Consider the following 56,428-nt stretch of genomic DNA (forward strand, 5'->3'; position numbering starts at 1 on the left):
CGGGCTACGCCCTCCCGGCGGTCTCATGCGCACGCCACAAGTGGCCGACTTTTGCTCCGCCACGTGGCCGGATTTTACTCCGCCGTTGACACCGAAGAACTATGGCGACGTCCCCAGGCTCGGTCCACCACTGCCGGGCGATCTCGGCCGTCCGATCCTCAGCGCGCAGAACGGCGGGCATTCGGTCCCGGCACCGGCCGTCGCTGCGCCTGACCAGGGCGTCAGCGAGGAAGAACGCCGGCGCCTTCAGGAGATCGAGGCCGCCCGCACGGCCAAGCTCTTCGCCCAGACTGATGTGAGGCCCGGCAGCGCCTCAACCGCCACCACCATCGCGCCGGGCAGCGCGACGCCGGACCTTAACAGCCTCGGCCTCGCGCCGCAGCCCACAACGCCCACGGCGCAGGATCGGCAACAGGCCTTCCTCGACAAGGCAACCGACAAGCGCACCGTCTCGCCCGATCGTGTCGCGGCACCTGCATCGGCCAATATCCTCCAGGCCGGCGCGGTCATCCCGGCGGCCCTCATCTCCGGCATCCGCTCCGATCTGCCCGGACAGATCACCGCGCAGGTGACCGAGAATGTCTATGACAGCCCAACGGGGCAAATCCTGCTCGTGCTGCAGGGCACGCGCGTCATCGGCCAGTACGACAACGGCGTCGGCTTCGGTCAGCGCCGCGTGCTTCTGGTGTGGACCCGATTGATCTTCCCGAATGGCCGGTCAATTGTGCTGGAACGCCAGCCCGGTGCGGACAGCCAGGGCTTTGCCGGCCTCGAAGATGGCGTCGACTACCATTGGGGGGAGTTGTTCAAGGGTGCTGCGGTCCTTTCGACAATCCTGAGCATCGGCGCGGAAGCGGGCTCTTCCAGCGACGAGAGCACGATCGAGCGTGCGCTCCGCCAGGGCACCTCCGACAGTATCAGCCAGACCGGTCGTCAGATTGTGCAGCGCCAACTTAATATTGCGCCCACGTTGACCATCCGACCAGGCTTCCCCGTGCGGGTGCTGGTAACGCGCGACCTTGTCCTCGAACCCTATGGAGGCTGACCATGACCAAACTGAAACTTGGACCACTCGCCGACGACAAGCCGGTCAAGGTTACGCTGGAGCTGCCCGCCGGACTGCACCGCGACTTGGCTGTCTATGCGGATATCCTCGCTCGAGATGCCGGCCAGCCCGCCGCTGATCCAGTTCGTCTGATCGTTCCCATGCTGGAGCGGTTCATCGCGACGGATCGCGGCTTTGCAAAGGCGCGCCGGACCTCGGGAAAGGATTCTCAGCAGGCCGCGACCCAGCCGCCAAGCGGGACTTAGCCATCTGACGCGCCATGCTGATCATACGGCGACTAGCGGGATTGTCGTTATATGGCGACCAGACCGCACTGAACGGCAGCACTTCGCCCCGGATCGGCCGGTAGACCACGCCTGGAAACAACGCAGCTGTCGTTGCTTCGCTCGCAATAGCTATCCCTCGGCCGATTGCGACCAACGTCATTAGGTTATCGCGGCCAACATATTGTGCTTCTATATCCGGGTGACGACCGAAATCTGCGAGGCGTCGCACGAGGTAATTACGAATTTCCGGCCCTGGGGCAGCGTTGCTTACGATGAAATGCGCATCCACTACCTGTGCCCATTCGACTTCGTCGGCTTGTGTGAGCGGATGCTCGGAAGGGAGGACCAAAAATATACGTTCGCTCCAGAGGTGCGCGGAATCGCAATCCCTCCATGCCGAAGTTCCCGTTACAAATGCGATGTCGAGCTTGAGTTGACGCAACGAGGAAACATGTTCTGATGGGTTTCCGTTGATAAACTCGATCGACACACCTTTGTGGTATCTGTTATAGGAATAGAGTAAGTCACGAAGAAATCCGGACGAGAGGGATGAGAATATTCCGATTTTAATTTGGCCGCTCTCTGAGCGTCCAATAGCAGCAACATCGTTGGCGCCATCACTCACACTCTGCAGAGCTATTCGTGCCTGAGACAGAAAACGTTGGCCTGCGAAGGTCAGTGTCACACCGGTCGTCCTGCGATGGAAAAGCGAGGCGCCCAACTCGTCTTCCAAATCACGGATACGGCGGCTAATCGCTGATTCCTGTATTCCAAGTGCGAGGCCAGCCTTGCGAAAACTTCCATGTTCCGCCGCCTTCACGAAATAGCATAGATGACGAAGGCCGGCTATCATTAGAGGCCACGTGCCACCCAATCGGGTTCATTCTCAACGTAAGTTTGATGGCCAGCCTTCTGTCCTCGGCATGTCTTTCTGTCTTCGCCGTACTTAGTGTTTGGAGGAAAATCGGATCCTATGGAAAAGACGGTGGATTCGAACGCAACTGCCGCCGTTCTCATGGCTGTTTGCCAGCGCATTGCCGAAGCACTTCCTGTAGATCCTGTACGACGGCTTCCGGATTTTCGTAATATCCGAAATGGCCGCCACGAGGATGTGCATTCATGTAGACCGTGTTGAAGAACGAAGCGCGGGGACCAGAAGCGAAAAGCGCGGCGCGGTCTTCGGTCTTCACGCCTGGAGGGTTTTCTCCGCCCAGGAAGGTGATGCCCACCGGTGCCTCCACAACGGGTTGGCGGTCGTGCGAGGGCGCCCATGGGTAGCGTGCCGCGTCCGCATAGGCACGCATCGAGGACCCTGCCGTTCCCGTGACCCAGTAGATCGTCGCATTGGCCAGCATGTGTTCGCGGGAAAAGACCCGTTCGGGGTCACCTGTCACCTTGCCATCGCCGTCGCGCGTGTCGCCCCAGGCCCGCCAACGTTCCAGCAGCCAGGCCAGCAGGCCAACCGGGGAATCATTTAACCCGTAGGCCATGGTCTGCGGGTCAAGCACGTGTACTGCGAAATGCGCCGCGAACTTGGTGACTGCGGGCGAGACTTTGGCCCCCGTATCCCAAGCCCGCGCCGCCACGTTCCACGGCATCTGTGTGCCGAACTGGTCCAGCAGCATTGGGTGCATGATGTGAATGCCGTAAAGGCTTTCGGCGTATTTGTGCCCCAGTTGCGAGGCGATCAGCGCGCCCCAGTCACCGCCGCTGGCCGCATAGCGCTCGAAGCCCAGCACATCGGTCATCAGCCGGTGCCATAGGTCCGCGATCTGCCAGAAAGTCAGGCCCGCACGCGGGACTGTGCCGGAAAAGCCATAGCCGGGCAGGGATGGGATAATCAGCTCGAACGCCTCGGTGGGATCACCGCCATGGGCAGCAGGGTCGGTCAGCGGGCCGATTACGCGTTCCATGTCCCAGAACGACCAGGGCCAACCGTGGGTCAAGATCAGCGGCTTTGGGGCAGGGCCTTTGCCGGGGATACTCAGGTAGTGGATCGGAATACCGTCAATCTTGACCCGCCAATTGTCATAGGCATTGATCCGTGCCTCGACCGCGCGCCAATCGAAACTTTCGACCCAGTCCCGGGCGAGGGATCTCAGATATCCTTCTTCGACGCCATAGGACCAATCGCTATTGCCGGGGTCATCCGGCCATCGTGTGGCGCGAATGCGGGCCACCATGTCATCCAGCACGTTTTGAGCAACGTGGATCGGGTATAAGGTCGGGGTCATGTCTTTACATTTCCAATCACTTCTTGACGGCGGCGGCGATGCGCCGGGCCACGGCGATCAGCGCGTCGCGCTCTTCGGGGCGCACATGCTGCAGGGCCCGCTCGCGAATGGCGGCGGCATGCACGGGACGCGTCAATGCGAGCGCTTGGGCGCCCGCCTCGGTCAAAGTCGCACATGCCGCGCCCTCGATCTGGTCGCGCGTGACCAGCCCGCGCTCTTCCATGCGGCGCAACTGGTGCGAAACGCGGCTCTTGTCCCAGCCAAGCGAGGCCAGCAGGTCGCGCTGCGCCAGACGGCCGTCACCCAACTCGTCCAGCCGCGAGAGGATCGCGAAATCCGCACCGGAAAGTGCAGTGCGTGCGGTGATGTCCCGCCCGACCGCCTGGCAGGCCTCGTCCCCCAGCATCTTGATTGCGTGCCAAAGGGCCTGTTCCTCGTCCGTGAGGCTATTGGCGGAGGGCTCAGTCATAGGTTTTGACCGGGAAGCGGCCGGCGAAACCTTTGAACATCTCGGCATAGGGTTCCGCAGCGGCGTGAAATGCTTCGCTGTCGGTCATCCCATAGCCGATGAAATCCTCCTCGGTTTCGGTGAGGCGCGCGAAGATGGCATCAGCGAAATCATTGAGCGGCACGCCATGGCTGGCCCCGGGACCAGCCAGCGCGGTTTGCACGGCAGGCGGGGCGATTTCCACCACGCGACACGGTGTTCCCTGCAGCGCGTGGCGCAGGGTGACGGTATAGCTGTGAAGCGCGGCCTTGCAGGCGGCATAAACGGGAGCAAAGGGCTGCGGAACATAGGCGCCGCCGGAGGTGACATTCGCGACTAGCGAAGGGCGCCCGGTTGCCAAGAGGTGCGGCACCAATAGATGGTTCAGGTGCACCGGACCAGACAGGAGCACGTCAATTTCCGCCTGTCTTTCGGTCCAAGGGGCATCGTCCTCTGCAAGCGCGACCCGCCGCTGAATACCGGCATTGTTGATGACTATGTTCAGAAAGGGGTGTTCGCGGTGCAGTTGCGCCGCCAAGGCCGAACGGTCTTCAGCCCTGCTCATGTCGTTCGCGATCGTCAGCAGTCCGGGGTGCGCCGCCGCTGCTTCGTCAAGACGTTGTTGCGATCGGCCCGTGACAATCACGGTGCTGCCTGCACTCAAGAACCGAGACGCCAAAGCAAGGCCAATGCCGGTGCTTCCGCCAGTAATGAGTGCTGTGGAATTGGATGATGCTATGGGCATGATTGACCTCTCGGTTGATGTGTCAACATAAGATGCACTGGTTGATGTGTCAACTCTTGAGGCGAAGGATGAGCGAAACACGTCTTGGCCCCGCCCGTCACGCTTTCGCGGCAGATACGGGCTCAGGCTCCGCGCACTATCTGTCTATCCCGAACGGACGTCACACGCGGTGACCAGAGGAGAAAATGCCCAAAACAGTTTGCTTGCCAAAATGCGGGGGCGGTTTAGTCTGACGGAAAATCGGTCGTTCTGCTCAGATTCTGCCAACTCAAAAGTTCATCTCGTCGCGCCTTGTTTGCGGCTTCGATGGCGCCAACTGCGTCGGTTCCCAAGGCTAAACGCAGGGGAGGGTTGTCCATGCCAGGGATACTAAAGATGACCTCTGCGGCCCGCTTCGGATCGCCTGGTTGCTTGCCATTATAAATGTGCTGCATGCGGGCGGCTACGCCGACCTCGGCGTCATATTCCGGGCGCCCGTTTCTGATCGTCGTCGAAGTGCCCGCGAAATCTGTGCGAAAACCACCGGGCTCAACGATCGTGACACGGACACCTATCAACTCCATTTCCCGCTTGAGGACCTCGGAAAAGCCCTCCACGCCCCATTTCGCGGCAGAATATGCCGATCGCCCCGGCGCGCCCAAGCGCCCACCCACCGAGGAAAGCTGAATGATGTGGCCTGACCGCTGCGCCCGCATATGGGGAATGGCAGCCTTCGTCATGATGATGGTGCCGAAGAGGTTGGTCTCGATCTCACGCCGGACGTCCACGAGCGACGTATCCTCGACCGATCCGATGTTACCAAAGCCTGCATTGTTCACCAGCATGTCCAGACGACCGAAGTGCTCGATGGCAAGGCGAACCGCCGCGTCGGCCTGCTCCGGCTCTGTTACGTCCAGCTTCGTAGCGACGAGTTGTCCGGGGCGCCCCGTGTTCAGGCCGTCGAGAGCGGCCGGATTGCGTGCGGTCGCCAAAAGATTGTCACCCGCATCCAATATTTTTTCGGCCAAGGCACGACCAAGTCCGCGCGAGCTTCCGGTGACAAGCCAAGTTCTTTGCATCTGATTTCTCCATCTTTTTTGGCCAATTTCCGTTGCCAAATCAGATAGGCTTGCTGCAGTTCCCAGATAAGTGGCACAATCGCGCATGATATGGTGAAACAATTAGGACAATTGCATGGTCGATTTGGCACAGCTTCGTGCAGTGCGCTCGGTCGCGCAGCGCCAAGGATTTCGTGCCGCTGCAACTGATCTGGGCATGTCGCGCTCGGCGTTAAGCCACTGCATAGCGGCGCTTGAGAAGCAATTGGGAGTACGGATCTTCCACCGAACCACTCGTAGCGTGACGCTGACCGAGGCGGGAGAGGCTTTTCTCAAAGAGATAGAGGAGCCGCTTGGGAACCTTTTGATTGCAGTCGAAAATGCTGGGAACACTGGCGGCGAACCTCAAGGCACACTGAGGCTCAATGCGTCGCTCGGCGCGGCGCGACAGATCATGACGCCTATATTGTTGGAGTTTCTCCGACAGTACCCGAAGGTTACAATTGATCTTGTCACCGAGGGGAAACCTATCGACGTAATCGAGGCGGGCTTTGATGCGGGGATAAGACTGGCTGAGCTAGTTCCCAAGGATATGATTGCGATTCCTTTGGGGCCAGAGCAGAGATTTGCCGTGGTTGCGACCCCTGAATACTTCAGGCGTCATCCGCCGCCTGCTACACCTGCGGATTTGAAGGAGCATCATTGCCTTAGAACCCGGCTTCCGGATGGGGGGCTCTATCGTTGGGAGTTTGAACGGCGTGGCGAGCGGGTCAACTTGGATGGCGTTGGGCAGCTCATTCTCGATGAACCATTGCTGACACTTGAGGCGGTTCGGGCAGGTTTTGGTGTCGCCTATTTGAGTGAGTGGAACGTGTCGGAAGATCTGGCCAGCGGTCGGCTTGTTAGGGTTCTTGACGATTGGACGCGACCTTATCCCGGCCTGTGTCTCTACTATTCCGGCCGGCGCCATATGCCCCCAGTGCTCCGCGCAATGGTGGACATGCTACGGGATCGCTAATTATCTGATTTATCAGAAAAATAAAGTTATGATGTCGTTGGCTTATAAAGGACCAGAGCCTACTTTGGACGGTGTGAGGCTGCTTATCGTGTCTTTATGCGATGCGATACGTCTGCCAAAGTAATACTCAGCTTTCGTCTTGGCCTTCAAAACGCGCGGGAAGCCACCAATATACTATCCGTGATAGCCACAGGCGCGAGTCCGCTCCTGCGTGTCCTCTTCAAAAAGCTCGATAAGACAGCCAGCCGTGGCAAACTTTTGTTTACGCAGCTACCTGAAAAAGTCGCTTAAGATCGATGCATGTCCCCGCCACCATCTTTACTTGCTTGGTAACTTCGCCGACGTCGGCCGGGCCCACCGGTCGGCCATCAGGGCGCAAGTTGTGATCAGATCCTGCCCCCGCAACCAATCTCACCAAAACCAGACGCGATGATCGCTGGCGCGAAGACTTCATCTTCGCTGGCGATGGTAGCTCGTCGTCCTTCGGACCATAACCTGAAGGCCGCAGGTTCAAATCCTGCCCCCGCAACCAATAAAGGCCCGTTAACGCAATGCGTTAGCGGGCCTTGCCCGTTTCTGGCTTCTCAATTCCAATCTTCAAATCGTCAACATCGTCACCCGGTCGTCACCGTGAAAGACATTCTGGGTGATTGGAATGTAAGCGCTCATTTCTCGTAAGCCTCCGGTGAAGGCCGTCTTGCGAGACTGGCGTGAACATTGGAAGTCCTAGTGCAAACACTAGGAGTAGTCCTATGACCAAACATTCGATTGAAGTGATCACGTCTGTCGAGCGCCGTCGGCGCTGGTCACGCGAGGACAAGGAGCGGCTGGTTGCCGCCTGCCTTGAGCCTGGTGCGGTTCTTTCCGAGATTGCGCGATCGGCCGGCATCCACGTGAGCCAGCTCTTTCGTTGGCGCAAGGAACTGTGCCGGATCGAGGAGCCGTCGACGCTGGGATCGAGCACCTTGGTGCCCGTGATCGTTTCGGAGGCCGCACCGGCAGTCCCGCCTGCTGCCTCAGAAGCGCCGGCCTCATCGCATCCTCGCCGGAAACGCAGCGATGTCACGATTGATCTGGGCCGCGGTCGTCGTGTCCGCGTGGATAGCGACATCGACACGGAGGCACTGGCGATGATCCTGTTTGAGAAGTTCGCCCAGCATCAACCGCTCACCCAGCGCGTCTTGGATCATATCGGCCATCGCAACTCCTGTCTGAAGGTTGGGTTGCAACTACACTATCCAATCTGTCAGGGGCTTCCGTTTAAAGCCAGCCCCAGTCACCGCGATAGCGGTTTAGCTCAATCCTGAATGCCGATGGGTTCTAGTGGTTCAGGCACAGCGTTGCAGACCTCCGCCTCTGTCGAAGGCCTGTGATTGCAGGTCTGGCTCTTGACTGCTTTGCTAGAATCAAACCGAACTGATTCTATTGGCATATTTCACGGAGTGACCTTCATGTGTTTTGAGGCGCGGGTAAATGCGGTGATCGATGACGCGATCGCACAGAAGCGCATTGTCGGGGCGACGATCCTTTTTGCGCGTGGCGGTGAGCTGCTGTTTCGGCGCGCCGCAGGCTTTGCCGATCGTGAGACAGAGCGGCCCGTAGCGCTTGATACGATCTACCGGCTGGCATCCGTCACCAAACCGGTTGTTGCCACCGCCGCGCTTGCCATGATCGATGCCGGACTTTTCGCCCTGGATGACAAAGTGTCGGATCGTCTGCCGTGGTTTCACCCGAAAGGGCCCGACGGGCAGCAGGCTGATATCCGCATCCGTCATCTTCTGACGCATACATCGGGTCTTGATTACACAGGTGGCGCTGCGGTTCTGCCCAAGGGCGAGGCGGCCAATAGCGGGTTGACGGATACTGATCTTGGCTTTGAGGAAAATTTCGCCCGGCTGAACGATGTGCCGCTCAATTTCGCGCCCGGTTCTGCCTGGGCCTATTCGGTGGCAATCGATATTCTCGGCGCGTTGATTGCTCACACCACCGGGGCAACGCTGGAAGCGGCGGTGGTGAAATATGTCATCGGTCCGCTTGGCATGACAGATACGCGCTTTTCGGTGACAGATGAGACCCGCCTTGCAACGCCCTATGCCGATCACAAGCCGGAGCCCGTGAAAATGCGCCGCCTGCATAGTGTTGCCGATCGTTATGGTCAGGTCCATGGCTTTTCACCGGGGCGGATCTTCAATCCGAAAGCCTTCCAGTCCGGCGGTGCGGGGATGGCGGGCACGGCCGGTGATCTGCTGAGCCTGCTCTCAAGCTATGTCTTGCCGTCTTCGACGCTGCTGAAAGCGGAAACGGCCCGGTCGGCATTGCAGAACCAGATTGCGCCGGAAGCCGTCGGACCGGGCACCGGGTTCGGTTTTATCGGCTCGGTGGTGAGCGATGCAGAGGCAAACGGTAAGAACCTGCCCACCGGAGCGGTAACCTGGGGCGGGGTCTACGGCAATTGCTGGTCGATTGATCCGAGTAGCGGTACGGTCGGCGTCATCATGACCAATACGGCGATGGAAGGCTGCAATGGCGCTTTCCCGGATGATATCTGGAAGGCCTTTTACTCCGCCTGAGCTTTGAGGTGGTCTGCGGCGCGGCGACGCGCCTCGGCATCGGCGGCATAGATATCCTCGATCGAAGCGGCTGCGGGAAGAGCCTGCATTGCGTTCATCACCTTCCCGGTGATTTCGGCCATTTCAAGAAAGCCGCAGCGACCGGCGATAAAGGCTTCAAGCGCGACTTCCTTGGCCGCGTTCAGCACGGCGCCCTGCAATCCGCCGCGTTCCATGGCGGTGCGGGCGAGGCGCAGCGCGGGGAAGCGCGTCTCGTCCGGTGCTTCGAAATCAAGCCGGGCCAGCCGCGCGAAATCCAGCCGTTCGACCGAGAGCGACGGGCGGGCGGGATAGGCCAGCGCATAGCCGATGGCAGTGCGCATGTCGGGGCTGCCGAGCTGGGCCAGCACCGAGCCGTCCGCATAGCCGACCATGGAATGGATGATCGATTGCGGGTGAACGATCACCTCGACCTGATCCGGCCGCAGGCGGAACAGATGCATCGCCTCGATCATTTCCAGCGCCTTGTTGAACATGGAGGCGCTGTCGATGGAAATTTTGAGCCCCATCGACCAGTTCGGATGCGCCCGTGCCGTTGCCGCATCGACATTGCGCATTTCGGCAAGGCTTTTCGTGCGGAATGGCCCGCCCGATGCGGTGATGATGACCCGCTCCAGTGCCTTGCGCTGGTTCTCCTCCAGTACCTGGAAGATGGCGGAATGCTCGCTGTCGACAGGCAAGAGCCTGCCGCCGCCATCGGCAACCGCCTGCATGAACAGCGGTCCGGCCGAAACGAGGCATTCCTTGTTGGCAAGGGCGATATCGGCGCCGGCCTTTGCTGCGGCAAGGGCGGGCTTCAGGCCGGCGGTGCCGACAATGGCGGCCATGACGATATCATTATCCATGGCGGCAGCCTCCATCAGGCCGGTTTCACCGGCCATGGCGGTGACGGCGCTGCCGGAAAGTGCCTCTTTCAGCGCTGCATAGCGTTCAGGATCTGCAGTGACGGCGGCTCTGGCGCGATGTGTGATGGCTGAGGCTGCAAGCGTATCAATGTTGGAGTGGCCGGTGATGGCTGTGACTTCAAAGCGCTCTGCGCCGCCGAGCTGATCGATAACGTCGAGTGTGTTGATGCCGATGGATCCGGTTGCACCGAAAATCGCAATACGTCGCTGTGTCATGATCAGAAATTCAAACCTTCAAAACCTGTTGCTGATGGCCTAGCCCAAAAGACGGCCGAGCAACAGGTCTGTCTTTGATCTCGTCCGGTCTTTGGAAGGGTTTTGCGCGGATTGGGCCTGATTATCCCGGCTGGATGGAGCCCGGGGAGGGTGGATCTGGCCGCAGGGACTGGAAAAGCGGCGAGCGAACGACTATCACTGACCGACAGCTGTGAGCCTTTCAAGAAAGGTTTGTTGCCGGAAAATGAACAGTAATCATATGGGCAGGGAAACGGGTGATGGTCGAGGCAATCAAGCGCATCGGTGTTATCGGCGCGGGTTCAATGGGATGCGGCGTTGCCCATGTTTGTGCTGCGGCTGGCTATGACGTGCAGCTGATTGATCGAGACATGGAGCAGATCGAGCGCGGGCTGGCGACGATCAACGGCAATCTTGCGCGACAGGTGACAAGCGGCAAGCTGTCTGATGACGATCGCAAGAAGGCCCTGTCAAGGATCACCGGTTCCGTTGATCTTCAGGATCTCGCATCCTGCGACCTCGTGCTTGAGGCGATTACCGAGGAAGAGGATGCCAAGCGCAAGCTGTGGCAGAAGATCTGCCCGATCCTGAAGCCGGACGCGCTTATGGCAACCAATACATCCACCTTTTCGATCACGCGTCTCGCCGCTGTCACGGATCGGCCGGAACGCTTCATGGGGGTGCATTTCATGAATCCGGCGCCGGTGATGGATCTGGTGGAGCTGGTGCGCGGCATTGCCACCGATGAGGCGACCTATGAGGCCGCCAAGGCCTTTGTCACCTCGCTTGGCAAGACCCCGACCGTGTCTGAGGATTTTCCCGCCTTCATCGTCAACCGCATTCTGCTGCCGATGATCAACGAGGCGATCTATGTCCTTTATGAAGGTGTCGGTTCGGTTGATTCCATCGATACAGCGATGAAACTCGGCGCGCGCCACCCCATGGGGCCGTTGGAACTCGCTGACTTTATCGGCCTTGATACCTGCCTTGCCATCATGCAGAACCTTTACGAAGGCCTGTCTGATGGCAAATACCGTCCCTGTCCGCTGCTAGTCAAATATGTCGATGCCGGCTGGCTCGGCCGCAAATCCGGTCGCGGCTTTTATGATTATCGCGGCGATGAACCGGTGCCGACCCGATAAGCGCTGCTATTGCGCCGACGCGCAGGAGGGGCAGCCCGAAAGCTCATCCAGGATCGGGCAGTCGGGACGGTTGTCGCCATGGCAATGGTCAGCGAGATGTCTGAGCGTGGCCTTCAGGCTTTGAAGCTTGGCAAGCTTTTCCTCGATCTCGGTAATCTTGCTCAGCGCCAGGCGTTTCACCTCGGCGCTTTCACGGCCGTCATCGTCATAAAGTGAGAGCAGCTGGCGGCATTCTTCCACGGAAAAACCGAGATCGCGGGCGCGGTGGATGAAGCCAAGCCGCTGGACATGGGACTGGGAATAGTCGCGATAGCCGTTTTCAGCCCTGTCGGCGACGACAAGGCCGATATCCTCATAATAGCGGATGGTTTTGGCCGGCAGACCCGAACGTTCCGCAGCAGTGCCGATATTCATGACGCAGACTCCAACATTCCAGTCTTTGGAATGTAGGCGCGTGGCCGATGAATTTCAATCGCCGGAGAGGGCGGTGCGCACCATCGCCGAGAGATCTTCATCGCCATGGCCTGCCTCAAGGCAATCGGCATAGCTTTTGCGCGCGGCATCGATGGCCGGGGTGTCGATGCCGAGACTGTCGGCGACCGCGGCAAACAGGGTGGCATCTTTCAGGGCGCCGGTAACGGGGAAGCCGACGGATGTGTCCTGGCCGAGAATACGCGGTGTGCGGCCCTTCAGCGCCGGTGAACCCGACGGGCTGGTCACGAGAATGTCCAGCATCTTTTCCACGCTGAGACCGGCTTTCTTGCCCGTCATCATCGCTTCCTTCAGCACTTCCCAATAGCCGCAGAGCATCATGTTGTTGACGATCTTGGCGGCGGCGCCCGTGCCAAGTGATCCGGTGTGATGGATGCGGTCGGAGAGTGTTTCGGCGACGGCCAAAAACCGGTCGAAATCGATCTTCGCGCCGCCGATATAAAGCCCGGCCTTGCCTGCCGCGATCAGTTCCGGTCCACCGGAGATCGGCGCGTCGATGGCGGTGCCGCCCTTGGCCTTGATGGCGGCCGAGGCGTCGCGCAGCACGGTCGGGCTGACGGTGGAGGTTTCCACCACCAGCTTGCCGGGCAGCGAAGTGGCGGTCAGCGTGTCCAGCACGCCTTTCACCGCCGCGTCATTGATCAGCGAGGTGATGATGATATCGGCCTCGCGCGCCATGACGGTGAGCGAGCGGGCAACCGTGCTGCCGGTTTCGGCGGCCAGTGCATCCGGTACGCCGGAGCGGTTCCACAAGACGACGCTGAAGCCGTTTGCGGCAAGCCGTCTTGCCATGGCCGAACCCATGCGGCCGGTGCCGCAAATGCCGATTACCTCACCCGTCATGCTGTCATCCTTCCGTCAGGCGGCCTTGGCCTGCTGATATTCCTTGATGGCGATCATCTTGATGGCCGGTGCGCGCTCAGCCTCGTAATTCAGCGAGAAACCGTCCTGGGCCAGAAACACGGGATCACCGTCGAGATCGCGGGCGATATCGCCGCGATGGGAGGAGATGAACTTGTCCAGATCCATCACTTTCTCCGCTGAAATCCAGCGGCACACCGAAAAGCGCGACATTTCGAAGGAAACCGGGAGGCCATATTCCGCCTTCAGCCGCTCTTTCAGAACATCGAGCTGCAGCGCACCGACGACGCCGACGATTGCCGGCGAGCCATCTTCGGGGTTGAACAATTGCACCACGCCTTCCTCGGCCATCTGCTGCAGGGCTTCCTTCAGCTTCTTGGCCTTCATCGCATCTTCAAGGCGCACGCGGCGCAGGATTTCCGGAGCGAAGTTCGGCACACCCTGAAACACGAGTGCCTCGCCCTCGGTCAGCGTATCGCCGATCCTGAGTGCGCCATGGTTGGGAATGCCGACGACATCGCCAGCAAAAGCGGTATCGGCCAGCTGGCGCTGCGAGGCAAAGAAGAATTGCGGGGCCGTCAGCCCCATCTGCTTACCCGTGCGCGACAGCCGGGCCTTCATGCCGCGTGTCAGCGTGCCGGAGCACACACGGACAAAGGCGATGCGGTCGCGGTGGTTCGGATCCATATTGGCCTGGATCTTGAACACGAAGGCGCTCATCTTCGGGTCGGTTGCTTCCACCATACGTGTGTCGGCCACCTGGGCGCGGGGCGGCGGGCCAAAATCGGACAGCGCGTGAATGAGGTCGCGGACGCCGTAATTGCGCAGCGCCGAACCGAAATAGACCGGCGTCATGTGCCCCTCAAGGAAGGACTGGCGATCAAAGGCCGGGAAGCCTTCCACGGCCAGTTCCGCGCCATCCGCCCAGTCTTCGCGCTCATGTTCCGGCAGGCGGTCGGCAACCACGCGCGGGCCGTTCACCTTGGTCAGTTCGCGTTCGGCATCACCGCCGCGAATGGCGCTGTCCTTGAGGTGATAGGTGCCGCAGAAACTCTTGCCCTGACCGATCGGCCAGGTCATCGGCACAGTATCAAGCGCCAGTTTCTGCGCCACCTCGTCGAGGATTTCGTAGGTGTCGCGCGCTTCGCGGTCCATCTTGTTGACGAAGGTGATGATCGGGATATCGCGCAGCCGGCAGACTTCGAACAGCTTCAACGTTCTGGGCTCGATACCCTTGGCCGCGTCAATCACCATGATGGCGGCATCCACCGCCGTCAGCGTGCGATAGGTGTCATCGGCGAAGTCTTCATGGCCGGGTGTGTCGAGCAGGTTGAAGACCGTGTCCTCATATTCGAAGGTCATGACCGATGTGACGACCGAAATGCCGCGCTCGCGCTCGATCTTCATCCAGTCAGAGCGGGTCTGGATCCGGTCCTTCTTCGCCTTGACCTCACCGGCCAGCTGAATGGCGCCGCCGAACAGAAGCAGCTTTTCCGTCAGCGTGGTCTTACCGGCGTCCGGGTGGGAGATGATGGCAAAGGTACGGCGGCGTGCGACCGCTTCGGCAAGCGTTTCGGGCATTTTGACAAAATCCTGTTAATTGGCCGCATATCTAACGATTTCGGCCCGCATATGCAATTGACCCGTGACTTCGTGATGGCAAGAGTAAAATCCATGAACAAGATGCTTGATGATTTACCCGCCCTGAAGCTGAAACGCCTGGACAATGCCAAAGGCATTGAGCCGCCCGCTTATGAAACTGCGGGCTCGGCAGGCATGGATATCCGTGCCGCGATTGATGAACCGCTGACGCTGGCGCCGGGAAAACGCGCGCTGGTGCCGACCGGCTTCGTCTTTGAAATCCCGGAAGGCTTTGAGGCGCAGGTTCGCCCGCGCTCGGGCCTTGCGATCAAGAACGGCATTACCTGCCTCAACAGTCCCGGCACGATCGACAGTGATTATCGCGGTGAGGTCAAGGTCATCCTGATCAATCACGGTGACGCCGATTTCGTTATCGAACGCGGCATGCGTATTGCCCAGATCGTGATTGCACCGGTCACCCAGCTGAAAATCGCGCTTGTCAGCGACGTCACCGATACGCTGCGCGGTTCCGGCGGCTTCGGCTCCACCGGGGTCTGACGGGTGAGCGAAGACCGCACCTTTGATTTCTACAACAAAGAGGCCTCCGTCTATGCGGGGGCCTCTCGCGTTTCAAACGCTGAACGCCTGAGCGGTTTTCTCAAAGCGCTGCCGCCGGGCGCCAGCATCCTTGAGCTTGGCTGCGGTGCGGGTTTCGACAGCGCCTTCATGCTGGCGGCGGGATTTGACGTCACGCCCAGCGATGGTTCCCCTGAAATGGTCCGCGAGGCCGAGGCTCGGCTTGGCCGGCCGGTGCGCCTCATACCGTTCGAGGCGCTGGAAGATGCTGCTTGTTATGACGGCATCTGGGCCAATGCCTGCCTTCTCCATGTCCCGCGGGATCGGCTGGCGGGTGTCTTTATGCGTATCTTCACCGCCATGCGGGCGGGCGGATTGTTTTATGCCAGCTACAAGACGGGCAAACCCGAAGGGTTTGACGCTTATGGGCGCTATTACAATTATCCCGAACGGGACGCGTTATTGATGCAGTATCAGGCGGCGGGTTTTCGCGACATTCGGATCGAAGCGCGGGCCGGCGGCGGTTATGGCGGCGAAAAGGTCGACTGGCTGTATATTTTTGCAACAAGGCCGAATGTGTAAGACGTTTCAGGCCAAGGCATGATTTTGAAGTTCCGGTCTTTGTAGTAGCGTGACATGTCTGCGGGAGGTGCGGCCATGGAGATGATCGAGATATTCGAGCGGCTTGGACTGGCACTGGCGATTGGTGCTCTGGTTGGCATGGAACGCGGCTGGCAGGAGCGTGAGCTGCCGGCGGGCGGGCGGGCAGCGGGCATCCGCACCTTCGCGCTGTCCGGTTTTTTAGGCGGCGTTTCCGGCTATCTTCAGGGCATTACCGGCCCGGTTTTGCCGGCCATGCTGCTGGCGGGCTTTGTTCTGGCTTTCGTCGTCTTTTCCTATCGTGCGGCCACGCCACGCAATGATTTCAGCGTCACCGGCGTGGTGGCGGCGCTGATCGTCTTTGCGCTTGGCGTGGTGTCGGTGACCGGTGATATGCGCATCGCCGCTGCCGGGGCGGTGGTCACCACAGGCTTCCTGGCGGCGCGGCACAGCCTGCATGGCTTTCTGCGCGCCATGACCTGGACGGAATTGCGTTCGGCGCTGGTCCTGCTCGCCATGACCTTCGTAGCGCTGCCGCTTCTGCCTGATCACCCGGTGGACCCCTGGGGCGCCTTCAATCCATTCACCGTCTGGCTGATGACAGTGATGATCGCGGCGCTTTCCTATGCGGGCTACGTGGCGATGCGGGTTGGCGGGCCGGATCGCGGGATTCTCTTCGCCGGTGCCGCAGGAGGCGTCGTCTCGTCAACGGCGACAACGCTTTCCTTCGCCCGGATATCCATGAGTGAGACCGGGCTGTCGCGCCAGCTTGCGGGTGCGGCTGCGCTTGCGGGTGGGCTGTCGCTGGTGCGCTGCTTCATCATCGCGGTGGCGGTCGACCCGGTTCTGGCGGCACCTCTTGCCTCAGGCCTTGCGCCGGGTCTCGTCATCTTTGTCGTTGCGGGGCTTTTGCTCAATGCCCGAAAGTCAGCGTCTGGCGGCGGACATGAGCTGGAGCTCAAAAACCCGTTCGAGCTGGGGATGGTGCTGCGCTTTGGCGCATTGCTTGGCGCCATCGGTTTCATCTCCAAGCTACTGGTGCAGTTTCTTGGCCCCTCCAGCATCATCATCATCGCACTCGTTTCGGGTATTCCCGATCTGGATGCGATCACGCTTTCAACCGCGCATCTGGCCGGAAATTCTGTTCCGATCGAAACGGCTTCGCTGGCGATCTTGCTGGCGGTGACCGCAAATCTCGTCACCAAAATGGTGCTTGCCATTTCAAGCGGCACGCCGACCTATGGCCGCCTGCTCGGTGGGCTCACCATGACAGTGATCGTCGCTGGCGGCATCGGGATTGCCGTTGCGCTCAAGATTTTGTTCTGAGCGCGGTCACAGCGGTGGAAGCCGTCGTTTGACCGGGCTGGACTTGATGATCGAGGTGCTGGTCGCCGCCTTTTCGATCAGCGGGTCGAGCATATCGTCAAGTTCCTGCATCGAGCGGAAGACAAGCCGGATGAAGAAACAGTCGTCACCTGTCACCTTGTCGCATTCGATCACCAGCGGCATGGCCTCGATCAGGCTCTGGATGATATGCAGCATTCCCGGAAGCGGCTTTACCCGAACGAAGGCTTCCATAGGATAACCGACGGCCGCAAGATCAATCTCGGCGGCATAGCCACTAATGATGCCGCGCTCTTCAAGCCTTCGGATCCGCTCGGCAGCGCTGGGCGAGGAAAGGCCGGCAAGGGCCGCTAGCTCCTTCAGCGACAGCCGCGCATTGCCGGCAAGAGCTGCCAGCAGCTTGCTATCCGTCTCGTCGAGCGCTGTAGTACGATTAGGTGAAGACATTAATTTTCCGAACAATCGTAATTAAGTGGTATTTTAGACCTAATATAGTCCGTTTAAAATTGTTTGGCATTCAAATAATCTGAGGGTCTCACTCAACGGAGAACATATATGAGCCCGTCAGAACGAACCGGAGCCATGCAGATGCTGGTGGCTATGGCGACCGCCGGTACGGTCGGCCTATTCGTCGTTTTCGCGCATCTTCCAGTGGTCAGTATCGTTTTCTGGCGCTGCATTCTGGGCGGCACAATCCTGTTCGGGGTCTGTGCACGGCTGGGTTATCTCACTATGGCTGGGCTTGATCGTCGGCGCATCGTCTTCATGATGCTTGGCGGCCTCGCCATTCTGGGAAACTGGCTGTTTCTCTTTGCCGCCTATGCCCGTGCGCCGATTTCGGTAACGGCGACAGTTTACAATACCCAGCCCTTCATGATGGTCATTCTCGGCGCGCTGTTTCTCGGCGAGCGGCTGACGGCAAGCCGGATTATATGGCTTGCAGCGGGCTTTGCCGGCGTGGTGGTGATCACCGGCGGCCCCTTTACCGGCGCTGCCGTATCTCAAACCTATCTGATCGGGGTTGGCTTTGCGTTTGTCTCGGCCTTTTTCTATGCGCTTTCGGCGATTTTCACCAAGGCGCTGAAGGGGGTACCGCCGCATCTGATCGCGCTGGTTCATATGGGGCTCTCGGCATTGCTCCTGCTGCCCTTTGTCAGCTGGACTGTCTGGCCGCAGACAATGCTGTCCTGGGGCTCGGTGGCTGCGCTTGGCATCATCCATACGGGCCTTGTCTATGTCCTGCTTTATGCTGGTTTTCAGAAGTTGCCAACCGTCATCAGCGGCGCATTGTCCTTCGTCTACCCGGTGGTGGCGATCATCGCCGACGCTTTGGTTTTCGGACATGTCTTCAGCGCTCCGCAGATGCTTGGCGCTGCCCTGATTTTCATCAGCGCGGCTGCCACAACATTTGGCTGGCCGCTTATCCCGGCACGTTTTCGGCTGCACGGTCGGGCGGCAAACAAGCTGGCCAAAGCTGATTGACTATCATCAAATTTTGCGGGGGATGGCCAGCTTCGAAAGGTTTCAGGAATGAATTTGCTCACTATCAAAGAAAATGAGTATCAAATTCCTGCGGCCCTGCTGGCTGATCTGTTTCATACCTCGAATTGTCCGCTCCTGAACCCTAACTAAGGAGAAAGTTCACTAGGGAGCATCATCCATGGAACAGAACGGCAAACCTGGTCGCGGGAAAATCTATTCCTCAATCCTTGAAACGATTGGCGATACGCCGCTGGTCCGGCTCGACAAGCTGGCCAAAGAGAAGGGCGTGAAGGCCAATCTTCTGGCCAAGCTCGAATTTTTCAACCCGATTGCATCGGTCAAGGACCGTATCGGCGTTGCGATGATCGAAGCGCTGGAAGCCGAGGGCAAGATCACGCCCGGCAAGACGGTTCTGGTCGAGCCGACCTCTGGCAATACCGGCATTGCGCTTGCCTTTGCCGCCGCGGCCAAGGGTTACCGCCTGATCCTGACCATGCCGGAATCCATGTCGATCGAGCGTCGCAAGATGGTCGCCCTGCTTGGCGCCGAGCTGGTTCTGACCGAGCCTGCCAAGGGCATGAAGGGCGCGATCGCCAAGGCTGAAGAACTGGTGGCCGATCTGCCGGATGCGATCATCCCGCAGCAGTTTGAAAACCCGGCCAATCCGGCGGCCCATCGCAAGACGACGGCGGAAGAGATCTGGAATGACACCGATGGCGCGGTTGACATCTTCGTTGCCGGGATCGGCACGGGCGGCACCATTACCGGTGTCGGCCAGGTGCTGAAGGAAAAGAAACCCTCGGTCCGGGTCGTCGCGGTTGAGCCGACGGCCTCGCCGGTTCTGTCCGGTGGCGCGCCGTCGCCGCACAAGATCCAGGGCATTGGCGCCGGGTTCGTGCCGGGCGTGCTGGACACCAAGGTCTATGACGAGATCATTACGGTTTCCAACGAAGATGCCTTTGAAAATGCCCGCAATGTCGCCCGCATCGAGGGCGTTCCGGTCGGCATTTCCTCCGGTGCGGCGCTGACGGCTGCCATTGAGCTTGGCAAGCGCCCGGAAAATGAAGGCAAGAACATCGTCATCATCATCCCGTCCTTTGCCGAACGCTATCTCTCGACGGCACTGTTCGACGGTCTGGGTGAGTGACGCTTCCATTGCGGCTGACGGAAATGTCGGGTCGCCTGAGGCGGCCCGTGAGATTGCTGACACAGTCATTCAGATTGCCTGTTTGGGGTGAGGCCCCCTCCGTCGTCATCCCCGTGCTCGTCACGGGGATCCAGGCGCATAAGGGCATTGGATTATAAGAGTCTTTCGCCGTGCAGACGCATTGCAGCTGGATATCTGTGCCAGGCACAGATATGACGCCAGTGGGGTTTGGAACGTTTTCGCAACAGTCTGACGGGTCGCCTGAGGCGGCCCGTTTTCGTTACAGGTCATGCAGAACATAGGCGGCCTTGACCGCGGCGGAGGCGCGGTTTTCCACGCCGAGCTTCACATAGATCTGTTCCAGATGTTTGTTCACGGTGCGGGCTGAAAGGCCGAGAATATCGGCAATATCGCGATTGGCCTTGCCCTTGGCGATCCACAGCAGCACTTCGGATTCGCGCACCGTCAGCGGAAAAGTCTGCCGCAGCACCTCGTCATCGGCAACCGGGTTGGCCGGTGTGATCCGGAACAGAAGCTCATCGGCATTGATCCGTTCGAGAAGCGCCAGCTGAAACAGTTTCTTGCCATCGCGTGCGATGGGCAGAAGCGGGGCAGCCGCTCCTGCCGCAGCCTCGTGGCGACGGGCTTTCAGGATTGCCCCGACCTCGGATGTGAGCCAGGCGACATCGATATCACCACCGATCGCGTCATGGATAAGCCGGCTTGCCTGCGGCGTCAGCCAGAGCGGGCGTCCCGCGCCATTGGTTGCCATCAGATGGCGGCCAGCCGCGTCGAGGGCGATCCGCGCACTCTGGGTGGAGCGGGCATTGGAAAGATGGACGCGGATGCGCGCGCGTAATTCGTCGATATTGATCGGCTTGGTCAGATAATCGACGCCACCTGATTCCAGCGCATGGACGATATGCTCCGTCTCCGATAGCCCAGTCATGAAAATCACCGGGATCGTGTGGGCAGGGCCGGCCTTCAGCCGCCGGCAGGTCTCGAACCCGTCCATCTTCGGCATCACCGCATCCATCAGAACGATATCGGGTGAGAGCTTTTCGACAATGGAAAGTGCGTTTGCGCCCGAGGTAGCGATCAGCACCGAATAGCCGCTTTCCTCCAGCGCTTCCGTCAGGAAGGAAAGCGTTTCGGGACTATCGTCCACCAGCAATACAATGTCACGGGCTCTTACGGCCTCAGCCATGATCGCGCTCCACCCCCTGTTTCGCGTCGTTCAATTCGTCCAGATGTTGCTTTAGGAATTTTCGAAAACCGTCAAGGTCGAACACGTCGATATAGGCGCTGGCTTCAGCACTGAAGGCTTTCAGCGCCGGTTCATCTGCCTCAACTGCGGCGAGGCGGTCGCGAATGCCCCGGACATAGCCGATCTCGCCAAGTTCGATCAGCGCCTGCAGGATCTGCGGGTCCGGAACCGCAACACTCAGTTCCGCTTCTGCCGTCTTGGGCAAGGGCGGATCGCCGCGGATCCAGTGGAGCCCCAGCTGCGCGGCAAGCACGTCGTAAAGCCGCTTCAGATCCAGAGGTTTGGACAATGTCGCATTATGGCTATCATCGCCATGGCCAAGCACGGCGTCGTCACCGATATTGGCTGACAGCATCACGATCGGCCTCGCCACGCCGCGTTCACGCAAGCCGGTTGCCAGCTGCCAGCCGGTCATGCCGGGCATGCGGATATCGATGAGGAATAGGTCAGGCTCGCCTGCTTCCAGCGCCTGAAGACAGGTCGCACCGCTTGCGACCGCGACAACGCCGAAGCCGAGCGGTTCGAGAATATCACGCATCATGGCGCGATGTTCCTCATTGTCGTCGACCACCATGATGGTGCGCCGGACGCCGGCATAGCCGGTGATCGCCTGTTCGGCGTGGGTGGCGTTTTCGGCACGTTCAAGCGAGGCCAGCATCATCCGCACGGTAAAGGTTGTCCCCTTGCCGGGCCTGCTTGAAACCATGATTTCGCCACCCAGCGTGTTGACCAGAAGTTGGGTGATGGTCAGTCCGAGCCCGAGGCCCGGCTTGGTCGTGTCGTTTTCACTGCCCCGTTCGAAAGGTTCGAAAATGCGGACGATATCGGATTCGGCAATGCCGTCACCGGTATCGCTAACGATGAACGTGGCGACCTGATTGCGATATTGCGCAGAAAAACGGATCGCGCCGCTATCGGTGAATTTCACCGCATTGGAGAGAAGATTGACCAGGATCTGGCGCAGCCGTTTCTCATCGGTTCTGACGTAAAGGGGCAGGGCGGTGCTTCTGTCATGCTCGAAACTGAGGCCCTTGGCCCGGGCCTGCGGGGCAAACATGTCGATGATCTGATCAAGGAAGTCGGTGAGGTTGATCTCGTTGGCATAGACCTGCAACCGGCCGGATTCGATCCGGGAAATATCGAGCAAGCCGTCGATCAGCCCGGAGAGATAGTCGGCGGACCGGCGGATCGACTTGATCGCCGGCTGACGGGCTTCAGGGATGGCCGGGTCGCGCTCGAGAAGCTGGGCATAGCCGAGCACGGCGTTGAGCGGCGTTCTGAGTTCATGGCTGAGGCCGACGACATAACGGCTCTTTGCGCGGTTGGCGGCTTCCGCCGTTTCCTTGGCGGCCTGGAGTGCCGCGTCGGTTTTCTCATGCGCGGCGATTTCTTTCAAAAGCAGCGTGGTCTGGCGCGAGGATTCCTCTTCCGCCACCTTGCGGCTGTCATGGGCGAGCACGAAGAACCAGCTGACAATACCGGCAATCAGCGCGAAGACGAAGAAGACGATCAGCGTCGCACCATAGATAACATCGGCAGTTTCCGGTGTGGCGCGCACCATCTGGACAGCGATCATCGCCAGGATCGCGCCGATGACGGTAACGGATATAGCAACGGTGATCGTATAACGTCCGAGCCGGCTGGAAAGCGCCTGCACGGCGCGGTCTGGCAGAAGCTTGGCCGCGACAAAGCCGATCTGCGCATTCATCCGGGCTTTCGGTTTGCACAGGTCATGGCAACGGCTGTCGAGTGAGCAGCAGAGCGAACAGATCGGTCCGGCATAAGCGGGGCACCAGGCCATATCCTCCGGCTCGAAAGGATGTTCACAGATGGAGCAGGTGATCGAGGTTCGCGACTGCCAGCCCTTGCGTGGCTTGCGTGCGAGATAATAGCGCCCGCCCGTGGCAAAGGCCATTGCCGGCGAGATGACGAGGGCGACGCCGAGAGCGATAAAGGGCGCGAAGCCTGCGGCAAGCGTGCCGAAAAGACCGAAATGGGCGAAAAGCGCGATCGCACCTGACGCGGCCATGGTGCCAAGCCCGACCGGATTGATATCGTAAAGATGGGCGCGTTTGAACTCTATGCCCGGCGGCGACAGCCCCAGTGGCTTGTTGATGAAAAGATCTGCGGCGATGGTCGACAGCCAGGCCATGGCGACAATGGCAAAAACGCTGAAAGCCGATTCCAGCAGCCGGTAGATGCCAAGCTGCATCAAAAGAAGCGCAATCGCGACATTGAAAATCAGCCAGACAACGCGGCCGGGATGGCTGTGGGTGAGGCGTGAGAAGAAATTCGACCAGGCCAGCGACCCGGCATAGGCATTCATCACATTGATCTTCAGCTGGGAGACCACAACGAAAGCCGCCATCAGAAAGAGGGCGGCATAGTGGTTCGGGATCATGTAACCGAAGGCGGTGAGATACATATGGGCGGGGTCGGCGGCATAATCAGCCGGTGTTCCTGCGGTAAGCGCCAGCACGGCGAGAAAGGATCCGGCCATCAGTTTCGGCACGCCGACCAGCACCCAGCCGGGGCCGGCCAGAAAGACCGCGAGCCGGTGATAGAAGCGATGCCGTCCGGTTGCCGGCAGAAAGCGGAGGAAGTCGACCTGCTCGCCGATCTGCGGCAAAAGCGCGAAGATGACGCCGGCGGCAGCAGCAAAACCGGCAAGCGAGAACGGCGCGGCAAAGCCCGGCGGGGCCGGCTCCTGCGACAGGCCGGCAAAGCTGCGCCAGATCTGGAATTTCTCGACATCCATGAAGGCGATGAAGATGAAGGGCGCGATGTTGAGCACGATCCAGAAGGGCTGCGTGATGAGCTGAAAGCGCGAGATCATCTGCACGCCATGGGTGACCAGCGGGATCACCAGAACGGCGGAGATGATGTAGCTGATCCAGATCGGGATGCCGAAGGCGAGCTCCAGCGCGCCTGACATGATCGAGGCTTCGATGGCAAACAGAATGAAGGTGAAGCTTGCATAGATCAGCGAGGTGACGGTGGAGCCGATATAGCCGAAAGAGGCGCCGCGGGTGAGAAGATCGATATCGACGCCGTGGCGGATCGCGTAACGGGTGATCGGCCAGCCGACGACCAGCATGACAAGGGCGGCGACCAGTGCGGCAAAGAACGCATTGGTGGTGCCATGCGACAGTGTGATCGCCCCACCGACGGCCTCCAGCGCCAGAAAGGAGATCGCACCGATCGCGGTCTGTGAAATCCGGGTCGAGGAGAACCGCCTTGCGCTCTTGGCCGTGAAGCGCAACGCATAATCCTCAAGCGTCTGGTTGGCGACCCAGCGGTTATATTCACGCCGGATCGGAATGATGCGTTGGCGGGCTGTCATGAACGGTCAGGGCACCTGGCAGAAAAGCGAACAAGCCCTGATTGTTTACATGATCTCAGCGAAAGGCAAGAGTGCACTGCGCTTCAAGCGCATAAGCCTGTATGAACGGACGGAGGATGCAGCGCCGGGCGGCGCACATTTCGTTTCAGAACCGCCGCTGGCCGCGATAGATCGTGCCGTGGCGATGGCCAGCGGCGCCAGAGAGCGGCTCAAACAGCGCCCGGCAGGCCTGGATACCGCGCCCGACGATGACCACGCCGTCGCCGGCCACGATCTTGAGATCCGGTTCCGGTTCGGAATAGACGGTGCCGTCCTGCCGGTGGATCTGGACGATGAAGAACTGGCCTTCGGTGCGTTTTTCGATCTGGGCGACCGTAAGCCCGGTCAGAGCGCCGCGCTCCGGCGCCACGACCACCTGAAGTTCGAGCCCCAGGCCGCGCAGCTGGCGTTCGAGCGTCTGCATCTCGCTGGAGGCATGCAGGATCTTTTCCGTGCGTGGATAGAGAATGAGTTCAGCGATCCGCTCCGCGCCGATATGGGTCGGCATCACCACCCGGTCCGCTCCCGCCTGGATCAGTTTGGTTTCGGTGGTCGCCATCTCGCCGCGGGCGATGATCTCGATCTTCGGATTGAGCGCGCGGGCTGAAAGCGTGATGAAGACATTGGCGGCATCATTGGGAAGCACCGTCGCCAGTGCGCGGGCCCTGTCAACGCCGGCCGTGGTGAGTGATGTCTCGTCGGTGGCATCGCCGACAATGGCGAGAAAGCCCAGCTCGCGGACATTATCGGCAAGGCGTTCATTGCGCTCGATGATGACGAAGGGCAGGCCAGCCATGTTGAGCTCGCGCGCCAGCATCACGCCGATCCGGCCATAGCCGACGATGATGACATGATTGGAGAGATGTTCGATTTCCTTGATCATCCGTCTCGTTCCGAATAGCTGCTGCAATTGATTGATGGTGAGAAACTGGACCAGCGCACCGGTCAGTACGATCGATCCGGTGCAGCCGAGGATCATGGTCATCACGGTGATGGCATGAAGATAGGCGGTGTCGATCGGGTGCACTTCGCCATAGCCGACCGTATAGACGGTCAGCAGGACCATGTAGAAGGAATCGGGAAAGCTCCAGCCGGCGTGGTGATAGGCAGCCGTGGCCGCCGCGATCACGGCCAGCATGAAAATCACCGTCGAAACCAGTGTTCGTCCCGGCGAACCGAAAACGCCCATGCCTGCCCCTTGCTGCCAATAAGTGTCGCCGCCGGAAGCATAGCCGATGATTGCGCTGCCGCAAGACAATACCGGTCGTGCGGCATTGATGCTGCCGTTGCTTCGCGCGACCTACGTCAAATGACGTATGGGGCTTGGCGGCTGTCTCGCCGATAGTTGGCACGAACGCCGAACGGGCGTTTCGGTTTCGTTGCCGTGCTTGTCGCGCGGGATGTAAAACAGAGGGGAAATCAGATGAATTTCACGAAGGGCCTCAAGAGCGCCATCGTCGGCGCGACGATGGCAGCCGGTGTTCTGACGGGCACCGCACATGCCCAGGAAGACACGATCAAGGTAGGCATTCTCCATTCGCTGTCCGGTACGATGGCGATTTCTGAAACCACGCTGAAGGACGCCATGCTGATGCTCATCGACGAGCAGAATGCAAAGGGCGGCCTGCTGGGCAAGAAGCTTGAACCCGTCGTCGTCGACCCGGCTTCCGACTGGCCGATGTTTGCCGAAAAGGCCCGTGAGCTGATCTCGCAGGACAAGGTTGACGTCGTGTTCGGTTGCTGGACGTCTGCTTCGCGCAAGTCGGTTCTGCCGGTTTTCGAAGAACTCGACAGCATTCTCTTCTACCCCGTTCAGTACGAGGGTGAAGAAAGCTCGCGCAACGTCTTCTACACCGGTGCCGCGCCGAACCAGCAGGCCATTCCCGCCGTCGACTATCTGATGAACGAGGAAGGTGTCGAGCGCTGGGTTCTGGAAGGCACCGACTATGTCTATCCGCGCACGACCAACAAGATCCTGGAAGCCTATCTCAAGGCCCATGGCGTCGCTGATGAAGACATCATGATCAACTACACGCCGTTCGGCTTCGCCGATTGGCAGACTGAGGTGGCCGCGATCAAGAATTTCGGCGCCGCGGGCAAGAAAACCGCCGTGGTCTCCACCATCAATGGTGATGCCAATGTCCCCTTCTACAAGGAACTCGGCAATCAGGGCATCAAGGCCGAAGATATTCCGGTTGTTGCCTTCTCGGTCGGTGAAGAAGAGCTTGCCGGTCTTGATACCACGAACCTGGTCGGCCATCTGGCTGCCTGGAACTACTTCGAATCCGTCGATTCCGACGCCAATTATGACTTCATCGATGCCTGGCACAAATATACCGGCGACGACAATCGCGTGACCAATGACCCGATGGAAGCCCATTATATCGGCTTCAACATGTGGGTTAAGGCCGTTGAAAAGGCCGGCACGACCGATCCTGACAAGGTGATCGATGCCATGGTCGGCGTTTCCGTTCCGAACCTGTCCGGCGGCTATTCGACGATGATGCCGAACCACCACATCACCAAGCCGGTCATGATCGGTGAGATCCAGGATGATGGTCAGTTCGATATCGTCTACCAGACCCCCGGTCTTGTCCCCGGCGATGCCTGGTCCGACTATCTGCCCGATTCCAAGAACCTGATCTCGGATTGGCGCGCGCCTCTGTCCTGCGGCAACTTCAATGTCGCGACCGGCAAGTGCGGCGGCATGGCTGCTGCGAACTAAGACCTCTTGACGGTGGGAACCACTGCCGGGCGCGATCTGCTCGCGCCCGGCAAACGAGGATACGGCCTTCCGTTTTGGATGGTCGTCGAAGAGGGGACGCACATGTCGATTTTTTCGCGCATGCCTGGTTTCAGTCATTTTCTATTTTTACTGTTTGTTACTCTGATATGTGCGTCCCTGCCTGCCCGGGCCGCCGATGACCCCCGGGCGCTGATCAATCAGTTCGCAACCGCTTCTGGTTTCGACGCCATCGAGAAAAATGTTCAGGATCTTGCTGCAACCGGCGACCCGGCCATCGTTCCGGCCCTGAAAGCGCTTTCCGATGGTGATCTTTATGCTCGCAAGGATGATGGTGCCGTCTTCATCACCTCGAAAGGCTCGTCCAGCCGTGATCTGCTGCTCGCCGATCCGCTGACGGGGGAGCCTGCCGGAGAGGCATCCAAGCGCGATCTCGAAAAAATCAAGGTCAATAACAGTCTACGCCGCTCGATTGATGCCGCCCTTGCCGGACTGACGCTGATGAGCCCGGATCCTTCCGTGCGTCTTTCGGCGGCCCAGTCGATGCTGAAGGCGCCCTCGGAAGACAATCTTGCCCTGATCGAGCAGGCGCTTGCAAAAGAAGACAACAAGGACATCACCGCGACGCTGAAACAGGCCGAGGCGATTGCCATTCTCAATTCAGGCCGTTCTGATGCGGAAAAGAGCAAGGCGATCGAAAATGTCGCTGCGATCGGCGGTCGCGATGCGATTTCCATTCTGCTGGCCGCCCGTCCGAGCCTCGATGAAAGCCTTCAGGCCGAAGTGGATGCGGCCCAGAAAAAGATAGAGAAAAAGCTCGCCTTCTGGGATGCGCTGCAAAATGTCTGGTACGGCCTGTCGCTCGGCTCGGTCCTGCTGCTGGCGGCAATCGGCCTTGCCATCACCTTCGGCGTCATGGGTGTCATCAATATGGCGCATGGCGAAATGGTCATGCTCGGTGCCTATTCCACCTATATGGTGCAGGAGGTGATCCGCAATCATTTCCCCGGTCTCTTCGACTGGTCGCTGGCAATTGCCCTGCCGGTCGCCTTCATCATCACCGGTGCTGTCGGCCTGATCATCGAACGCGGCGTGATCCGCTTTCTCTATGGCCGGCCGCTGGAAACGCTGCTGGCCACCTGGGGCGTGTCGCTGATCCTGCAGCAGGGCGTCAGAACCATTTTCGGTCCCACCAATCGCGAGGTTGGCAACCCGTCATGGATGTCCGGCTCGTTTGATCTCGGCGGTCTCGTGATCACCTGGAGCCGTCTGTGGATCATTCTTTTCTCGCTTGCTGTCTTCTTCGGATTGCTTGTGCTGATGAAACGCTCGGCCTTCGGCCTGCAGATGCGTGCCGTGACCCAGAACCGCCGCATGGCCGGCTCCATGGGGATCCGCACCGCCTGGGTGGATGCCTTCACCTTCGCGCTCGGCTCCGGTGTCGCCGGTCTTGCCGGTGTCGCACTGTCGCAGATCGACAATGTCTCACCCAATCTCGGCCAGTCCTACATCATTGACTCATTCATGGTCGTGGTCTTCGGCGGGGTCGGCAATCTCTGGGGTACCTTTGTCGGTGCCTTCTCGCTCGGCATTCTCAACAAGTTCCTGGAGCCCTATGCCGGTGCTGTGCTGGGCAAAATCCTGGTGCTCGTTCTCATCATCCTCTTCATCCAGAAACGACCGCGCGGCCTGTTCGCGCTCAAGGGAAGGGCGATTGAAGCATGATTACCGCCTTTGTACTCCGCGCGCTTGACCGCAAGATCGTCATCGCCATCGGCGTGCTGATCGCCATTGCCCTGATCGTGCCGGCGCTGATGCTGCTGTTGCCGGCATCGAGCCCCTTCCACATGCCGACCTATATGGTCTCGCTCGCCGGCAAATATCTCTGCTATGCGCTTCTGGCACTGTCGCTGGATCTGGTCTGGGGCTTTTGCGGCATTCTCTCGCTCGGCCATGGCGCATTCTTCGCGCTCGGCGGCTATTCCATGGGCATGTATCTGATGCGCCAGATCGGGTCGCGCGGTGTCTATGGCGATCCGATTCTGCCCGATTTCATGGTGTTCCTGAACTGGAAGGCGCTGCCATGGTTCTGGTACGGCTTCGACATGTTCTGGTTTGCGGCGCTGATGGTGCTGCTGGTGCCGGGTGCACTGGCCTTTGTTTTCGGCTGGTTTGCCTTCCGCTCCCGCGTCAACGGCGTCTATCTCTCGATCATTACCCAGGCCATGACCTATGCGCTGCTGCTCGCCTTCTTCCGCAATGATATGGGTTTCGGCGGCAATAATGGTCTGACCGATTTCAAGGATATTCTCGGCTTTTCCGTCAGCGCCGATGCAACGCGGGCCGCACTCTTTGCCGCCTCGGCGCTGTTTCTGGCGCTCGGACTTCTGATTTCCTCGGCGATCGTGCGCTCCAAATACGGCAAGGTGCTGGTTGGTGTGCGTGATTCGGAGGCGCGCGTGCGCTTTCTCGGCTACCGGGTGGAGAATTACAAACTCTTCGCCTTTGTCGTCTCCGCGATGATGGCCGGTGTTGCCGGCGCGCTTTATGTGCCGCAGGTCGGCATCATCAATCCGGGTGAGTTTGCGCCTGCCAATTCCATTGAAGTAGTGATCTGGACGGCCGTCGGCGGCCGGGCAACACTGATCGGACCGATCATCGGCGCGGTGCTGGTCAATTTCGGCAAGACCATCTTCACCGGTCTGTTTCCCGAATTCTGGCTGTTTGCTCTGGGTGGTCTGTTCGTCGCAGTCACCCTGTTCCTGCCACGCGGAATTGTCGGCACGATGGGCGGCAAGCTGAAGCCCGCCGGACGCGCTGAGGCGGGCGCGATGGCTAAGATCAAGCAATCCGAGGCGCTGGAAGACGGCGTTGAGACCCAAGGGGAGGCTGCGCGATGAGCCCGCAGGAAAAACGTGCCAAGAGCCTGCTCTATCTCGACAATGTCTCGGTTTCCTTCGACGGTTTCAAGGCGCTGAACAAGCTCTCATTCGTTATCGAGCCGGGCGAACTTCGCGCTGTGATTGGGCCCAATGGCGCTGGCAAGACGACGATGATGGATATCATCACCGGCAAGACACGGCCTGACGAAGGTGAGGTCTTCTTCGCCGACACGGTGGATCTGACCCGTCGCGACGAGGCCGATATCGCCCAGCTTGGCATTGGCCGAAAATTCCAGAAACCAACGGTTTTTGAAGGTCACACGGTCTGGGACAATCTTGAGCTGGCGCTCAATCGAAGGCGCGGCGTGTTTTCGACGCTGCTCTATCGCCTGACCGGTGAGGATCATGACCGGATCGAGGAAATCCTCGACATCATCCGGATGAGTGCGCGCAAGGACGAGCTTGCCGCCAATCTTTCGCATGGCCAGAAACAATGGCTGGAGATCGGCATGCTGTTGGCGCAGGAGCCGAAGCTTTTGCTGGTCGATGAACCGGTCGCCGGCATGACCGATGCCGAAACGGTGGAGACCGCGCGGCTTTTACGCGAAATCGCCAAGGACCGCTCCGTGGTCGTGGTTGAGCATGATATGGGCTTTGTCCGCGACCTTGGCGTCAAGGTGACCTGCCTTGCCGAAGGCTCTGTTCTGGCAGAAGGTTCGATCGATTATGTTTCGAATGATCCGAAAGTCATTGAAAACTATCTGGGACGGTAGGATGAATATTTCTTCTGTCCGCTGCTTTTCACATTTTCGCCCTGCGGCAGCCGGGGACCTGGATTTGCGGCGCTGGATTTCTTCCAATCGGGATCCGGTGGCCCCTGATGAAACGGTCGAGCCGCCCCTGAATTTCATGGCTCGATCGGGCTCCAAGGTCCGCTATCCCCTGTCGCAGGGTCTTTTTATCGGTGCATATGTCACAAAGGCCGGGAGTGAAATCCGATGCTGAAGATCGACAACGTCAATCTCCATTATGGCGCGGCGCAGGCGTTGCGCGGGGTTTCACTTGAGGCCGAAATGGGCAAGATCACCTGCGTTCTGGGGCGCAATGGCGTCGGAAAGTCTTCGCTGCTGCGCGCCGTGACAGGCCAGCATCCGGTCTCCGGCGGGACAATCCACTTCAACGATCAGGAACTGAGCGGGCTTGCGCCCTATGTACGGGCCAAGCTCGGCGTCGGCTATGTGCCGCAGGGGCGCGAGATCTTTCCACTTTTGACTGTTCAGGAAAATCTGGAGACTGGTTTTGCGCCGCTTCCCGCTTCCCAGCGCACCATTCCCGATGACATTTTCAGCCTGTTTCCGGTGCTGCAATCCATGCTGAAGCGCCGGGGCGGTGATCTGTCTGGCGGACAGCAGCAGCAGCTTGCCATTGGCAGGGCCATGGTTACGCGGCCGAAAATTCTCGTGCTGGACGAGCCGACGGAGGGCATTCAGCCCTCGATCATCAAGGATATCGGCCGGGCGATCCGCTATTTGCGCGATTCCACCGGCATGGCGATCCTGCTGGTCGAGCAATATCTCGATTTCTGCCGTGAACTGGCCGATCAGGTCTATATTATGGACCGTGGCGAGATCGTGCATCAAGGCCCTGCCGAAACCCTTGATACGCCGGAAGCACGCCGACATCTGACGGTTTGAAACCATTTACTGTGGCCCTCTTTCGCCGTCGCAGGGTGCTCGGCCTGGCGATGGATTATTCTTGCGCAATATGTGGAATTTTCTGGTCTTTTTTGCCATGAACACCTCAAAATGCGTCGTAGAGCCGGTTTTGCGACTAGAATGTTGGATTATTCTTTCAATTTTGTCCTGACTTTTTTCACCTGTAGGCGGTGCGGGTGATGCTTCCATTCGCACTCTGCAGCGTTTTTAAGCGACGCCTGGTAAGGCCTGCTTTGTGCCGTGCCGGAAAAAGAGGCGATGCCCTGTTCTGATCGTTTTAGATCGGGCATTTTTGAAGACGGCATGAAACTTGCTTTGACCTCTTGCAGAAAACAATTTTGCATGAGGAAACGGCATGGGCAACGCATCTGGTTGCGACAGGGAGGCGCATTTATGGAGGTCGAGGAACAACTGCTGGAACCGGTCATGACGCCACGGCCACAGCGGACTTTCGGTAAAGGCGAGCTTGTTGCAAAGCTTGCCGCGGGGCGGACCCGCATTGATCAACTCTATCAGGAGGGGGCGGCGAAGATACGTCTTCCTGAAAGCTTCGATGAACGTATGGAAGCGGTTCTGATCAATACGTCGGGCGGGCTGACCGGCGGCGATCAGCTGCGCTGGGTCGTCGAAGCCCGCGATGGTACATCTGTCACGGTGACCACGCAGGCCTGCGAGAAGATCTACCGATCCGACAGTGGTCCGGCGATGATCGATGCCGAAATCGCGGTCGGCGAGAATGCCCGTCTGGACTGGCTGCCGCAGGAAACCATTCTGTTTGACGAGGCGGCATTGAATCGCCGCCTTGATGTCGATCTCGCGGAGACAGCGGAATTCGTTGCTGTGGAAGCGGTGCTGCTCGGCCGCAAGGCCATGGGCGAGGCGGTTGGCATGGGGCATTTCCGTGATCGCTGGCGTGTCCGGCGCGGCGGGCAATTGCTGCATGCCGAAGATGTGCGCATGACCGGTGATATCGAACATCTTGTGGCGCAGTCGGCGATTCTCGGCGGTGAGGTGGCCTTTGCCACTCTGCTCTATTGCGGTGCGCGCACGGAAGCGCTTCTGCCGAAACTGCGTGATGTTCTGGGTGATGCCGGGGCCGGTGCCAGTGCGTGGAACGGCAAGCTGGTCGCCCGGATTGTGGCCGCCGACGGTTACGCCTTGCGAAAATTGCTGATTCCGGCGCTAAAGGTCTTGCGCGAGGATCAAATCATGCCGAAAGTCTGGCATCTCTAGTGATATGGGGTTCGCACCGGATTTAACATATCCGGTCGTGCGAAGCGGCGGGATGCCGTGACAGTTGAGGAACAGGAACAAGCATGAATCTGACGCCGAGAGAAAAGGACAAGCTGCTCATCTCCATGGCCGCCATGGTGGCGCGGCGCCGGCTGGAACGGGGCGTCAAGCTCAACTGGCCGGAGGCAATTGCGCTGATCACCGATTTCGTGGTCGAGGGCGCGCGTGACGGCCGTCCGGTGGCCGAGCTGATGGAGGCCGGTGCCCATGTGCTGACCCGTGAACAGGTGATGGAAGGCGTCTCGGAAATGATCCATGATGTCCAGGTCGAGGCGACCTTCCCGGATGGCACCAAGCTGGTTACGGTTCACGAGCCGATCCGGTAAGAATTGGCCGGAGGAGGGGGCGATGAGCACAAAGCATTATCACGGTAGCTGTCAGTGCGGCGCGGTTGATTTCGATGTCGATATCGATCTTGGCTTTACCGCTGTGTGCAACTGTTCGCGTTGCCGCCGCCTCGGCTCGGTTCTGGCCTTCACATCGCCATCCGACTTCACCTTGAACAGCGGCGCTGATGTGCTGACGGACTATCTTTTCAACAAGCACACGATCCGCCATCAATTCTGCAGTGTCTGCGGTATTGAGGCCTTCGCTTTCGGGAAGGTGCCCGGCGATGGCAGTGAGATGGTGGCGGTCAATGTCAATTGCCTCGATGGTGTGGATGCGCGTTCTCTGCCGTCCAAGCCTTTCGATGGCGCATCGCTTTAGCGCGATGGCGAAATGAGCGGAGCAACGAAAAAATGATCCCAGGTGAAGTGATTACCGCCGCAGGCGATATCGAGATCAATGCCGGTCTGGAAACAGTGACACTGACGGTTTCCAATACCGGTGACCGGCCGGTGCAGGTCGGCAGCCATTATCATTTCTATGAAACCAATGCCGGGCTTGATTTCGAGCGCGACAAGGCCCGCGGCATGCGGCTCGATATTCCAGCCGGTACAGCGGTGCGTTTCGAGCCGGGCCAGACCCGTGATGTGACCCTTGTGCCTTTCGCCGGAAACAGGACGGTTTACGGTTTTCGCCAGCAGGTTATGGGCAAGCTCTAGAGGCGCGGGGCCGGCAGATGGGGAGGCGATGTTGTGATGGTGTGCCGGTGCGGATGCTGTGCACGGGGGTGATGCTGCTGCTGCCGGTTGCCGCCATGGCTGGTGACGCGCTTGCCTGCGGTGCGGCGGCGACGCCTGCTGAACGTCTCAACTGTGCCGAGGACGTGTTCAGGGAAAGCGATGAAAGCCTGTCGAGTTCCTTTGCTGCGACGCTGCTTTTGGCCGGGCGTCTCGACGGGAGCCTGCCGAAAGGTCAAAGCGGGGCTGCGGCTTCCTTGATGCGGTCGCAGCGGGCCTGGGTTGATTATCGCGACAGCGCATGCACGTCGCGGGGGTTTTTATTTCGCGGCACGGAGGATGAGACATTCATCGTTTCGCGCTGCATGAATGAATTGACGCTTGAGCGGCTTCACTGTCTTGACCGGATGCAGAAAGTGATATTGCTCCGGCTTGAGGGCGAACAGGCTGACAAGGGGAAATCCGCCTTCCGTTCCCCGGTGAACTGAGGCACATATCGAAAATATCTCTGCGGCCGCGTCCGAGTGGCTGGCGGTTATGATCAGAAATGGGATGGAGCGCGCCTGTGAATGGCGCGGATCCGTCGGAACAACCAGAGGGAAGCTGTCCATGCCTTTCAAAATGTCCCGCGCCGCCTATGCCGGCATGTTCGGCCCGACCACCGGCGACAAGGTCCGTCTTGCCGATACCGAGCTTTTCATCGAGGTCGAGAAGGACTTCACCCATTATGGTGACGAGGTGAAGTTTGGCGGCGGCAAGGTGATCCGCGATGGCATGGGGCAGTCGCAGGCAACACGGGCCGAAGGCGCAGTCGATACTGTGATCACCAATGCGCTGATCATTGATCACTGGGGCATCGTCAAGGCCGATATCGGCATCAAGGACGGTCGCATCGTTGCCATCGGCAAGGCGGGCAATCCGGACACGCAAAAGGGGGTCGATATCATCGTCGGCCCCGGTACCGAGGCGATTGCGGCCGAGGGCAAGATCATCACCGCTGGCGGCATGGACGCGCATATCCATTTCATCTGCCCGCAGCAGATCGAGGAAGCGCTGATGTCTGGCCTCACCTGCATGCTGGGCGGTGGCACAGGCCCGGCGCATGGCACGCTCGCCACCACCTGCACGCCCGGCCCCTGGCATATTGAGCGCATGATCGAGGCGGCGGATGCTTTCCCCATGAACCTCGCCTTTGCCGGCAAGGGCAATGCCTCGCTGCCGGGTGCGCTTGAGGAAATGGTGCTGGGCGGCGCTGCGGCACTGAAGCTGCACGAGGACTGGGGCACCACGCCTGCGGCGATCGACAACTGCCTCGCCGTTGCCGACCGGTATGACGTTCAGGTTATGATTCACACCGATACGCTGAACGAGAGCGGCTTTGTCGAGGATACGGTCAATGCATTCAAGGGCCGTACCATTCACGCTTTCCACACGGAAGGCGCCGGTGGCGGCCATGCACCCGATATTATCAAGATCTGCGGCCAGTCGAATGTCATTCCGTCATCGACCAACCCGACCCGGCCCTACACACAGAACACCATTGCCGAACATCTCGACATGCTGATGGTCTGCCATCACCTGTCCTCGTCGATCCCGGAAGATATCGCCTTTGCCGAAAGCCGCATCCGCAAGGAAACCATCGCGGCAGAAGACATTCTTCACGACATGGGCGCGTTTTCGATCATCTCGTCCGACAGCCAGGCCATGGGCCGTGTCGGCGAAGTGGCGATCCGCACCTGGCAGACGGCCGACAAGATGAAGCGTCAGCGCGGACGCCTGGCGGAAGAAACCGGCGATAACGACAATTTCCGCGTCAAGCGCTACATCGCCAAATATACGATCAACCCGGCAATCGCCCATGGTCTTTCCCATGAAATCGGCTCGGTTGAAGTCGGCAAGCGGGCGGATCTGGTGATGTGGAGCCCGGCCATGTTCTCGGTCAAGCCGGATCTGGTTCTGCTTGGCGGCATGATCGCAGCTGCCCCGATGGGTGATCCCAATGCCTCGATCCCGACGCCGCAGCCGATGCATTATCGCTACATGTTCGGTGCCTATGGCAAGGCGCGGACCAATTCCTCCGTCACCTTCGTCTCCGAGGCCTCGCTTGATGCCGGCCTGTCACACAAGCTTGGCGTTGCCAAGCAGCTGGTTGCGGTGAAAAACACCCGCGGCGGCATCTCCAAGGCCTCCATGGTGCATAACAGCGCCACGCCGGAAATCTCCGTCGACCCGGAAACCTATGCGGTGCACGCCAATGGCGAACTTCTGACCTGCGAACCGGCCACCGTTCTGCCGATGGCGCAGCGTTATTTCCTGTTCTGAGGCGGCGCGGTGTCGATCGCCTGGGAATTGTTCATTCCGGCCTGTTTCGCACTGAACTGTGCGCCGGGGCCGAACAATATGCTGGCCTTTTCCAATGGCGCCCGGCTCGGTATCGTGCCGGGGATCATCGGCGGCACGGGGCGGATCCCGGCCTTTACCATGCTGATCGCGATCACGGTCGTCGGGCTTGGAGCGGTGCTGGCCGCCTCGGCAACCGCTTTCACCGTGGTGAAGCTGATCGGTGCGGTCTATCTTGTTTATGTCGGGGTGCAGATCTTGCGTAAGGCGCGCGCGCTTGCCGAAATGCAGGCAAGCGCGGTCCGGCTGATCGATCTGGCGAAGCGCGATTTTTCGATCGCGATCACCAATCCCAAGGCGATTGCCATCTTCACCGCCTTCTTTCCGCAATTTGTTACCCCCGGCGATGCGGTCTGGCACCAGCTTGCCCTTCTGGGGGTGGCCTTTCTGGTGATGGAGGTCGTGGCCGTGGCGCTTTACGTGCTGGCCGGGGCATTGCTTGGCCGTTTCATCAAATCCAACCGCATCTTCGTCAATCTCAACCGGCTGGTTGGTTTTGCGATGATTTTCGCCGGTGGATCCATGGCGATTTCGCGCCACTGATCCATCGCAATTGGTTCTGTCGATATCAGCAACTTTCATTGAAACCTCCATTTCGCGTCATTGACCGGGCAATGGCCGCCGACGGATAATCCGCGTCCTCAACGGCAGGGGCGTGTGATGGATATTCGGAAATTGAACGATGATGACCGGGCCATAGTGGTGGCTTTTCTTGAAGCCCATGCCGCAGACAGTATGTTCCTGCTTTCCAACATTGCCCGTTGCGGCCTTATTCAACCGGACCGGCCCTATGGCGGGGATTATTGGGGTGCCTTCGATGGCGGGGCGTTCCGTGGCGTGATCGCGCAGATGTGGAATGGCAATGTGATGATGCAGGCGCCGGAGAAGGACGTGCTTGATGCGCTGGCATCTGGCGTCCGCAACAGCATGGAACGGCGTGTCGCCGGGCTTCTCGGCCCTGACGATCAGGCCTGTGCGGTGATGTCGGCGTTCGCCCTTGAGGACGCGGACTATGCGAGCAATTCTGCTGAGCGCCTGTTTCAGCTGGATCCGGATCGCCTCATCATGCCGCCATCTTCGAAAGACGTTGCCATGACCGCCTGGCAGAATGCCGATCCGGCGCTGATGACGCGCTGGCTTGTCGATTACAATCTCGAAGCGCTCGGGGCGACGCCGGGCGTGGAGCTGGAAACGGGGATCAGGCTGGCGGTGAGCCAGGGCGCGGCGCTTGAGCGTTTTGTGCTTCTCGCAAATGGCGTGCCGGTTGCACTTGCCGGCTTTAATGCGAGCTACAGAGTGATGAAGCAGTTGGGGCCGGTCTGGACACCGCCGCTGCTGCGTGGTCGCGGCTATGCCCGGCAGTTGGTCGCCCTGATGGTGCGCGAGGCTTTTGATCAGGGCGCCGAGCAGATGATCCTGTTCACCAACAGCCCCGCGGCCGCGCGCGCCTATCAGGCTGTCGGCTTTGCTCAGATCGGCCGCTATCGCCTGGCCTTGCTGGCCACGCCGGTTTCGGTTTCCTGAATCGGAAAATTAGCCTATTTGTCGCACCGCCGACCCTTGCGTATGCCACCCACCAGACCCACCTAGGATGGTGAAGGGGGCGTTGGGGAGTTTTGCTATGCACTTTCTGCATGGCAGCCATTACATTAGAATTATTCTAAAATATGGCTTTATTCTTTCCTGATTTCCGTTAAGATTGCGCCAGCCCTTTAGAGGACTTCCAGTCCCCGAAATTTGAAGCAGGAGAAGACGATGCTCGGCAAGAAAGTTCCGAATGTAACCTTCCACACGCGTGTTCGCGATGAATCGATTGAAGGTCCGAATCCCTTCCGCTGGGAAGACAAGACCAGCGATGATTATTTCAAGGGCAAGAAGGTTATTCTGTTCTCGCTGCCCGGCGCTTTCACCCCGACCTGCTCGACCTACCAGCTTCCCGATTTCGAAAAGCTGGCAGCAGAGTTCAAGTCGCTCGGCATTGACGAAATCTACTGCATGTCGGTCAACGACGCCTTTGTCATGAATGCCTGGGCCAAGGGCCAGAACCTTGCAAATGTTAAGGTCATCCCGGATGGTTCGGGTGAGTTTACCCGTAAGATGGGCATGCTCGTCAACAAGGACAATCTCGGTTTCGGTATGCGCTCCTGGCGCTACGCTGCCATCATCAATGATGGTGTTGTCGAGAAGTGGTTCGAGGAAGAAGGTTTCTCCGATCTGTGCGAGAGCGATCCCTATGGCGTATCGTCGCCGCAGAACATTCTTGAAGCCCTCAAGGGCGACGCCAAGGCCGCCTGATCGGTTCTGGCAGATAGATTTCTGAAAAAAGAAGGCGGACGGGAAACCGGCCGCCTTTTTTGTCGCGCGGCTTCTGTGCCTAAGCTTCGCCGGGCGCCATCTCGTCAACGACGGCAATGAAGTGGCGGATAACGGGCTCGGGGTCATTGGCGCGCGTATACATCCAGACCTCCATTTCTTCACTGACGTCATCAATCTCCAGAAATGTAATGCCCTCGCTGGCATTCTTGCATAATGCCTCCGAGATCACGGCAACACCGAGATTGGCATCGACAAGGCTCAGCATGGTCAACGGGCTTGAGGCGAAAAGATAGTGGCGCGGCTGCCGGGGCAGGGTGCCGTAGATCGGCTGGACATCGCCATTGATATTTTCGGTCTGCAGGCTGATCAGCGTTTCCTGCGCGACGCAGGTGATGGAGACATGCTTTTCACCCGCCAGCGGGTGCTCATGCGAGACGGCGAGAAGATAGCGGAAGCCCGTCAGCCGGTGCCGGTCGAACTGGGCGTGAAGCTCGGTATCGAAGTGCCGTGCGGCGAAGGCGATATCGATCTCGCCATTGGCGAGCGCGCGCGCCTGCTCAAAGGGGTGGATCTCGCTCACCTTGATGTCGACGGCGGGAAACCGGCTGGAAAAGCGCCGGATGAACGGCGCGGTGACGCCAGAGGCAAGCGCCGTTGCCGAACCTGCGAGATGCAGCGTCCCAAGCTTGCCTTCGCTGGCCTGATGAACACGCTCGATGGCGCTGTCGAGTCTTTCGAGAATAGCGATGGCCTCGCTACGGAACACAGCACCCGTTGTCGTCAGTTCAACACCGGATCGATCACGGGTGAAAAGCTGGGTTCCGAGTTCCTCCTCCAGCGACTTGATATGCATGCTGAGCGCTGGCTGCACGATGTGGAGCCGTTCTGCCGCATGACCAAAATGAAGCTCCTCACACAGAACGACGAAGGAGCGTAACTGTTTGATACTCGTCATTTCCATCAATTATCATGATCAATATGATCATATCAATCTATTTTTCAATATCGTAATTTGGGCCTAGGTTGATCTTGCCAACAGGGACAGGGACGTTCACTCCCGGCATGGAAACGACACGCAGAAGCGTCGCCACCTGCCTTCGGGTGTTCCCGCCGCCCCTGTCTGATGGCCGCCGATATTTGAGAAGAGGCGCAGCTCCCATGCGCCAGACCGCTGAAGCGATGCTCGGCGGTGCAGGTCTCGGCTGGCCTTGCGGCACCAGGAAAAGAAGGAACAAAAAAATGAAAAAGATTGGTCTCGAAGAACATTTCATCATCCCCGAGCTCGTTCCGCATCTTGAGGATACGTATCAGAACATCAACAAGTCACTGGCCAGCCGCGCCGTGCCACGGCTGCAGCAGCTGGGTGACGAACGCATCGCCATCATGGATGAAGCCGGTCTCGACTTCGCAGTGCTTTCGATTGCCGGCCCCGGCGTGCAGATCGAACCGGATGCCGGCAAGGCAACGGCCTATGCCCGTAAAGCCAACGATGTTCTTGCCGAGGCGATGCAGAAATATCCGAAGCGCTATGGCGGCCTTGCCCATCTCGCCATGCAGGATCCGGCCGAGGCCGCGCGCGAGCTTGAACGCTCGGTCAAGGATCTGAAAATGCAGGGCGCGATGATCAACGGTCAGACGCTCGGCCTTTATCTCGACAATCCCTGCTATGACGAATTCTGGAGTGTTGCTGCTGCGCTGAAAGCACCTGTCTATCTGCATCCGGGCAATCCGGTGCAGATGCCGATCACATATGAAGGTGCCAAGGCGCTTTATGGCCCGTTCTGGGGCTGGATGGCCGAGACCGGTTCACATGTGCTGCGCATGGTCGTCAACGGCGTTTTCGATCGCCACCCCGATGCCCGCATGATCCTCGGCCATATGGGCGAGACGCTGCCATTCCTGATGTGGCGTTTCGACAGCCGCCTGCCGACGGCCTATATGAATGTCGAATTGCAGCATGAGCCGACCTATTACATTCGCAAGAACATCACCTGCACGACATCCGGTGTCTGCGATGACGTGGCACTGCGCTGCGCACTCGATAATCTCGGCGAGGATAATGTGATGTTCTCGGCTGACTATCCCTTCGAGAGCCTGAAGGCAGCCTGTGACTGGGTTGATGCGGCCGATATCGGCGCGGAGCGGCTGGAAAAGGTCACCCACAGAAACGCTGAAACCATCCTTCTCGGATTGAAATAACAAGAAGGTGCGGGGCTGGCTGCGGATCTGCCGCCGGCCGGCTTCCGCCCCGCTTTTCTGGAGGCTTGCCATGAAACTTCTGGCATCTATGCAGAAGGTTCCCGCGGGAACCCTCAATGTACCCATGGCGATCACCGCCGTCATTCACACATTTTTCCCGTCAGCGCTGAACATAGGCGGCACGACCACCGCGCTTTTTGCAACCGGTACGACGACGCTGATCGGCGTCATGCTGTTTCTCACCGGGACACAGTTCAAGCTTAATCAGGTGGCGCCGACCTTCAAGCGCGGCTTTGTCCTGCTGGTGGCCAAACTGCTGATCGGCATTATCGGCTCGCTGATTGTTGTGCATTATCTTGCCCCTCAGGGTATCTGGGGCATGTCCACCATTGCGCTGGTGGCAGCGCTTACGGCCACCAATCCCGGCATCTATCTTGCCATCTGCGGCAAGCAGGGCGATGGGATCGATACGGCCGCATTTGGTCTTCTGAACCTTATTTCAGTACCCGCGATCGGTGTCTTCTGCATGGGGCTCGGGGCTGGCGGTGGTTTTCAGCCGATGATCCTGGTGCAGGTTCTCGTACCCTTTCTGGTCGGCATGCTGGTCGGCAATCTTGATGATGACCTGTCGACCTTCCTGCGTCCGGGCAGTGCGATTGTCCTGCCCTTCCTCGGCTTCTGCTTCGGCTCGGCGATCGATCTGAAGCTGGTTGTCTCGGCCGGCATGTCGGGGTTGATGCTCACGGCCTTCTATCTAATCGTCAATGTGCCGATCCTGTTGGCTGTCGATCGTTTTATCCTGCGCCGTCCCGGCTATGCAGCCATGGGGGTTGCCAGTGCCGCTGGCGTCTCGACAGCTGTGCCACCGCTCTATGCGGCAATCGATCCGAGCTTTGCCCCTTATGTTTCGGTTTCGGTTGCCCAGATCGCCATGATCGTTGTCATCACCTCGTTCCTGATGCCGGTTGTCGCTGGCTGGTTCCGCAAGATGCCGGAGAAAGAGCCGGGCCATGCCGCAGCGGTGCATTCGTGAATGCCGGATTACCAGTGCAATCCTTCAGCAACAGGCACGTGATAGCCACGTGCCTCAGACTGTTGACAAACCTCGCAACCTTTTCTGACGTCATGCCTGTGCTTGGTCCACAGGCATCCAGCCAGCGCGCGTCCGCGCGGCGAAAGAACTTTTCTATTCAATGTCTTATGAACCTGGATCCCCGTGACGAGCACGGGGATGACGACGGGGGGGGGCGGCCATTCCACCCCGAACAGGCAATCTGAACGACTTTGTCAGCAATCTGGGGCACGTAATCACTACTTGCCTGTTGTGCTGTGAAAAGAGGCGGCTGTCACATTAACTTGATCCAAACCGGTTTGCTGCTAAGAATGTAATTCTTGACTTTTTACCGTGGCTTCTGGTCACGCGCCTTTATTGGGTAAAAAATGCAACGGATATCATCCTATATTCCCGCCGGAACCGATGACCGGCCCGTCGCTGGTCGGGTTGTTCTCACCCATGATCAGCGTCATCTGCGGCGCAAGCTCCTGCCTCTTGAAAATGGCGGCAGCGTCATGCTCGATCTCAAAGATGCCGTGCTGTTTGCCAGTGGCGATCGCCTGGAACTCGATAATGGCGATCTGATCGAGATTGTTGCCGCCCCGGAAGAAGTCTTCGAGATCCGCCCGCAAAACGCATTGCATCTGGTCGAACTGGCCTGGCATCTCGGCAATCGCCATCTGCCAGCCCAGATCGAGGAGAACCGTATCCTGATCCTGCGTGATCATGTCATCCGGCAGATGCTGGAAGGTCTGGGCGCCTCTGTCACCGATATTGTCGCGCCTTTTCATCCGGTGCGTGGCGCCTATCACAGCCATGACCATGGGCATGAACACAGTCATTCCCATGCGCATAGTCACGATCATCACCATGATGATGATCACCAGCATGGCGACGACCACCATCACCATCACGGAGATCATGACCATTCCGGCCACCACCATCATGGCTGACAATCCGGGTCTTTCCGGATCGGCACTCCTGCGCCTGCTTGCCTGGCTGTCGCCAGCCTTTCCGCTTGGCGGCTTTGCCTATTCGGGCGGGCTTGAAAAGGCGATTGACGATCAGTTGCTCACGACGCCGGGCGATCTGGCGCCCTGGCTCGAAACCGCCTTGTCGTACGGCTTTCTGTGGAACGATGCGGTGCTTCTTGCTGCAAGCCATCGGGCGGATGGCGACGCGGCGGCGCTTGGCGACGTTGCAAATCTTGCCGCAGCCCTTGCGGGCTCCAGGGAACGTTATCTGGAGACGACGGCGCTCGGCGCTGCCTTTGTCAGCGCTGCCAGTGCCTGGCCGGCGCCGGCGCTTGATGCGCTTTGCGGCGCCGTGGCGCTGCCGGTCGCCTTCGGTGCGATTGCCGGCAGCCATGGCATGGAGCTGGTCAGCGTCTGTCAGGGCTATCTGCAATCACAGGTCTCGCAGCTGATTTCCGCGGCAATCCGGCTGTCGCTGCTGGGGCAGACGGCAGGCCTTGCGACACTGGCGGCGCTGGAAGAGCCGATCATGGTTGCTGCCATGCGGGCGGCGGCCAGCTCTCTGGACGATCTCGGCGGCTGCAGCTTTGCAGCCGATATCGCGACGCTGCGGCACGAGACGCAGCATTCACGGCTTTTCCGGTCCTGAGACGCGGACCCATATTCGCGCCGCCGCACGCGGCGCTAACCTGTGACGAGGCAATGAATGACTTCTGAAAACGGACCTTTGAGGGTTGGAATCGGCGGACCGGTCGGCTCCGGCAAGACGGCGCTGACGGAAAAGCTCTGCAAGGCGATGGCGAAGGACTATTCCGTCGCTGTCGTCACCAATGATATCTATACGCGTGAAGATGCCGATGCGCTTGTGCGCATGCAGGCGCTTTCTTCCGATCGCATTGTCGGTGTCGAGACGGGCGGTTGCCCGCATACCGCCATTCGCGAGGATGCGACCATCAATCTCCAGGCCATTGCCGAACTGAATACGCGCATCCCCGGCCTTGATCTGATCTTCATCGAATCAGGCGGCGATAATCTGGCGGCGACTTTCTCTCCGGATCTGGCCGATATCACCATCTATGTGATTTCGGTCGCCCAGGGGGAGGAAATCCCGCGCAAGGGCGGGCCGGGTATCACCCGGTCTGATCTTTTGATCATCAACAAGAAGGATCTGGCGCCCTATGTCGAGGTCAATCTTGACGTGATGGCCAACGATGCCAGCCGCATGCGCTCCGGTGGCCCGGTGGTGTTCACCGACCTCAAGCGCGGTGATGGTGTTCCGGATATTGTCGCCTTTCTCAAGCATGTCGGTGGTCTGTGAGCGGCCGACGATCAATGTGATCACGTGAAAACGGCCCGGAACCAGATTGGTCCGGGCCGTTTTCCCTGAAAGATCAGAGCGTATCCATGGGTTCGATTATCGTGTCCACGGCGCTCTGAGCTGATCGCATGATCGGCGCTGCTCACACGCGGCGGAGCGCGTCCATATCCTCAATCTCGATGATGCGACCATGTACGTTGACGCCGAGCTCCTTCAGCGAGGCGAAGGCGCGGGACAGGGCTTCGGGTGCCAGACCCAGCTTGCCGGCGAGAAGGCTCTTCTGGAAGGAGAGGCGGAAGGAGGCCGGTGCATCCTGGCCTTCGCAGTTTTCCAGAATGAAGTTTGCGACGCGCTGAACTGCGGTGTTGAGCCGGTCATTGGCGATGCATTCCATGGTTTCTTCCAGCTGGCCGGAGAGCGAGGAGGCGATTGCACGGGCAATCATGCCATTGTCGTTTTCAGCGATGGAGCGGACCTTGTTGAGGTCGTAGCGGGCGAGCATCGCCTTGTCGGCAGCCTGGGCGTGATATTCATAGGTGTCACCGCCGAAAATCAGTTCATCGCCGAAACTGTCGCCCGGACCGCAGACGCGGATATCGGCTTCGCGGCCTTCACTGCTCTGGCGGTAAAGCCGGACATAGCCGGACAGGACCGAATAGAAATGCGTGGCGCGGTCGCCTTCGCAGAATACAACATCACGCGGATAGCAATTGGCGAAGGTGGCGCATTCCATCAGCCGGTTCATGGTCGCCATATCCATCGAAGATGTCAGCTTGGTCTCCACGAACAGTGTTTTCTTGCGTTCGTTCAGCAAAAGGGTCCTATTCACTTGCCTGTCTCCTTAGTACCGGCCCCGCGGCGACCGTGATTGCCTGTTCATGACATGAAGGCACCGGAACACGCCGCAATGCTGCCGGATGCCGGCGATAGGGGTCCGTTTGTCTTGGGAATTACGGGCCGATCCGCCAAATATAGTTCCACCTGTTTCTGTCGTTTCGGATTTTGCCTGACCCGACAGATGAATTACGAAGCAGAAAACCGTCCCGGCGAAGCAGGCGGGAAAAGTGCGCTGCGACCTCCCAATCGCAAAATCCCTTTTCCTCTGCAGCAACATGGCTGGCCGGTCTAAAGACCGTTCCGGCCTGTGCGCTTCTGCCGTTCGCCGGTTTTCTGCTGTAACTGGAACGTAATTCGGGGCGGGATGTGAGTATTTGATTTCAATCAATTGCCCCGCTCTATTTTGACAATTGCGGAAATTGCTTCAGCGCAATCTGCCTAAGGCCAAGAAAAAGGCCGGTGGATGACCGGCCTTTTTCAATCGTTTTTATTCGTGGTTTCAGGCGCTTCCACCCGTGGTTGGCGCCGTAGGCCCCGTATTGCCGCTATGCTTTTCCGCATCTATCCGGTCGAGTCGTTTTTCTAATTTCTCAAGACTGGCGCGCTGGCCCTCAACAAGATCACCCAGCATTGTGGAAGTATAGACCACGTCATCGTCATCGCGCCTGCCAATGAAGCGTCCGAAGAGCCAGCGGAACAGCCTGGCAAGATCATCCATGGCCATGAAGAAAGCCGGGACCACCAGCAGGCTGAGCACGGTGGAAACGATAATGCCGCCAATGACGGCAATCGCCATTGGCGCGCGGAAGGCAGCTCCTTCGCCGACGCCAAGCGCTGCCGGGAGCATGCCAGCAGACATGGCGATCGAGGTCATGACGATCGGGCGCGCCCGCTTCCGTCCGGCCTCCACCAATGCCGCACGCCGGTCGAGCCCGTGCCAGATCGCCTCCTTGGCAAAATCCACCAGCAGAATGGCGTTCTTTGTCACGATGCCCATCAGCATCAGAATGCCGATCATCACCGGCATGGAGAGCGGGTTGTTGGTGAGGATCAGGGCGGCGGCCACACCGCCCAGCGCCAGCGGCAGTGACAGCAGGATGGTAAAGGGCTGGATCACATCCTTGAACAGGAGAATCAGTACGGCCAGCACCAGAAACAGCCCCAGAAGCATGGCATTGATGAAGCTCTGCTGCATCTCGGCCAGGATCTTGGCATCCCCGCTTTCGGCAAGCTTCACCGTGGAAGGTATTTCCGTGCTTTCGACAATGTCACGGAAGCTTTGTGTTGCCGGATCCAGCGCCACGCCCTGCGGCAGATCGGCGCCGATCGCCACGACCCGGTGGCGATCATTGCGTTTTATCGTGCTCACCCCTTCGGAATAACTGACATCGGCGACCACCGAGAGCGGCACCAGCGTGCCATCCGACGTCTTCACCTTGAGCGCGCGAATGGCGGAGAGGTCCTTTCTGAGCGTGGTGCTGGACTGCACCCTGATCGGGATCTGCCGGTCATCAAGCGAGATCTTCGGCAGGTTGGCATCGATATCGCCAACCGTTGCCACCCGCACGGTCTCGGCAATCTGCGCTGGTGTCACACCGAGCCGGGCTGCAATTTCGCCCTTGGGCCGGATCTTCAGTTCCGGGCGGGGCAGGGCGCCCTCGTTCGAGACCTTGGACAATAGCGGATCATCGCGCAGCTTCTGCTCTAAAAGCCCGACGGCCTTTTGTAGATCGGCCTCATTGTCGGAGAGGAAGTTGAACTCGATATCACGCTCGCCGCGGTCATTCAGCTTGGTGATTCTGAGGTCCGGTATATCGTCAAGGGCGGCGAAAACGCGGCTCTCGATCTGCCATTGCGGGATCTGGCGGCCGGATGCAGGCAGTTTCGGCAGATAGGGGCCGATCAGCGGCAGGCCGCCGAATATATCGTTGACGATCGCCTCGGGCAGCGAGTGGCTGAGATTTTCCAGCGTCACGGTCAGCGTCGCCCGGCGATATTCGAGCTCACCGGTTGGTGAGGCGCCGCCGAGAACGGTTACGCTTTCGACACCGTCAAAATCCTTGATACGGTCATAGATGAGGTCGGTGACTTCTTCCGTGTCGGCAAGTTGCGCATTCGGCGGCAGTTCCACTGACAGCACGATGCGAGACGCATCTTCCGGCGGCATGAAACTGCCCGGTACTTTCGACAGGAAGAACATCGAAACGATCAGGACGATGATCGCCATGGCGATCGTCGGGTAGCGCCAGCGGGTCGTCCAGCGCACGGCGCTCGTATAGGCGCGCAGTACCCGGCCGTCATGGTGTTCGCTGTCCTCGCTTATGGTTTTCGCCGGCTGCAGCAGATAAGCTGCCATCACCGGCGTGATGAGGCGGGCCACCACCAGTGAGAAGAACACCGCAAAGGCGACCGTGAGGCCGAACTGAATGAAGTACTGACCGGGAATGCCCGGCATGAAGGAGACGGGCGCGAAGACGGCAATGATAGTGAAGGAGGTAGCGATCACCGCAAGGCCGATCTCGTCAGCCGCATCAAGGGCGGCGCGATAGGGCGTCTTGCCCATGCGGATATGCCGCTCGATATTCTCCACTTCGACAATCGCGTCATCGACCAGAATACCGGTCGCCAGCGTCAGCGAAATGAGGCTGACAAGGTTCAGCGAAAAGCCCATCAGATCCATGATCCAGAAGGTCGGGATCACCGAAAAGGGCAGCGCCACCGCCGCAATCAGCGTCGCCCGCCAGTTATGCAGAAACAGGAAGACGACGATGATGGCAAGGATCGCACCCTCGTAAAGCGTATCGAGCGCGGCGGTGTAATTCCCCTTGGTGAAATAGACCGCATCATCGATCAGGCGGATCTGCACATCGGGGTTTTCGGCGCGGACTTTTTCGAGTGCCGCATCGACGGATTCGGCAACGCTGACCTCGCTTGCGCCCTTGGAGCGGAACACGCCGAAGGAGACCACCGGTGCGCCGTTATAGCGCGAGAATGTGCGTGGCTCCTCATAGGTGTCGGTGACGGTGCCGAGATCGGAAAGCCTGGCAAAGCGGCCATTGCCGAGCGCAATCGTGCTTTCCTTCAGCTCCGTAACGGAGCGGGCGTCACCCAGTGTGCGGATCGCCTGTTCCGCACCGGCAACCTGGCCACGGCCGGATCCTGTATCGGCATTGGTGCGTCTCAGCTGGGTATTGAGATCGGAGGCCGTGATGCCATAGCTTGCAAGCTTGTTGTCATCAAGCGCAATCAGCACTTCGCGGTCAGCACCGCCATAACGATCGACCTTGCCGACGCCTTTCAGCCCCTGCAATGCGCGGCTCACCGTGTCATCGACAAACCAGGAAAGTTCCTCAAGCGACATGTTGGGTGAGGAGACCGCGAAAGTCTGGATCGCCTGGCCTTCAACATCGATCTTGGTGATGACCGGCGTTTCGGCATTGGCGGGCAGGTCGGAGCTGATGCGGTCGATCGCGTCCTTGACATCGCGCAGCGCGTCATCGGGATCGACCTCCATGCGGAACAGCACGGAGGTGATCGAAAGGCCGTCGGAAATGGTCGAGCCCAGTTCGTCGACACCATTGACGCTGGCAATGGCGTCCTCGATCTTCTTGGTGACCTGCATCTCCAGCTCGGCGGGTGCAGCCCCGCTCTGGGTTACACTGACCGAGACGACCGGCACGTCGATATTGGGAAAGCGGGTGATCGGCAGGTCGCGAAAGGCATTGAAACCCAGAAAAAGAAGCAGACCGAGCATCAACAGGGGCGCAACCGGATTGCGGATCGCCCAGGCGGAAAAGTTCATCGCTCCGGCCTCCTATTCGCTGGCAACCGGCGTGGCTTCGACCGGGTTGATCCGGTCGCCATCGCGCACATAGGCTCCTGCCCGGGCAACAATCCGGTCACCGGCTGCAAGACCTCCGGTGATCTCGATGAAATCGCCATCCTGAATGCCGGTCGAAACCGTGACCACGGCAACCGTGTCGCCCTCGACCTTGCGCACCGTTACGCCCGCGCTCTCGACATTGACGGCCGTCAGCGGCACGGCAATATTCTCAGCCTCTTCCGTGACGATCTCGGCGCGGGCATACATGCCGGCACGCGCGGTTTCGGGGTCGTCAAGCGTGATGAAAACGTCGGAAAGGCGGGTCGTCTCATCGACCACCGGTGAGACCAGCCGCACGGTGCCGGTCATGGGCTGGTCGTGGCCAACAAGGGTGATCCGCGCCTTTTGCCCGGCATGGACCTTGACGACGTCTTCTTCGGTGACCTGGGCATCAAGCTCGATCGCGCCGTCGCGGATGATGGTGAACATCGGTGTTGCCGAACCGCTGGCGATTGCGCCGATCTTGGCATTGCGTGCGGAGACAACGCCGGCCACCGGCGTCTTGATCCGGGTGCGGTCGAGCTTCAGGGCAATGTCATTGATCTCGGCCTCGGCAACCTTGATATCGGCTTCGGCGACGACAACCGCCTGGCGCGCAGCCGCCGCGGCAGCTTTCGCCTTCAGAGCGGCGGTCTCCGCCTCTTCCATGGATTGCTGGGCGAGCGAACCCATCTGGTTCAGCCGGGCGGCGCGTTCATGCTGGCGGATGGCGTCTTTCTCGCTCGCCTCGGCTGCCTGCAATTCGGCCTTCAGCTGTTCCAGACCTGCTTCAGCCTTGGCCTTGGAGGCTTCGGCGCTGCTCTTGTTCAGTATCAGCGTGTCGTCCCGCAGGGTTGCCAGAACGGCGTCTTTGGCGACATGATCGCCAATATCGGCGTTAAGACTGAGTATCGACAAGCCATCCACCAGTGGCTGCACATAGACTTCCTCGACAGGCTGGATCGTGCCGGTGGCGATTACGCGGGCGGTCAATGGCCTGACTGTGACATCGGTAACGAAGATGGAGGGCAGATTCTGCTGCGCGGCGGGCGGCATATTGGCTTCTGCGGCACTGGCCTCATGACCGAGCGATACCACCATTCCGGCTGCGGCCAGAGCAAGCATCAGGTGTCCTGGAAACATGCACTATACCTCGCTTCGCACCGCTTCCGGCGCGGGATTGGGCGTTTCAGGGGCGGAAGGGTCACAAGACGTGGTTGCCCGGTGTCTCCTTGCCTTCCGTCTATTGCGCGCAAGGGTGTCGGGCCTAAACGTGTTTCTCCGGTCCCCTCTCAGGCGGCAAGCGTGAGCACCATATGTCTCCAAACGCGAACCGCGTTCTGGAATTCGCGTTGTCTGCTGTCATATTCAAGAGGGCGTCGTGTTAGAATGTTCTAAATTGAACCAGATGGTTCGATTTGATCCGAGGGTGATGCAAAAATGCCATACGCGCCACCCTTCCGGGCAGCGCGTATTAAACTCAATCAAAAATCTGACGCAGGCTGAAGCTTACTTGCCGAGCGCCTTATTGGTGATGTCCAGCGTATAGGCGCCTTCCGGCTCCTTGGTGATCGCTGGATTGTCGGGCGAGACGGCCGACAGCAGCGTGTGGACGGTTTCGTTATAGTCGTCGACATCCAGCGAACCGTCGGAACCGGCGGTCAGCTTGGCAACTTCACCCATCATATATTGCTGGTGTTCCAGCGTCTGGGCGCCGGTATCGTCATGCTCGATGACCATTTCGGCTGCTTCATCGGGATGTTCCTCGGCATATTTCCAGCCCTTCATCGAAGCGCGGACGAAGCGGGCCATCTTGTCTTCGAAGGCCGGATCCTGCAGTTTGTCTTCCATGACATAGAGGCCGTCTTCCAGCATGCCGACGCCTTCATCGCGATAGTTGAAGACCGTCAGCTGGTCCGGCGTGATGCCGGCATCGAGGACCTGGCCATATTCGTTATAGGTCATGGTGGAGATGCAGTCGGCCTGCTTCTGGATCAGCGGGTCGACGTTGAAGCCCTGCTTCAGCACGGTGACGCCATCGTCGCCGCCATCGGTACCAAGGCCAAGCTTGGCCATCCAGGCATAGAAGGGATATTCATTGCCGTAGAACCAGACGCCAAGTGTCTTGCCGGGGAAATCGGCCGGGCTTTCAATGCCGGTTTCCTTCAGGCAGGTCAGAAGCAGACCGGAATTCTTGAACGGCTGGGCGATATTGACGAGCGGCACGCCGCGTTCGCGGGCGGCAAGGGCTGCAGCCATCCAGTCGACGATCACATCAGCGCCACCGCCGGCGATCACCTGTTCCGGAGCGATGTCAGGGCCGCCGGGCTTGATGGTGACGTCGAGGTCCTCATCGGTGTAATAGCCCTTGTCGAGCGCGACATAATAGCCGGCAAACTGGGCCTGCGTGACCCATTTCAGCTGCAGCGTGACCGGATCGGCGGCGAAGGCCTGACCGGCGAGAAGTGCAAAGACGCTTGCGGAAAGCGCCGAAATCAGTGTGGTTTTCATCTGTTCAGTTCCCCTTTGGTTGTTCTTCAGGCACTCACCGGCCGGATCGGACGGATGGATGCCAGAACGTGACGACCCGCTGGATCAGCGCCACCAGGCCATAGAATGCGGAGCCGGCAAGTGCCGCCACCGCGATTTCAGCCCACACCATGTCGATATTGGCCCGGCCCACTTCCGTGGAGATCCGGAAACCCATGCCGACCGTGGGGGTGCCGAAAAACTCGGCCACGATGGCGCCGATCAGCGCCAGCGTGGAATTGATCTTGAGTGCATTGAAGATGAAAGGCCAGGCTGCGGGCAGCCTCAGCTTCACCATGGTCTGCCACCAGGAGGCGGCATAGGTGCGCATCAGGTCGCGCTCCATATTGCCGGCCGAAGATAGGCCCTGAATGGTGTTGACCAGCATCGGAAAGAAGGTCGAGACGACCACGACCGCCGCCTTTGACTGCCAGTCAAACCCGAACCACATCACCATGATCGGGGCGATGCCGACAATTGGCAGCGCCGAAACGAAATTGCCGAGCGGCAGAAGCCCGTTCTTGAGAAAGGGTGACCGGTCGATCAGAAGCGCGACGATGAAACCGGCGCCGCAGCCCATGATATAGCCGGAGAGAACCGATTTCAGAAAGGTCTGGCGGAAATCGGCAACAAGCGTCGGGATCGAGGTGATCAGCCGGTGCCAGATCGCCGTTGGTGCCGGCAGCAGGATCGGCGAGATGTTGAAGCCAAGCACGACGCCCTGCCACAACACGATGATCGAGATGCCGAAGATGACTGGCACCAGGAACCAGGCAATGCGGTTGAAGGTGCGCGAGGAAAATTTCTGCCGCACCAGCCATTCATTGAAACCCCAGGCGACGAGCCAGAAAATCAGCGCAAACCAGAAATATCCGATCATGGCCGTGCCCCCATCCGCTTCAAAACGATGGTCTGCGTCACGCTGATGGCGGCAACCAGAACCGAGGCCAGGATTGCCGCCATGAACAGGGCGGCCCAGATCTGCACCGTCTGGCCGTAATAGGAACCGGACAGAAGCCGGGCGCCAAGCCCTGCGACAGCACCGGTCGGCAATTCGGCGATGATGGCGCCGACCAGCGAGATGGCGACGGCAATCTTCAGCGAGGTGAAGAGATAGGGCATGGCGGCCGGCAGTCTTAGCTTCCACAGGATCTGGCGCTGATTGGCATTATAGGTGTGCATCAGGTCCATCTGCAGCTGGTCCGGCGAGCGCAGGCCCTGCACCATGCCAACGGCGACGGGAAAGAAGGACAAATAGGTCGAGATCAGCGCTTTCGGTAAAAGGCCGGTGATGTTGATCGCATTCAGCACCACGATCAGCATCGGCGCCACGGCGATGATGGGGATGGTCTGGCTGGCGATGATCCACGGCATCATCGAACGGTCCATGGTGCGGTTATGGACGATGGCAATCGCCAGAAGCACCCCGAAGGACGCGCCGATGGCAAAGCCCACCAGCGTTGAGGACAGTGTCACCCAGGCGTGATAGACAAGGCTGCGTTTAGAGGTGATCTTGGTCTGAAACACCGTCTTCCACATTTCGGTGGCTACCTGCTGCGGCGCAGGCAGGACCGGGCGTTTGGAATGATAGGTCTGCTCGACAAGCTCGGAGAAGGTCAGCGTCTGGTTGGACCGCCGCGCCTGATCCTCAACGAACTGGCGGTTCATGACGACAACAAAGACGCACCACAGCGCCAGAATGACGACGACAACGGTGGCGATGGGGAGGAAGCGCTCACGCATGGAAGGCACCTCGCAACCAGCAGAAAACGTCTAGGTCGTTGCCTTTCTGCTTTCTCCGGAGAGGGGTGGTTTGCACTGCGTTTGCAACGATCGATCTCCCCCCTTGAGGGGGAGATGTCGCGAACGCGACAGAGGGGGGTAGGCGATGCATGCCGCAAGCTCCGGGTCTGCGGATAGGTTTCACCCCCCTCTGCCCCTGTCGGGGCATCTCCCCCTCAAGGGGGGAGATCGGTGGGAGCGCGTAAGCGGCGGGGAACGTGATCGTCTCGTCGGCTGGCAAAGCCTCAATCATAACGATGCCTCCCGAGGTTCGTTCTGTTCGGGCCAGCCATAGAGAACATCCGGAAGGCCTTCCTCGTTGTCGCCATCGGTGCGGTGACGTAGGCATCATCAGCCAGCGCTGAAAAACCTGCGATGCTCCCTTCCGCTTCAACCACAGAAACCGCGCGTTCAGTGAAGACCGCCTCGCGATGATGCCGTTCGACATCCGCGTGGTCGTACACACGCGGCATCCATTCCGTAGTGTCGATCCAGTTGTTGAGGATTACGGCGCAGGCGGCCATATCTTCGATCGTCGCGGCTCTGAGGACAAAATTACTCATAGCTGTGCCCCGCTCTCAGGCCCTCGCGGACACGGTGGGCAATGGCCAGGAATTCGGCGCTTTCGCGGATATCGAGCGGGCGCTCCTTTGGCAGGGGCGAGTCGATGATATCGGTGACGCGGCCGGGACGCGGGCTCATCACCACGATCTTGGTGGATAGATAGACCGCCTCGGGGATCGAGTGGGTGACGAAACAGATCGTCTTGTTGGTCGCCGCCCAGAGCTTTAAGAGCTGTTCGTTCAGATGGTCGCGGACGATTTCGTCCAGCGCGCCAAAGGGTTCGTCCATCAAGAGAAGATCGGCATCAAAGGCGAGAGCGCGGGCAATGGAGGCGCGCTGCTGCATGCCGCCGGAAAGCTGCCAGGGATATTTCTTGCCGAAGCCGGAAAGCTCCACCAGTTCCAGTACCTTTTCGATGCGCCGGGCCTGGTCGGCCTTTGTGTAGCCCATGATTTCCAGCGGCAGGGCGATGTTCTTTTCGATCGTGCGCCAGGGATAAAGGGCTGCGGCCTGAAACACATAGCCATAGGCGCGGTCGAGCCGGGCATTTTCCGGCGTGGTACCGTTGACGGTGATTTCGCCGGCGGTCTTCTGTTCAAGATCCGCAATCACCCGCAGAAAGGTGGTCTTGCCGCAGCCCGACGGGCCGATAAAGGAGACGAAATCGCCCTTCTTTACCTCGAGATTGACATCCTTCAGCGCGTGCACCGGTCCGTCATTGGTCTCGAAGGTGAGACAGAGATCTTTCGCCGAAACGACGGAAAAGGGTTCGCTGTTCATGCTTTTTGTTCCCGAAATTCCGCAAAACGGCGCGCAGCCAGCGGAAATAAGTGATTTTCAGTCAGTGCGGCGCGAAGTACATCGACATGACCGGTGACCGGCAGCCAGCGCGCTTCCTCGATTTCAGCCTGGATCCTGAAACGCGGTGCGGCAAACAGCGAAAAGGCCTCGGCCTCGACAATCAGGCCGGGCTCGTTGGCCGCCATTTCGCGAAACGTGCCTTCATAGCGGAAGGCTGCCTCGGAAAGATCAAGCGTCAGTTCTTCCATGAGCTCCCGCGTCAGCGCTGCAAGCGGCGTCTCGTCCCCATCAATCTTGCCGCCGGGCTGCTGAAAGTGCAGTGTGCCGCGTTTGCGCACGGTGAGCATCTCACCATGCGCATTGATGATCATGGCAACGGCGATACGGAAATCCGCGGGCCGGTCATGAAGGGTCATGGGCTGCTCCGATCAGACGCCGGACGGCGGAATGCCCGCCCGCTCGATCTTGCGCGGGGCGACCAGTTCCTTCCAGGTGGAAAGCGCCTTGTTGACAGCCGGATAGGGCTGGCGGGCAACGAATTTGCCCCAGCCTTCCTCGGTCTTCACCGTGGCTTCCTCGATCACGACCTTGCCACGCGACAGCGTGAAGCGCGGCAGGCCCTTCACATGCATGCCCTCGAACACATTATATTCGATCGCAGACTGCTGGCTTTCAGCGCTGATGGTCTTTTCGCGTTCCGGATCCCAGACGACCAGATCGGCATCGGCGCCAACAAGGACAGCACCCTTTTTCGGATACATGTTGAGGATCTTGGCGATATTGGTTGAGGTTGCGGCGACGAATTCGTTCATCGTCAGCCGGCCGGTGCCAACGCCATAGGTCCACAACAGCGGCAGCCGGTCCTCGACACCGCCGGTGCCATTCGGGATCTTGGTGAAATCGCCAACGCCGTAGCGCTTCTGCTGAGTGGTAAAGGCGCAGTGGTCGGTGGCAACGCAGGAGAGCGACCCCGCCTGCAGTCCGGCCCAGAGCGAGGCCTGATGTTGCTTGTTGCGGAATGGCGGCGACATGACGCGGCGGGCGGAATGATCCCAGTCCTTGTCGAAATATTCGCTCTCATCGAGAAGCAGATGCTGGATCAGCGGCTCACCGTAAACGCGCATGCCCTTCTGGCGGGCGCGGCGGATGGCCTCATGGCTCTGTTCGCAGGATGTGTGAACGACATAGAGCGGAACACCGGCCATATCAGCGATCATGATGGCGCGGTTGGTGGCTTCGCCTTCAACTTCGGCAGGCCGCGAATAGGCGTGGCCTTCCGGGCCGTTATTGCCTTCCGCCAGCAGCTTGGCCGACATGGAGGCAACGACGTCGCCGTTTTCTGCATGTACCAGCGGCATGGCGCCAAGCTCGGCGCAGCGCTGGAAGGAGGCAAACATCTCGTCGTCATTCACCATCAGCGAGCCTTTATAGGCCATGAAGTGCTTGAAGGTGTTGATACCCTTGTCCTTGACGATGGTTTCCATCTCTTCAAAGACCTGTTTGTCCCACCAAGTGATCGCCATGTGGAAGGAGTAATCGCAATTGGCACGGGTCGATTTGTTGTCCCAGCGCTTCAGCGCATCCAGCAGCGACTGGCCAGGGTCGGGCAGACAGAAATCG

Annotated in this window: 54 protein-coding genes (1 of these 54 cut by a window edge); 30 read left to right on the plus strand and 24 right to left on the minus strand. The window is 59.4% G+C overall.

Translation table 11 applies throughout. The features are described 5' to 3' along the window. Positions 1 to 1,045: TraB/TrbI/VirB10 family type IV secretion system protein (locus FJU08_RS06375; protein ID WP_141148160.1), on the plus strand; the 1,045-nt coding region annotated here is incomplete at its 5' end. A 2-nt stretch (positions 1,046 to 1,047) separates the two neighbouring features. Continuing rightward, positions 1,048 to 1,311, plus strand: coding sequence for a DUF2274 domain-containing protein (locus tag FJU08_RS06380; RefSeq protein ID WP_141148161.1), 264 nt, complete (start codon positions 1,048 to 1,050; stop codon positions 1,309 to 1,311). Here the strand turns inward: FJU08_RS06380 and FJU08_RS06385 are convergent. The 5 genes from FJU08_RS06385 to FJU08_RS06405 form a co-directional block, all read right to left on the minus strand. Further along, on the minus strand, positions 1,220 to 2,185 hold the full coding sequence (locus tag FJU08_RS06385) for a LysR family transcriptional regulator (protein WP_141148162.1): 966 nt from the start codon (positions 2,183 to 2,185) through the stop codon (positions 1,220 to 1,222). The genes FJU08_RS06380 and FJU08_RS06385 overlap by 92 nt on opposite strands. A gap of 160 nt (positions 2,186 to 2,345) precedes the next feature. Beyond that, entirely contained in the window at positions 2,346 to 3,566 is a 1,221-nt protein-coding gene (locus FJU08_RS06390) for an epoxide hydrolase family protein (RefSeq protein ID WP_141148163.1), read from the minus strand. 16 nt (positions 3,567 to 3,582) lie between these two features. Beyond that, positions 3,583 to 4,035: a MarR family winged helix-turn-helix transcriptional regulator gene (locus FJU08_RS06395; protein WP_141148164.1), complete on the minus strand. Its 453-nt coding sequence runs from the start codon at positions 4,033 to 4,035 to the stop codon at positions 3,583 to 3,585. Next, positions 4,028 to 4,798 carry an SDR family oxidoreductase gene (locus FJU08_RS06400; protein WP_141148586.1) on the minus strand — a complete coding sequence of 257 codons (771 nt, stop codon included), beginning with the start codon at positions 4,796 to 4,798 and terminating at the stop codon, positions 4,028 to 4,030. Before FJU08_RS06400 ends, FJU08_RS06395 begins: the two co-directional genes overlap by 8 nt. Before the next feature lie 224 nt (positions 4,799 to 5,022). Continuing rightward, positions 5,023 to 5,856, minus strand: a complete 834-nt coding sequence (locus FJU08_RS06405; RefSeq protein ID WP_141148165.1) for an SDR family NAD(P)-dependent oxidoreductase — start codon at positions 5,854 to 5,856, stop codon at positions 5,023 to 5,025. Positions 5,857 to 5,971: 115 nt separating this feature from the next. Here FJU08_RS06405 and FJU08_RS06410 point away from each other — a divergent pair, with 115 nt between their 5' ends. The 3 genes from FJU08_RS06410 (at position 5,972) to FJU08_RS06420 (ending at position 9,423) form a co-directional block, all read left to right on the plus strand. Continuing rightward, positions 5,972 to 6,853, plus strand: coding sequence for a LysR family transcriptional regulator (locus FJU08_RS06410; RefSeq protein ID WP_141148166.1), 882 nt, complete (start codon positions 5,972 to 5,974; stop codon positions 6,851 to 6,853). Positions 6,854 to 7,605: 752 nt separating this feature from the next. Continuing rightward, positions 7,606 to 8,160 carry an IS66-like element accessory protein TnpA gene (gene tnpA / locus FJU08_RS06415; RefSeq protein ID WP_141148167.1) on the plus strand — a complete coding sequence of 185 codons (555 nt, stop codon included), beginning with the start codon at positions 7,606 to 7,608 and terminating at the stop codon, positions 8,158 to 8,160. Between the two features lie 144 nt (positions 8,161 to 8,304). Then, on the plus strand, positions 8,305 to 9,423 hold the full coding sequence (locus FJU08_RS06420; RefSeq protein WP_141148168.1) for a serine hydrolase domain-containing protein: 1,119 nt from the start codon (positions 8,305 to 8,307) through the stop codon (positions 9,421 to 9,423). Here FJU08_RS06420 and dxr read toward each other — a convergent pair. After that, on the minus strand, positions 9,411 to 10,583 hold the full coding sequence (gene dxr / locus FJU08_RS06425) for a 1-deoxy-D-xylulose-5-phosphate reductoisomerase (RefSeq protein WP_141148169.1): 1,173 nt from the start codon (positions 10,581 to 10,583) through the stop codon (positions 9,411 to 9,413). The genes FJU08_RS06420 and dxr overlap by 13 nt on opposite strands. A 278-nt stretch (positions 10,584 to 10,861) precedes the next feature. On the opposite strand from dxr, the gene FJU08_RS06430 reads away from it, so the two are divergent. Continuing rightward, a complete protein-coding gene (locus tag FJU08_RS06430) occupies positions 10,862 to 11,743 on the plus strand; it encodes a 3-hydroxybutyryl-CoA dehydrogenase (protein ID WP_141148170.1) in 882 nt (293 codons plus the stop codon). A 6-nt stretch (positions 11,744 to 11,749) separates the two neighbouring features. Here the strand turns inward: FJU08_RS06430 and cueR are convergent, their stop codons facing one another. From cueR to FJU08_RS06445, 3 genes are read right to left on the minus strand one after another with little or no spacing between them, the layout of a single operon-like run. Next, a complete protein-coding gene (gene cueR, locus FJU08_RS06435) occupies positions 11,750 to 12,157 on the minus strand; it encodes a Cu(I)-responsive transcriptional regulator (protein ID WP_141148171.1) in 408 nt (135 codons plus the stop codon). A 54-nt stretch (positions 12,158 to 12,211) separates the two neighbouring features. Then, entirely contained in the window at positions 12,212 to 13,078 is an 867-nt protein-coding gene (locus tag FJU08_RS06440) for an NAD(P)-dependent oxidoreductase (protein ID WP_141148172.1), read from the minus strand. 15 nt (positions 13,079 to 13,093) lie between these two features. Beyond that, positions 13,094 to 14,677 carry a peptide chain release factor 3 gene (locus tag FJU08_RS06445; RefSeq protein ID WP_141148173.1) on the minus strand — a complete coding sequence of 528 codons (1,584 nt, stop codon included), beginning with the start codon at positions 14,675 to 14,677 and terminating at the stop codon, positions 13,094 to 13,096. Between the two features lie 93 nt (positions 14,678 to 14,770). Here FJU08_RS06445 and dut point away from each other — a divergent pair, with 93 nt between their 5' ends. The 3 genes from dut (at position 14,771) to FJU08_RS06460 (ending at position 17,179) form a co-directional block, all read left to right on the plus strand. Next, a complete protein-coding gene (gene dut, locus FJU08_RS06450) occupies positions 14,771 to 15,235 on the plus strand; it encodes a dUTP diphosphatase (protein WP_141148174.1) in 465 nt (154 codons plus the stop codon). 3 nt (positions 15,236 to 15,238) lie between these two features. Beyond that, a complete protein-coding gene (locus FJU08_RS06455) occupies positions 15,239 to 15,835 on the plus strand; it encodes a class I SAM-dependent methyltransferase (protein WP_141148175.1) in 597 nt (198 codons plus the stop codon). A 75-nt stretch (positions 15,836 to 15,910) separates the two neighbouring features. Continuing rightward, positions 15,911 to 17,179 (plus strand): MgtC/SapB family protein, encoded by a 1,269-nt coding sequence (locus FJU08_RS06460; protein ID WP_141148176.1) that lies wholly within the window; start codon positions 15,911 to 15,913, stop codon positions 17,177 to 17,179. A gap of 6 nt (positions 17,180 to 17,185) precedes the next feature. Here the strand turns inward: FJU08_RS06460 and FJU08_RS06465 are convergent, their stop codons facing one another. Continuing rightward, entirely contained in the window at positions 17,186 to 17,644 is a 459-nt protein-coding gene (locus FJU08_RS06465; RefSeq protein WP_141148177.1) for an Lrp/AsnC family transcriptional regulator, read from the minus strand. A gap of 108 nt (positions 17,645 to 17,752) precedes the next feature. Here FJU08_RS06465 and FJU08_RS06470 point away from each other — a divergent pair, with 108 nt between their 5' ends. Together FJU08_RS06470 and cysK are read left to right on the plus strand one after the other, a co-directional pair. Further along, positions 17,753 to 18,679 carry a DMT family transporter gene (locus FJU08_RS06470; RefSeq protein ID WP_141148178.1) on the plus strand — a complete coding sequence of 309 codons (927 nt, stop codon included), beginning with the start codon at positions 17,753 to 17,755 and terminating at the stop codon, positions 18,677 to 18,679. Positions 18,680 to 18,857: 178 nt separating this feature from the next. Beyond that, complete coding sequence (gene cysK / locus FJU08_RS06475) at positions 18,858 to 19,826, plus strand: cysteine synthase A (protein ID WP_141148179.1); 969 nt, start codon at positions 18,858 to 18,860, stop codon at positions 19,824 to 19,826. A gap of 280 nt (positions 19,827 to 20,106) precedes the next feature. Here the strand turns inward: cysK and FJU08_RS06480 are convergent, their stop codons facing one another. From FJU08_RS06480 to FJU08_RS06490, 3 genes are all read right to left on the minus strand, one after another. Continuing rightward, the gene (locus FJU08_RS06480; RefSeq protein ID WP_141148180.1) at positions 20,107 to 21,033 is read right to left on the minus strand and encodes a response regulator transcription factor; all 927 of its coding nucleotides are present in this window, start codon (positions 21,031 to 21,033) and stop codon (positions 20,107 to 20,109) included. Then, positions 21,026 to 24,436 carry a hybrid sensor histidine kinase/response regulator gene (locus tag FJU08_RS06485; protein ID WP_141148181.1) on the minus strand — a complete coding sequence of 1,137 codons (3,411 nt, stop codon included), beginning with the start codon at positions 24,434 to 24,436 and terminating at the stop codon, positions 21,026 to 21,028. The genes FJU08_RS06480 and FJU08_RS06485 overlap by 8 nt, the downstream gene beginning before the upstream one ends. 145 nt (positions 24,437 to 24,581) lie before the next feature. Next, positions 24,582 to 25,664, minus strand: a complete 1,083-nt coding sequence (locus FJU08_RS06490; RefSeq protein WP_141148182.1) for a potassium channel family protein — start codon at positions 25,662 to 25,664, stop codon at positions 24,582 to 24,584. Between the two features lie 279 nt (positions 25,665 to 25,943). Between FJU08_RS06490 and urtA the strand changes: the two genes are divergently transcribed. From urtA to FJU08_RS06560, 14 genes are all read left to right on the plus strand, one after another. Beyond that, on the plus strand, positions 25,944 to 27,200 hold the full coding sequence (gene urtA / locus FJU08_RS06495) for an urea ABC transporter substrate-binding protein (RefSeq protein ID WP_235890634.1): 1,257 nt from the start codon (positions 25,944 to 25,946) through the stop codon (positions 27,198 to 27,200). A gap of 102 nt (positions 27,201 to 27,302) precedes the next feature. Next, complete coding sequence (gene urtB, locus FJU08_RS06500) at positions 27,303 to 28,943, plus strand: urea ABC transporter permease subunit UrtB (RefSeq protein ID WP_235890607.1); 1,641 nt, start codon at positions 27,303 to 27,305, stop codon at positions 28,941 to 28,943. Further along, a complete protein-coding gene (gene urtC, locus FJU08_RS06505) occupies positions 28,940 to 30,118 on the plus strand; it encodes an urea ABC transporter permease subunit UrtC (protein WP_141148184.1) in 1,179 nt (392 codons plus the stop codon). The genes urtB and urtC overlap by 4 nt, the downstream gene beginning before the upstream one ends. Further along, a complete protein-coding gene (gene urtD, locus FJU08_RS06510) occupies positions 30,115 to 30,873 on the plus strand; it encodes an urea ABC transporter ATP-binding protein UrtD (RefSeq protein WP_141148185.1) in 759 nt (252 codons plus the stop codon). Before urtC ends, urtD begins: the two co-directional genes overlap by 4 nt. 225 nt (positions 30,874 to 31,098) lie before the next feature. Next, positions 31,099 to 31,794: an urea ABC transporter ATP-binding subunit UrtE gene (urtE, locus tag FJU08_RS06515; RefSeq protein WP_141148186.1), complete on the plus strand. Its 696-nt coding sequence runs from the start codon at positions 31,099 to 31,101 to the stop codon at positions 31,792 to 31,794. Positions 31,795 to 32,208: 414 nt separating this feature from the next. Then, positions 32,209 to 33,048, plus strand: coding sequence for an urease accessory protein UreD (locus tag FJU08_RS06520; RefSeq protein WP_235890608.1), 840 nt, complete (start codon positions 32,209 to 32,211; stop codon positions 33,046 to 33,048). An 83-nt stretch (positions 33,049 to 33,131) separates the two neighbouring features. Next, positions 33,132 to 33,434 carry an urease subunit gamma gene (locus FJU08_RS06525; protein WP_141148187.1) on the plus strand — a complete coding sequence of 101 codons (303 nt, stop codon included), beginning with the start codon at positions 33,132 to 33,134 and terminating at the stop codon, positions 33,432 to 33,434. A 22-nt stretch (positions 33,435 to 33,456) separates the two neighbouring features. Further along, the gene (locus tag FJU08_RS06530) at positions 33,457 to 33,816 is read left to right on the plus strand and encodes a GFA family protein (RefSeq protein WP_141148188.1); all 360 of its coding nucleotides are present in this window, start codon (positions 33,457 to 33,459) and stop codon (positions 33,814 to 33,816) included. Between the two features lie 32 nt (positions 33,817 to 33,848). After that, the gene (locus FJU08_RS06535) at positions 33,849 to 34,154 is read left to right on the plus strand and encodes an urease subunit beta (RefSeq protein ID WP_141148189.1); all 306 of its coding nucleotides are present in this window, start codon (positions 33,849 to 33,851) and stop codon (positions 34,152 to 34,154) included. Between the two features lie 17 nt (positions 34,155 to 34,171). Further along, a complete protein-coding gene (locus tag FJU08_RS06540; RefSeq protein ID WP_210245193.1) occupies positions 34,172 to 34,660 on the plus strand; it encodes a lysozyme inhibitor LprI family protein in 489 nt (162 codons plus the stop codon). Positions 34,661 to 34,781: 121 nt separating this feature from the next. Further along, on the plus strand, positions 34,782 to 36,494 hold the full coding sequence (ureC, locus tag FJU08_RS06545; RefSeq protein ID WP_141148190.1) for an urease subunit alpha: 1,713 nt from the start codon (positions 34,782 to 34,784) through the stop codon (positions 36,492 to 36,494). Between the two features lie 9 nt (positions 36,495 to 36,503). Further along, positions 36,504 to 37,115: a LysE family translocator gene (locus tag FJU08_RS06550; RefSeq protein ID WP_235890609.1), complete on the plus strand. Its 612-nt coding sequence runs from the start codon at positions 36,504 to 36,506 to the stop codon at positions 37,113 to 37,115. A gap of 117 nt (positions 37,116 to 37,232) precedes the next feature. Then, on the plus strand, positions 37,233 to 38,096 hold the full coding sequence (locus FJU08_RS06555) for a GNAT family N-acetyltransferase (protein WP_141148191.1): 864 nt from the start codon (positions 37,233 to 37,235) through the stop codon (positions 38,094 to 38,096). Positions 38,097 to 38,327: 231 nt separating this feature from the next. Further along, positions 38,328 to 38,867, plus strand: coding sequence for a peroxiredoxin (locus tag FJU08_RS06560; protein WP_141148192.1), 540 nt, complete (start codon positions 38,328 to 38,330; stop codon positions 38,865 to 38,867). Positions 38,868 to 38,946: 79 nt separating this feature from the next. Here the strand turns inward: FJU08_RS06560 and FJU08_RS06565 are convergent, their stop codons facing one another. After that, positions 38,947 to 39,843: a LysR family transcriptional regulator gene (locus FJU08_RS06565; protein ID WP_181409769.1), complete on the minus strand. Its 897-nt coding sequence runs from the start codon at positions 39,841 to 39,843 to the stop codon at positions 38,947 to 38,949. A gap of 284 nt (positions 39,844 to 40,127) precedes the next feature. Here FJU08_RS06565 and FJU08_RS06570 point away from each other — a divergent pair, with 284 nt between their 5' ends. The 5 genes from FJU08_RS06570 (at position 40,128) to ureG (ending at position 44,433) form a co-directional block, all read left to right on the plus strand. After that, positions 40,128 to 41,087 carry an amidohydrolase family protein gene (locus FJU08_RS06570; RefSeq protein ID WP_181409770.1) on the plus strand — a complete coding sequence of 320 codons (960 nt, stop codon included), beginning with the start codon at positions 40,128 to 40,130 and terminating at the stop codon, positions 41,085 to 41,087. A 70-nt stretch (positions 41,088 to 41,157) separates the two neighbouring features. Beyond that, on the plus strand, positions 41,158 to 42,120 hold the full coding sequence (locus FJU08_RS06575; RefSeq protein WP_141148195.1) for a 2-keto-3-deoxygluconate permease: 963 nt from the start codon (positions 41,158 to 41,160) through the stop codon (positions 42,118 to 42,120). Between the two features lie 407 nt (positions 42,121 to 42,527). Then, the gene (locus tag FJU08_RS06580; RefSeq protein ID WP_141148196.1) at positions 42,528 to 43,094 is read left to right on the plus strand and encodes an urease accessory protein UreE; all 567 of its coding nucleotides are present in this window, start codon (positions 42,528 to 42,530) and stop codon (positions 43,092 to 43,094) included. Next, entirely contained in the window at positions 43,063 to 43,764 is a 702-nt protein-coding gene (locus FJU08_RS06585; RefSeq protein ID WP_407943691.1) for an urease accessory protein UreF, read from the plus strand. Before FJU08_RS06580 ends, FJU08_RS06585 begins: the two co-directional genes overlap by 32 nt. 57 nt (positions 43,765 to 43,821) lie before the next feature. After that, complete coding sequence (gene ureG / locus FJU08_RS06590; protein WP_141148197.1) at positions 43,822 to 44,433, plus strand: urease accessory protein UreG; 612 nt, start codon at positions 43,822 to 43,824, stop codon at positions 44,431 to 44,433. Between the two features lie 142 nt (positions 44,434 to 44,575). Here ureG and FJU08_RS06595 read toward each other — a convergent pair whose 3' ends face one another. The 10 genes from FJU08_RS06595 to hydA all read right to left on the minus strand — a co-directional run. Then, positions 44,576 to 45,262 carry a Crp/Fnr family transcriptional regulator gene (locus FJU08_RS06595; protein WP_235890610.1) on the minus strand — a complete coding sequence of 229 codons (687 nt, stop codon included), beginning with the start codon at positions 45,260 to 45,262 and terminating at the stop codon, positions 44,576 to 44,578. 507 nt (positions 45,263 to 45,769) lie between these two features. Beyond that, positions 45,770 to 49,072, minus strand: a complete 3,303-nt coding sequence (locus tag FJU08_RS06600) for an efflux RND transporter permease subunit (protein WP_141148198.1) — start codon at positions 49,070 to 49,072, stop codon at positions 45,770 to 45,772. 12 nt (positions 49,073 to 49,084) lie between these two features. Continuing rightward, complete coding sequence (locus FJU08_RS06605; protein ID WP_141148199.1) at positions 49,085 to 50,257, minus strand: efflux RND transporter periplasmic adaptor subunit; 1,173 nt, start codon at positions 50,255 to 50,257, stop codon at positions 49,085 to 49,087. Positions 50,258 to 50,641: 384 nt separating this feature from the next. Further along, complete coding sequence (locus tag FJU08_RS06610; protein WP_141148200.1) at positions 50,642 to 51,643, minus strand: ABC transporter substrate-binding protein; 1,002 nt, start codon at positions 51,641 to 51,643, stop codon at positions 50,642 to 50,644. A 34-nt stretch (positions 51,644 to 51,677) separates the two neighbouring features. After that, positions 51,678 to 52,541, minus strand: coding sequence for an ABC transporter permease (locus FJU08_RS06615; RefSeq protein ID WP_141148201.1), 864 nt, complete (start codon positions 52,539 to 52,541; stop codon positions 51,678 to 51,680). Beyond that, positions 52,538 to 53,413, minus strand: a complete 876-nt coding sequence (locus FJU08_RS06620) for an ABC transporter permease (protein ID WP_181409771.1) — start codon at positions 53,411 to 53,413, stop codon at positions 52,538 to 52,540. The genes FJU08_RS06615 and FJU08_RS06620 overlap by 4 nt, the downstream gene beginning before the upstream one ends. Before the next feature lie 275 nt (positions 53,414 to 53,688). Then, entirely contained in the window at positions 53,689 to 54,006 is a 318-nt protein-coding gene (locus FJU08_RS06625) for a GNAT family N-acetyltransferase (protein WP_235890611.1), read from the minus strand. After that, positions 53,999 to 54,787 (minus strand): ABC transporter ATP-binding protein, encoded by a 789-nt coding sequence (locus FJU08_RS06630; protein ID WP_141148203.1) that lies wholly within the window; start codon positions 54,785 to 54,787, stop codon positions 53,999 to 54,001. Before FJU08_RS06630 ends, FJU08_RS06625 begins: the two co-directional genes overlap by 8 nt. Beyond that, entirely contained in the window at positions 54,784 to 55,224 is a 441-nt protein-coding gene (locus FJU08_RS06635) for an NUDIX hydrolase (RefSeq protein WP_141148204.1), read from the minus strand. The genes FJU08_RS06630 and FJU08_RS06635 overlap by 4 nt, the downstream gene beginning before the upstream one ends. Before the next feature lie 12 nt (positions 55,225 to 55,236). Next, positions 55,237 to 56,428 carry the 3' portion of a dihydropyrimidinase gene (gene hydA, locus FJU08_RS06640; RefSeq protein ID WP_141148205.1) on the minus strand. 263 nt of this gene lie beyond the right edge of the window, so only the last 1,192 of its 1,455 coding nucleotides appear in the window; the start codon falls outside the window, past its right edge; it ends in the stop codon at positions 55,237 to 55,239.

This window comes from Martelella alba, assembly GCF_006516955.1.
In the GTDB taxonomy this organism is placed as follows: domain Bacteria; phylum Pseudomonadota; class Alphaproteobacteria; order Rhizobiales; family Rhizobiaceae; genus Martelella; species Martelella alba.

What these genes read in the sequence shown, in the direction of transcription:
- urtA (WP_235890634.1), top strand. Translation starts at nt 25,944, where the DNA reads ATGGCAGCCGGTGTTCTGACGGGCACCGCACATGCCCAGGAAGACACG.
- urtC (WP_141148184.1), top strand. Translation starts at nt 28,940, where the DNA reads ATGATTACCGCCTTTGTACTCCGCGCGCTTGACCGCAAGATCGTCATC.
- FJU08_RS06470 (WP_141148178.1), top strand. Translation starts at nt 17,753, where the DNA reads ATGAGCCCGTCAGAACGAACCGGAGCCATGCAGATGCTGGTGGCTATG.
- FJU08_RS06490 (WP_141148182.1), bottom strand. Translation starts at nt 25,664, where the DNA reads ATGGGCGTTTTCGGTTCGCCGGGACGAACACTGGTTTCGACGGTGATT.
- cysK (WP_141148179.1), top strand. Translation starts at nt 18,858, where the DNA reads ATGGAACAGAACGGCAAACCTGGTCGCGGGAAAATCTATTCCTCAATC.
- FJU08_RS06380 (WP_141148161.1), top strand. Translation starts at nt 1,048, where the DNA reads ATGACCAAACTGAAACTTGGACCACTCGCCGACGACAAGCCGGTCAAG.
- FJU08_RS06535 (WP_141148189.1), top strand. Translation starts at nt 33,849, where the DNA reads ATGATCCCAGGTGAAGTGATTACCGCCGCAGGCGATATCGAGATCAAT.
- ureG (WP_141148197.1), top strand. Translation starts at nt 43,822, where the DNA reads ATGACTTCTGAAAACGGACCTTTGAGGGTTGGAATCGGCGGACCGGTC.
- dxr (WP_141148169.1), bottom strand. Translation starts at nt 10,583, where the DNA reads ATGACACAGCGACGTATTGCGATTTTCGGTGCAACCGGATCCATCGGC.
- FJU08_RS06395 (WP_141148164.1), bottom strand. Translation starts at nt 4,035, where the DNA reads ATGACTGAGCCCTCCGCCAATAGCCTCACGGACGAGGAACAGGCCCTT.
- FJU08_RS06615 (WP_141148201.1), bottom strand. Translation starts at nt 52,541, where the DNA reads ATGATCGGATATTTCTGGTTTGCGCTGATTTTCTGGCTCGTCGCCTGG.
- FJU08_RS06630 (WP_141148203.1), bottom strand. Translation starts at nt 54,787, where the DNA reads ATGAACAGCGAACCCTTTTCCGTCGTTTCGGCGAAAGATCTCTGTCTC.
- FJU08_RS06570 (WP_181409770.1), top strand. Translation starts at nt 40,128, where the DNA reads ATGAAAAAGATTGGTCTCGAAGAACATTTCATCATCCCCGAGCTCGTT.
- urtE (WP_141148186.1), top strand. Translation starts at nt 31,099, where the DNA reads ATGCTGAAGATCGACAACGTCAATCTCCATTATGGCGCGGCGCAGGCG.
- FJU08_RS06410 (WP_141148166.1), top strand. Translation starts at nt 5,972, where the DNA reads ATGGTCGATTTGGCACAGCTTCGTGCAGTGCGCTCGGTCGCGCAGCGC.
- FJU08_RS06555 (WP_141148191.1), top strand. Translation starts at nt 37,233, where the DNA reads ATGGATATTCGGAAATTGAACGATGATGACCGGGCCATAGTGGTGGCT.
- dut (WP_141148174.1), top strand. Translation starts at nt 14,771, where the DNA reads ATGAACAAGATGCTTGATGATTTACCCGCCCTGAAGCTGAAACGCCTG.
- FJU08_RS06400 (WP_141148586.1), bottom strand. Translation starts at nt 4,798, where the DNA reads ATGCCCATAGCATCATCCAATTCCACAGCACTCATTACTGGCGGAAGC.
- urtB (WP_235890607.1), top strand. Translation starts at nt 27,303, where the DNA reads ATGTCGATTTTTTCGCGCATGCCTGGTTTCAGTCATTTTCTATTTTTA.
- ureC (WP_141148190.1), top strand. Translation starts at nt 34,782, where the DNA reads ATGCCTTTCAAAATGTCCCGCGCCGCCTATGCCGGCATGTTCGGCCCG.
- FJU08_RS06585 (WP_407943691.1), top strand. Translation starts at nt 43,063, where the DNA reads ATGACCATTCCGGCCACCACCATCATGGCTGACAATCCGGGTCTTTCC.
- FJU08_RS06580 (WP_141148196.1), top strand. Translation starts at nt 42,528, where the DNA reads ATGCAACGGATATCATCCTATATTCCCGCCGGAACCGATGACCGGCCC.
- urtD (WP_141148185.1), top strand. Translation starts at nt 30,115, where the DNA reads ATGAGCCCGCAGGAAAAACGTGCCAAGAGCCTGCTCTATCTCGACAAT.
- FJU08_RS06420 (WP_141148168.1), top strand. Translation starts at nt 8,305, where the DNA reads ATGTGTTTTGAGGCGCGGGTAAATGCGGTGATCGATGACGCGATCGCA.
- FJU08_RS06390 (WP_141148163.1), bottom strand. Translation starts at nt 3,566, where the DNA reads ATGACCCCGACCTTATACCCGATCCACGTTGCTCAAAACGTGCTGGAT.
- tnpA (WP_141148167.1), top strand. Translation starts at nt 7,606, where the DNA reads ATGACCAAACATTCGATTGAAGTGATCACGTCTGTCGAGCGCCGTCGG.
- FJU08_RS06600 (WP_141148198.1), bottom strand. Translation starts at nt 49,072, where the DNA reads ATGAACTTTTCCGCCTGGGCGATCCGCAATCCGGTTGCGCCCCTGTTG.
- FJU08_RS06440 (WP_141148172.1), bottom strand. Translation starts at nt 13,078, where the DNA reads ATGACGGGTGAGGTAATCGGCATTTGCGGCACCGGCCGCATGGGTTCG.
- FJU08_RS06480 (WP_141148180.1), bottom strand. Translation starts at nt 21,033, where the DNA reads ATGGCTGAGGCCGTAAGAGCCCGTGACATTGTATTGCTGGTGGACGAT.
- FJU08_RS06405 (WP_141148165.1), bottom strand. Translation starts at nt 5,856, where the DNA reads ATGCAAAGAACTTGGCTTGTCACCGGAAGCTCGCGCGGACTTGGTCGT.
- FJU08_RS06530 (WP_141148188.1), top strand. Translation starts at nt 33,457, where the DNA reads ATGAGCACAAAGCATTATCACGGTAGCTGTCAGTGCGGCGCGGTTGAT.
- FJU08_RS06485 (WP_141148181.1), bottom strand. Translation starts at nt 24,436, where the DNA reads ATGACAGCCCGCCAACGCATCATTCCGATCCGGCGTGAATATAACCGC.
- cueR (WP_141148171.1), bottom strand. Translation starts at nt 12,157, where the DNA reads ATGAATATCGGCACTGCTGCGGAACGTTCGGGTCTGCCGGCCAAAACC.
- FJU08_RS06625 (WP_235890611.1), bottom strand. Translation starts at nt 54,006, where the DNA reads ATGAGTAATTTTGTCCTCAGAGCCGCGACGATCGAAGATATGGCCGCC.
- FJU08_RS06565 (WP_181409769.1), bottom strand. Translation starts at nt 39,843, where the DNA reads ATGACGAGTATCAAACAGTTACGCTCCTTCGTCGTTCTGTGTGAGGAG.
- FJU08_RS06605 (WP_141148199.1), bottom strand. Translation starts at nt 50,257, where the DNA reads ATGCTTGCTCTGGCCGCAGCCGGAATGGTGGTATCGCTCGGTCATGAG.
- FJU08_RS06520 (WP_235890608.1), top strand. Translation starts at nt 32,209, where the DNA reads ATGGAGGTCGAGGAACAACTGCTGGAACCGGTCATGACGCCACGGCCA.
- FJU08_RS06430 (WP_141148170.1), top strand. Translation starts at nt 10,862, where the DNA reads ATGGTCGAGGCAATCAAGCGCATCGGTGTTATCGGCGCGGGTTCAATG.
- FJU08_RS06610 (WP_141148200.1), bottom strand. Translation starts at nt 51,643, where the DNA reads ATGAAAACCACACTGATTTCGGCGCTTTCCGCAAGCGTCTTTGCACTT.
- FJU08_RS06525 (WP_141148187.1), top strand. Translation starts at nt 33,132, where the DNA reads ATGAATCTGACGCCGAGAGAAAAGGACAAGCTGCTCATCTCCATGGCC.
- FJU08_RS06465 (WP_141148177.1), bottom strand. Translation starts at nt 17,644, where the DNA reads ATGTCTTCACCTAATCGTACTACAGCGCTCGACGAGACGGATAGCAAG.
- FJU08_RS06445 (WP_141148173.1), bottom strand. Translation starts at nt 14,677, where the DNA reads ATGCCCGAAACGCTTGCCGAAGCGGTCGCACGCCGCCGTACCTTTGCC.
- FJU08_RS06540 (WP_210245193.1), top strand. Translation starts at nt 34,172, where the DNA reads ATGGGGAGGCGATGTTGTGATGGTGTGCCGGTGCGGATGCTGTGCACG.
- FJU08_RS06635 (WP_141148204.1), bottom strand. Translation starts at nt 55,224, where the DNA reads ATGACCCTTCATGACCGGCCCGCGGATTTCCGTATCGCCGTTGCCATG.
- FJU08_RS06575 (WP_141148195.1), top strand. Translation starts at nt 41,158, where the DNA reads ATGAAACTTCTGGCATCTATGCAGAAGGTTCCCGCGGGAACCCTCAAT.
- FJU08_RS06385 (WP_141148162.1), bottom strand. Translation starts at nt 2,185, where the DNA reads ATGATAGCCGGCCTTCGTCATCTATGCTATTTCGTGAAGGCGGCGGAA.
- FJU08_RS06560 (WP_141148192.1), top strand. Translation starts at nt 38,328, where the DNA reads ATGCTCGGCAAGAAAGTTCCGAATGTAACCTTCCACACGCGTGTTCGC.
- FJU08_RS06460 (WP_141148176.1), top strand. Translation starts at nt 15,911, where the DNA reads ATGGAGATGATCGAGATATTCGAGCGGCTTGGACTGGCACTGGCGATT.